48 protein-coding genes and 2 riboswitches (2 of these 50 running past the window's edge) are annotated in these 57,671 nt (G+C 54.7%); of the genes, 18 read left to right on the forward strand and 30 right to left on the reverse strand.

The features are described from left to right. On the forward strand, positions 1 to 361 hold the 3' portion of the coding sequence (locus EJ361_RS19050; RefSeq protein ID WP_126247232.1) for a S9 family peptidase. Its footprint begins 2,012 nt before the window's first position; 361 of the gene's 2,373 nt are visible here — the last part of the coding sequence; its start codon lies beyond the left edge, outside the window; it ends in the stop codon at positions 359 to 361. 66 nt (positions 362 to 427) lie between these two features. Next, a complete protein-coding gene (locus EJ361_RS19055) occupies positions 428 to 4,027 on the forward strand; it encodes a TraB/GumN family protein (protein WP_126247233.1) in 3,600 nt (1,199 codons plus the stop codon). Between the two features lie 84 nt (positions 4,028 to 4,111). Here the strand turns inward: EJ361_RS19055 and EJ361_RS19060 are convergent, their stop codons facing one another. Genes EJ361_RS19060 through EJ361_RS19070 form a run of 3 tightly spaced genes read right to left on the reverse strand, consistent with a single transcriptional unit; the run spans position 4,112 to position 6,278 of the window. Continuing rightward, a complete protein-coding gene (locus EJ361_RS19060; RefSeq protein ID WP_126247234.1) occupies positions 4,112 to 5,353 on the reverse strand; it encodes an RNA polymerase sigma factor in 1,242 nt (413 codons plus the stop codon). Positions 5,354 to 5,411: 58 nt separating this feature from the next. Next, positions 5,412 to 5,753, reverse strand: coding sequence for a YciI family protein (locus tag EJ361_RS19065; RefSeq protein ID WP_126247235.1), 342 nt, complete (start codon positions 5,751 to 5,753; stop codon positions 5,412 to 5,414). Between the two features lie 45 nt (positions 5,754 to 5,798). Continuing rightward, entirely contained in the window at positions 5,799 to 6,278 is a 480-nt protein-coding gene (locus EJ361_RS19070) for a carboxymuconolactone decarboxylase family protein (RefSeq protein WP_126247236.1), read from the reverse strand. A 282-nt stretch (positions 6,279 to 6,560) separates the two neighbouring features. On the opposite strand from EJ361_RS19070, the gene glmS reads away from it, so the two are divergent. The 3 genes from glmS to EJ361_RS19085 are packed head-to-tail and all read left to right on the forward strand — an operon-like array spanning position 6,561 to position 11,135. Next, positions 6,561 to 8,399: a glutamine--fructose-6-phosphate transaminase (isomerizing) gene (glmS, locus tag EJ361_RS19075; RefSeq protein WP_126247237.1), complete on the forward strand. Its 1,839-nt coding sequence runs from the start codon at positions 6,561 to 6,563 to the stop codon at positions 8,397 to 8,399. 7 nt (positions 8,400 to 8,406) lie between these two features. Continuing rightward, a complete protein-coding gene (locus tag EJ361_RS19080; RefSeq protein WP_126247238.1) occupies positions 8,407 to 10,575 on the forward strand; it encodes a DUF4954 family protein in 2,169 nt (722 codons plus the stop codon). Then, complete coding sequence (locus EJ361_RS19085; RefSeq protein WP_126247239.1) at positions 10,563 to 11,135, forward strand: DNA-3-methyladenine glycosylase I; 573 nt, start codon at positions 10,563 to 10,565, stop codon at positions 11,133 to 11,135. Before EJ361_RS19080 ends, EJ361_RS19085 begins: the two co-directional genes overlap by 13 nt. A 134-nt stretch (positions 11,136 to 11,269) precedes the next feature. Here EJ361_RS19085 and EJ361_RS19090 read toward each other — a convergent pair whose 3' ends face one another. The 10 genes from EJ361_RS19090 to EJ361_RS19135 form a co-directional block, all read right to left on the reverse strand. Beyond that, positions 11,270 to 11,704: a septal ring lytic transglycosylase RlpA family protein gene (locus EJ361_RS19090; RefSeq protein WP_126247240.1), complete on the reverse strand. Its 435-nt coding sequence runs from the start codon at positions 11,702 to 11,704 to the stop codon at positions 11,270 to 11,272. A gap of 98 nt (positions 11,705 to 11,802) precedes the next feature. Continuing rightward, a complete protein-coding gene (locus tag EJ361_RS19095; RefSeq protein WP_240646679.1) occupies positions 11,803 to 12,846 on the reverse strand; it encodes a cytochrome-c peroxidase in 1,044 nt (347 codons plus the stop codon). Next, complete coding sequence (locus EJ361_RS19100; protein ID WP_126247241.1) at positions 12,843 to 13,589, reverse strand: MbnP family protein; 747 nt, start codon at positions 13,587 to 13,589, stop codon at positions 12,843 to 12,845. The genes EJ361_RS19095 and EJ361_RS19100 overlap by 4 nt, the downstream gene beginning before the upstream one ends. 90 nt (positions 13,590 to 13,679) lie before the next feature. Then, entirely contained in the window at positions 13,680 to 14,990 is a 1,311-nt protein-coding gene (fucP, locus tag EJ361_RS19105; protein ID WP_126247242.1) for an L-fucose:H+ symporter permease, read from the reverse strand. 35 nt (positions 14,991 to 15,025) lie between these two features. Beyond that, positions 15,026 to 15,808, reverse strand: coding sequence for an L-fucose dehydrogenase (locus tag EJ361_RS19110; RefSeq protein ID WP_126247243.1), 783 nt, complete (start codon positions 15,806 to 15,808; stop codon positions 15,026 to 15,028). A gap of 13 nt (positions 15,809 to 15,821) precedes the next feature. Next, positions 15,822 to 16,652: an amidohydrolase family protein gene (locus EJ361_RS19115; protein ID WP_126247244.1), complete on the reverse strand. Its 831-nt coding sequence runs from the start codon at positions 16,650 to 16,652 to the stop codon at positions 15,822 to 15,824. Positions 16,653 to 16,682: 30 nt separating this feature from the next. Continuing rightward, on the reverse strand, positions 16,683 to 17,012 hold the full coding sequence (locus EJ361_RS19120; RefSeq protein WP_126247245.1) for an L-rhamnose mutarotase: 330 nt from the start codon (positions 17,010 to 17,012) through the stop codon (positions 16,683 to 16,685). 4 nt (positions 17,013 to 17,016) lie between these two features. Then, positions 17,017 to 17,871: a fumarylacetoacetate hydrolase family protein gene (locus EJ361_RS19125; protein ID WP_126247246.1), complete on the reverse strand. Its 855-nt coding sequence runs from the start codon at positions 17,869 to 17,871 to the stop codon at positions 17,017 to 17,019. Positions 17,872 to 17,880: 9 nt separating this feature from the next. Further along, a complete protein-coding gene (locus EJ361_RS19130; protein ID WP_126247247.1) occupies positions 17,881 to 18,627 on the reverse strand; it encodes a hypothetical protein in 747 nt (248 codons plus the stop codon). 2 nt (positions 18,628 to 18,629) lie between these two features. Beyond that, positions 18,630 to 19,412: an SDR family NAD(P)-dependent oxidoreductase gene (locus tag EJ361_RS19135; protein ID WP_240646680.1), complete on the reverse strand. Its 783-nt coding sequence runs from the start codon at positions 19,410 to 19,412 to the stop codon at positions 18,630 to 18,632. A gap of 115 nt (positions 19,413 to 19,527) precedes the next feature. On the opposite strand from EJ361_RS19135, the gene EJ361_RS19140 reads away from it, so the two are divergent. Next, the gene (locus EJ361_RS19140; RefSeq protein WP_164714323.1) at positions 19,528 to 20,202 is read left to right on the forward strand and encodes a M15 family metallopeptidase; all 675 of its coding nucleotides are present in this window, start codon (positions 19,528 to 19,530) and stop codon (positions 20,200 to 20,202) included. Positions 20,203 to 20,237: 35 nt separating this feature from the next. Continuing rightward, positions 20,238 to 21,071, forward strand: a complete 834-nt coding sequence (locus tag EJ361_RS19145) for a 3-keto-disaccharide hydrolase (RefSeq protein ID WP_126247249.1) — start codon at positions 20,238 to 20,240, stop codon at positions 21,069 to 21,071. Positions 21,072 to 21,198: 127 nt separating this feature from the next. Here EJ361_RS19145 and EJ361_RS19150 read toward each other — a convergent pair whose 3' ends face one another. From EJ361_RS19150 to leuC, 6 genes are all read right to left on the reverse strand, one after another. Further along, positions 21,199 to 22,887 (reverse strand): RagB/SusD family nutrient uptake outer membrane protein, encoded by a 1,689-nt coding sequence (locus EJ361_RS19150; RefSeq protein WP_126247250.1) that lies wholly within the window; start codon positions 22,885 to 22,887, stop codon positions 21,199 to 21,201. A 19-nt stretch (positions 22,888 to 22,906) separates the two neighbouring features. Continuing rightward, complete coding sequence (locus EJ361_RS19155) at positions 22,907 to 25,888, reverse strand: SusC/RagA family TonB-linked outer membrane protein (RefSeq protein WP_126247251.1); 2,982 nt, start codon at positions 25,886 to 25,888, stop codon at positions 22,907 to 22,909. 772 nt (positions 25,889 to 26,660) lie between these two features. Further along, the gene (locus EJ361_RS19160; RefSeq protein WP_126247252.1) at positions 26,661 to 28,166 is read right to left on the reverse strand and encodes a 2-isopropylmalate synthase; all 1,506 of its coding nucleotides are present in this window, start codon (positions 28,164 to 28,166) and stop codon (positions 26,661 to 26,663) included. Positions 28,167 to 28,184: 18 nt separating this feature from the next. Beyond that, positions 28,185 to 29,264 carry a 3-isopropylmalate dehydrogenase gene (gene leuB, locus EJ361_RS19165; protein WP_126247253.1) on the reverse strand — a complete coding sequence of 360 codons (1,080 nt, stop codon included), beginning with the start codon at positions 29,262 to 29,264 and terminating at the stop codon, positions 28,185 to 28,187. An 8-nt stretch (positions 29,265 to 29,272) separates the two neighbouring features. Further along, entirely contained in the window at positions 29,273 to 29,872 is a 600-nt protein-coding gene (leuD, locus tag EJ361_RS19170) for a 3-isopropylmalate dehydratase small subunit (RefSeq protein WP_126247254.1), read from the reverse strand. 23 nt (positions 29,873 to 29,895) lie between these two features. Continuing rightward, positions 29,896 to 31,293, reverse strand: a complete 1,398-nt coding sequence (gene leuC / locus EJ361_RS19175) for a 3-isopropylmalate dehydratase large subunit (protein ID WP_126247255.1) — start codon at positions 31,291 to 31,293, stop codon at positions 29,896 to 29,898. 245 nt (positions 31,294 to 31,538) lie between these two features. Between leuC and EJ361_RS19180 the strand changes: the two genes are divergently transcribed. From EJ361_RS19180 to EJ361_RS19195, 4 genes are all read left to right on the forward strand, one after another. Continuing rightward, positions 31,539 to 33,092: a hypothetical protein gene (locus tag EJ361_RS19180; protein WP_126247256.1), complete on the forward strand. Its 1,554-nt coding sequence runs from the start codon at positions 31,539 to 31,541 to the stop codon at positions 33,090 to 33,092. A gap of 402 nt (positions 33,093 to 33,494) precedes the next feature. Continuing rightward, a riboswitch (cobalamin riboswitch) is annotated at positions 33,495 to 33,696 on the forward strand. A 140-nt stretch (positions 33,697 to 33,836) separates the two neighbouring features. Next, positions 33,837 to 34,808 carry a ribonucleoside-diphosphate reductase small subunit gene (locus EJ361_RS19185; protein ID WP_126247257.1) on the forward strand — a complete coding sequence of 324 codons (972 nt, stop codon included), beginning with the start codon at positions 33,837 to 33,839 and terminating at the stop codon, positions 34,806 to 34,808. A 62-nt stretch (positions 34,809 to 34,870) separates the two neighbouring features. After that, the gene (locus EJ361_RS19190) at positions 34,871 to 37,243 is read left to right on the forward strand and encodes a ribonucleoside-diphosphate reductase subunit alpha (RefSeq protein WP_126247258.1); all 2,373 of its coding nucleotides are present in this window, start codon (positions 34,871 to 34,873) and stop codon (positions 37,241 to 37,243) included. Between the two features lie 192 nt (positions 37,244 to 37,435). After that, complete coding sequence (locus EJ361_RS19195; RefSeq protein WP_126247259.1) at positions 37,436 to 38,044, forward strand: hypothetical protein; 609 nt, start codon at positions 37,436 to 37,438, stop codon at positions 38,042 to 38,044. Positions 38,045 to 38,337: 293 nt separating this feature from the next. Here EJ361_RS19195 and EJ361_RS19200 read toward each other — a convergent pair whose 3' ends face one another. From EJ361_RS19200 to EJ361_RS19210, 3 genes are all read right to left on the reverse strand, one after another. Beyond that, positions 38,338 to 38,838, reverse strand: a complete 501-nt coding sequence (locus EJ361_RS19200; RefSeq protein WP_126247260.1) for a hypothetical protein — start codon at positions 38,836 to 38,838, stop codon at positions 38,338 to 38,340. 280 nt (positions 38,839 to 39,118) lie between these two features. Further along, positions 39,119 to 39,574 carry a TlpA family protein disulfide reductase gene (locus tag EJ361_RS19205; RefSeq protein WP_126247262.1) on the reverse strand — a complete coding sequence of 152 codons (456 nt, stop codon included), beginning with the start codon at positions 39,572 to 39,574 and terminating at the stop codon, positions 39,119 to 39,121. Continuing rightward, positions 39,574 to 40,164: a TrmH family RNA methyltransferase gene (locus tag EJ361_RS19210; protein ID WP_126247263.1), complete on the reverse strand. Its 591-nt coding sequence runs from the start codon at positions 40,162 to 40,164 to the stop codon at positions 39,574 to 39,576. The genes EJ361_RS19205 and EJ361_RS19210 overlap by 1 nt, the downstream gene beginning before the upstream one ends. 95 nt (positions 40,165 to 40,259) lie before the next feature. Here EJ361_RS19210 and EJ361_RS19215 point away from each other — a divergent pair, with 95 nt between their 5' ends. Together EJ361_RS19215 and EJ361_RS19220 are read left to right on the forward strand one after the other, a co-directional pair. Beyond that, positions 40,260 to 42,965, forward strand: a complete 2,706-nt coding sequence (locus EJ361_RS19215) for an AsmA-like C-terminal region-containing protein (protein WP_126247264.1) — start codon at positions 40,260 to 40,262, stop codon at positions 42,963 to 42,965. A 48-nt stretch (positions 42,966 to 43,013) separates the two neighbouring features. After that, on the forward strand, positions 43,014 to 43,418 hold the full coding sequence (locus EJ361_RS19220) for an SdpI family protein (RefSeq protein WP_126247266.1): 405 nt from the start codon (positions 43,014 to 43,016) through the stop codon (positions 43,416 to 43,418). A gap of 390 nt (positions 43,419 to 43,808) precedes the next feature. Here the strand turns inward: EJ361_RS19220 and lipA are convergent, their stop codons facing one another. Continuing rightward, a complete protein-coding gene (gene lipA / locus EJ361_RS19225; protein ID WP_126247268.1) occupies positions 43,809 to 44,702 on the reverse strand; it encodes a lipoyl synthase in 894 nt (297 codons plus the stop codon). A gap of 30 nt (positions 44,703 to 44,732) precedes the next feature. Then, positions 44,733 to 45,560, reverse strand: a complete 828-nt coding sequence (locus EJ361_RS19230; RefSeq protein WP_126247270.1) for a hypothetical protein — start codon at positions 45,558 to 45,560, stop codon at positions 44,733 to 44,735. Between the two features lie 164 nt (positions 45,561 to 45,724). Between EJ361_RS19230 and EJ361_RS19235 the strand changes: the two genes are divergently transcribed. Next, positions 45,725 to 46,132, forward strand: a complete 408-nt coding sequence (locus EJ361_RS19235; protein WP_126247272.1) for an OsmC family protein — start codon at positions 45,725 to 45,727, stop codon at positions 46,130 to 46,132. Positions 46,133 to 46,227: 95 nt separating this feature from the next. Here EJ361_RS19235 and EJ361_RS19240 read toward each other — a convergent pair whose 3' ends face one another. Next, positions 46,228 to 47,580, reverse strand: a complete 1,353-nt coding sequence (locus EJ361_RS19240; RefSeq protein ID WP_126247274.1) for a DUF2851 family protein — start codon at positions 47,578 to 47,580, stop codon at positions 46,228 to 46,230. 121 nt (positions 47,581 to 47,701) lie between these two features. After that, positions 47,702 to 47,814: riboswitch (SAM riboswitch) on the forward strand. Positions 47,815 to 48,023: 209 nt separating this feature from the next. Between EJ361_RS19240 and EJ361_RS19245 the strand changes: the two genes are divergently transcribed. The 3 genes from EJ361_RS19245 to EJ361_RS19255 all read left to right on the forward strand — a co-directional run bounded on the left by EJ361_RS19245 (position 48,024) and on the right by EJ361_RS19255 (position 51,185). Continuing rightward, positions 48,024 to 49,202 (forward strand): trans-sulfuration enzyme family protein, encoded by a 1,179-nt coding sequence (locus EJ361_RS19245; RefSeq protein ID WP_126247276.1) that lies wholly within the window; start codon positions 48,024 to 48,026, stop codon positions 49,200 to 49,202. Positions 49,203 to 49,204: 2 nt separating this feature from the next. Then, positions 49,205 to 50,389, forward strand: coding sequence for a homoserine dehydrogenase (locus EJ361_RS19250; protein WP_126247278.1), 1,185 nt, complete (start codon positions 49,205 to 49,207; stop codon positions 50,387 to 50,389). Positions 50,390 to 50,729: 340 nt separating this feature from the next. Next, positions 50,730 to 51,185 carry a hypothetical protein gene (locus EJ361_RS19255; protein WP_126247280.1) on the forward strand — a complete coding sequence of 152 codons (456 nt, stop codon included), beginning with the start codon at positions 50,730 to 50,732 and terminating at the stop codon, positions 51,183 to 51,185. 216 nt (positions 51,186 to 51,401) lie between these two features. Here EJ361_RS19255 and EJ361_RS19260 read toward each other — a convergent pair whose 3' ends face one another. The 5 genes from EJ361_RS19260 to EJ361_RS19280 form a co-directional block, all read right to left on the reverse strand. Then, entirely contained in the window at positions 51,402 to 52,199 is a 798-nt protein-coding gene (locus EJ361_RS19260; RefSeq protein ID WP_126247282.1) for a hypothetical protein, read from the reverse strand. Positions 52,200 to 52,238: 39 nt separating this feature from the next. After that, positions 52,239 to 52,808, reverse strand: a complete 570-nt coding sequence (locus EJ361_RS19265) for a Maf family protein (protein ID WP_126247284.1) — start codon at positions 52,806 to 52,808, stop codon at positions 52,239 to 52,241. Position 52,809: 1 nt separating this feature from the next. Then, the gene (locus tag EJ361_RS19270) at positions 52,810 to 53,751 is read right to left on the reverse strand and encodes a geranylgeranylglycerol-phosphate geranylgeranyltransferase (RefSeq protein WP_126247286.1); all 942 of its coding nucleotides are present in this window, start codon (positions 53,749 to 53,751) and stop codon (positions 52,810 to 52,812) included. A gap of 34 nt (positions 53,752 to 53,785) precedes the next feature. After that, entirely contained in the window at positions 53,786 to 54,307 is a 522-nt protein-coding gene (locus EJ361_RS19275; protein ID WP_126247288.1) for a KdsC family phosphatase, read from the reverse strand. Between the two features lie 79 nt (positions 54,308 to 54,386). Beyond that, positions 54,387 to 55,148 (reverse strand): Rossmann-like and DUF2520 domain-containing protein, encoded by a 762-nt coding sequence (locus tag EJ361_RS19280; protein WP_126247290.1) that lies wholly within the window; start codon positions 55,146 to 55,148, stop codon positions 54,387 to 54,389. 210 nt (positions 55,149 to 55,358) lie between these two features. On the opposite strand from EJ361_RS19280, the gene topA reads away from it, so the two are divergent. Beyond that, a protein-coding gene (gene topA, locus EJ361_RS19285; protein WP_126247292.1) for a type I DNA topoisomerase crosses the window boundary here: on the forward strand, positions 55,359 to 57,671 show its 5' portion. The gene runs 39 nt beyond the window's last position; only the first 2,313 of its 2,352 coding nucleotides appear in the window; its start codon is at positions 55,359 to 55,361; its stop codon lies off the right edge, out of view.

The raw sequence follows: 57,671 nt of genomic DNA on the forward strand, positions 1-57,671 counted from the left end.
CGCGGCCGGCGCGGCGCTGCGTTCCGTGACCGACTGGGCGCATTACAACCACGGGTATACCAGCAATATCCTCAACGAACCGTTTACCGACAGCCTCGCCTATCGCCGCTCTTCCCCGATCTATTACGCGGAAGGGCTGAAAGGCAAGCTGCTCATGTGCCACGGCATGGTAGACACCAACGTGCATTTCCAGGACATCGTGCGGCTGAGCCAGCGGTTGATAGAACTGGGGAAAGACGGATGGGAACTGGCCGTATATCCCGTGGAAGACCACGGGTTCACCGAGCCCAGTAGCTGGACGGACGAGTACAAACGGATCCTCCGGCTTTTCGAAAACGAACTGAAGCCGGCAGTGAAATAACGGCCGGTATTCCAGCAAGGGTGGGTGTGTCATTACTGATGACGCACCCTCTTTTTTTCGGTATATTTGGATAACACCATCCCTTTCAACCTTATGATTTTCCGGAAAATACTGGCACTGGGGGCGTTCCTGTTGACCATTACCTCCATTTCCGCGGCGCAGCAGCCCCGGTACCAGGGCCTTTTATGGGAGATTACCGGGAACGGGCTCAAAAAGCCTTCTTACCTCTTCGGCACCATGCACGTCAGCAGCAAGCTGGCTTTCCACCTCAGCGATTCGTTTTACCATTGTATCCGGAATTCGGACATGGTGGCGCTGGAAACCAATCCGGAACAGTTGCAGGAAGATTTCTTCAAAAGCCGGATGTTCTTTCTCGGCAGTATGGCCTCCCGCAGGGCGCCGCTACGCAAAACCCTCCCCGACCAGGCTTTCACCGTTTCGTCTTACGCAGACGCGCTGCAAGCGGGGCTCGCCTATCGCCCGGAAATGATCAACCACCTGTTGTACCGTTCCTACGCCATGCAGGAAGATTTCGAAGAAAACACCTTCCTCGATATGTACATCTACCAGGTAGGCAGCAAACTCGGCAAAAAAGCGACCGGCGTGGAGGATTTCGACGAATCCGAAAAACTGATGTTCGAAGCCTACCGCGATGCCAGCCTCGACCGGCAGAACAAGCGCGAAAGGCCCGTCCGCTACCGCAGCGGATCGGGAGAAATGCTCAACGACGCCTATCGCCGCGGCGACCTCGACATGCTCGATTCCCTTTCCAACCGGCAATCCGAATCGCCCGCGTTCCTGGAAAAATTCCTATATAAACGCAACGAAAACATGGCCCGGTCCATCGACTCCATCGCCCGGAAAACGAGCCTGTTCGCCGGTGTGGGCGCGGCGCACCTTCCGGGAGACCGCGGCGTCATCAACATACTGCGGAAAATGGGGTACACGCTCCGGCCCGTGCAATTCGCCAACCGCGACAGCAAACAGAAAGAAGAGCTCGACAAAATGCGCGCGCCCGTTCAGTTCCGTGAATATCTCGCAGACGACCGGAGCTTTTACGTAGCGCTTCCCGGCACATTGTTCAACTTCAACCGGCCCGGCGCCGTCAACCAATTGCAATACGCAGACCTCGCCAACGGTGCCTACTACCTCGTCAGCCGCATCCGGACGAACGCTGCCACCCTCGGGCAAACGACGGACGACGTCATGAAAAAGATCGACAGTTCGCTGTATGAATTCGTGCCGGGAAAGATCACTTCCATCAAGAAAAACACCAACGCATCCACGCCCGGGTTCGACATCGAAAGCAGGACGCGCCGCGGCGATCTGCAACGCTACCGCATCTTCGTCACACCGTTCGAAATACTCATTTTCAAGATCAGCGGGAACGGCGATTACGCCGCCGGCCCTGAAGGCGATCGTTTCCTGCATTCCATCCGCCTGCAACCTTCCAGGGACAGTGTGGCAAAGCCGTTTACCTATTTATCGTCTTACGGAGGGTTCAGCGCCGAAGTGACCGGTCCTCCTTTCTACACAAATACGATTTCGGGACCCGGCTCCGTGCAGCGGCAGGAATTCGGGATGCTGGACCGGCAGACAGGCAACAATTACCAGGTGTTCAGGATACCGCTGCACAGTTATACACGACTGGAGGAAGATACCGTTGAGCTGTCGTTCGCCGAAGAATCCTACCGCGCCACATCATCCATCCGGCAAACCGCCGGCAGGAAAGTCATCCGTTGGGAAGGGCGCGATTGCCTGGAGATGCTGTACAAAAACGCGGACGGCAGCCATACCATCGCGCGGTTCTTCGTGCAGGGGCCGCATACCGTAATGGTGGCCGCCAGGTTCAGGCAAAACCGCAAAGCGGCGGAAGATTTCCTCGCCGCGTTCAAACCCATCCTTTCAAAATACGGCCGGCCGATGACCGAGCGCGATACCATGCTGCAATTCACTGTGCAATCGCCCGTAAAAGCCATGCAGGACGATATGGCCGAAGCCGTGGAAGAATCGCTGGCCTGGAGCCGTAATTCCGGTGAAGATTCCCGCACCAAAACGCGCTGGTTCGTAGCAGACAGTACCGGCGAAGCGGTGCGCGTGATGGTCCGCAAATACAATCCCTATTTTTCGATAGACAGCAGCGAATACTGGCAAAGGATCACCGACGATCTCGGTGGAGACGACCACCTCGTTATCGCCTCGCGCGAGCGGAGCCGCTCCGGCGAAACGGAAAGCATGCTGCTACGGATGCGCGACACCAATTCTTCGCGCGCCATCCTGCATAGGGTGATCGTCCGCAACCACATGCGCTACCTGCTTTCCGCCCTGATCGATTCCACCGCGGGACCGTCGGATTTCGTGAAAAATTTCTTCGGCAGCTTTCAGCCTTATGGCGATAAATCCGATACCGGAACGATTTTTTCACCCCGCGGAAGCCTGCTCGTCCGGGATTTTTACGCGACAGACAGCGCCACGCGGGCAGCTGCGCGGATGTCGGTTTCCTCCGCCAATTTCCGGGATGCCGATGCGCCAGGACTGATCCGTCTGGTAAAAGGCTGGAGCATGAAGGAAAAGGATTACCTGTCCGTCAAATCCGAACTGCTGGGCAGCCTGGGCACGTTACACCATAAGGAAGTGTTACCATTTTTGAAAAGCGCGTACCTGGCGGCGGAAGACACTTCCGCCCTGCAGCAGGCCGTGGCGCGGGCGCTCCTCATGCAAAAAACCACAGCAGCCAATTCGCTTTTCAGGGAACTCGTGCTGGCAGACATTCCCATCCTCAGCGAAGGCGACCGGATATACGACTGGTTCTTCCCCATGTACGACACACTACAGCTCAGCGCCGGCCTTTTCCCGGAGCTATTGCAGTTAACGGCATTGTCGGTATACAAAAACAGCATTTACCGCATGATGGCCCTGGCGGTAGACAGTAACGCCCTCGCGCCGGCGCTTTACGCCGATCACATCGGCCAGATCGCGTTCGACGCGCGCGCCGCGCTCCAGGCGATGGTCAGCGAATCGCAGGTACAGGAAGAGGATAACGCAGGAAAGCGCAGTTACGAAGCGCCCGACGACGACATCACGCAATTCGCCACCCTGCTCCTTCCCTTCCGCACGCAAAACCGCAATGCCGCACGCTTCTTCAACAGTCTCGAAAAACTGCGCCAGCCGGGGCAGCAGATCAGTTTGATAACGATGTACCTGCGCCGCGGAATCCCCGTGAAAGACAGTCTCCTCGAAGCCATCGCCGCGCAGGACCTCTACCGCGCGAAACTCCTGGAAGAACTGGAAAACATCGGCCAGGCCGCCCGTTTCCCCCAACGTTACCGGAAGCAGGAATTGCTGGCCCGGAGTGCGCTCATGGCCACCCCGGCATGGGACAGCCGGCTGGATTCTGTGGTGTATATCGGCAAACAGGCCACCACTTTCCGCATGAAAAAAGGAACGGTATATTTCTATAAATGCCGGATCAGGAATGTAGACGAATGGTTCCTGGCCGTAAGCGGCCTGCAGCCTGAAAAGGAATCCGAAGTGCGGAGCGGGATGGCCTTGCTGGAAGTGAACGACAAGCCCATGGACCCCAAAATACCGGTGGCCGGGCAGCAGGACCGCCTGATGCGGAAGGCACGGTATAAAGCGCAGGTGCGGGCGCTGTATGAGGAATAGTTTCAACTTGCCACCAATAATCCGGGGGAATGCGCTTCAGCAAATGATAGCGGATTCCCCCGGAACATTTTTACCCATGACCGTTCAACCCAAATGGAGCGAGCGCCGCACGCGTAAGATCCCTTCCTTCTCCGCCGCCGTTTTCGCCAGATCGTATGCCTGTTGGTAATGCGTGGCCGCTTTCGCGGGATCGGAATGGCGCGTCAGCTCGCCCAGCAACATCCAGTAAAAGTGGTTTTCGGTAAGCTGGAGCTTTTCCGCTTCCACCAGCGCAATATCTGCCCCATGAGCCTTGTACAGCGCAAAAGTGCGGTTGAGCGCGGCGCTGGGGGAATAGTTGATGATGAGCAGCTCGTTGTACATGGCCAGTATCTCCAGCCATTTCTCCGGCGTATCTTCCTTGCGGCAATGCAGGAAAGCGATGCGGGCTTCGAGGTGATAGGAGCTGAGCGTGTTGCCCGTGGCCGAAAGCCCCAGGAAGTGCATGCCCTGTCGGATCAGCTCGCGGTCCCAGAGGTTTTCGTCCTGCTCGTCGTACAGCACCAGCGTATCGGCGGCAGATTCGCGGGCTTCGAAGCGGGAAGCGTGGAAGCACATCAGCGCGATGAGCGCAAAGGTGCGCGGCTGCGCCGTGACGGGGAATGCGGTGAGGAGGAGGCCCAGGCGCATGGCTTCCAGGCAGAGGTCTTTTTGCAGGATGGCGTCTTGCGTGCGACTGTAATATCCTTCGTTGAACAGGAGGTAGATAATGTGCAGCACATTATCGAGCCGTGCGTCCAGCAAATGTTCCGGCGGCAATTCCATGCGGATGTTTTCCGTGCGGAGTTTTTCCTTCGCGCGGAAGAGCCTTTTGTTAATGGTTTCCTTGTTGGTGAGGAACGCCGCGGCGATTTCATCGATCCCGAACCCGCAAAGGATCCGCAACGCCAGTCCGATCTGCGATTCGCTCGCGATGGCGGGGTTGCAGATGGCGAAGATCATGCGCAACTGGCTGTCCTGGATGTTTTGGGCCGAAAAGTCGAGGTCGGTTTCGGGCTCTTCCGTTTCCAGTCCGGCCTTCACGGCCGGGAGCACTTTTTCCTGCCAGGTGGTGCCGCGCCGGAACATGGCCAGCGTTTTCTGCTTCGCCACCACGTACAGCCATGCGGCCGGGTTTTCCGGGATGCCTTTCTCCGCCCAGTTTTCGGCGGCGGTGAGGAATGTATCGCCCACGATGTCTTCCGCCGTTTCGATATGTTCCAGCCCGAATTGGCGGCTGATCACCGCCACCATTTTGGAGAATTCCTGCTGAAACAGCACATCGATCGTTGCGCGTTCTTTGTTCATGGATGCAAAATAAACGGTTCGCCCCTATGCCCGGGCGAACCGCGTCTAAAAATCTTCATCAACCCATTACCGGCCTGATCTCCACACTGCCGCCCACTTCGATGGCAGGACAACCGTGTGCGAGCGTGGTAGCTTCATCGAGGTCTTCCGCCCGGATCACCGTGAGGCCGCCGAGGCGTTCGCGGATTTCGACGAAAGGCCCGTCGGTCACCACACCGCCGGGTTTCAGCACCCGGCCCTGGTTCGGGATCAGGCGCGTGGGCGGCGAAACCAGTTTGCCCTGCGCAGCGATGCCGCCCAGCCAGTCCTGCCACTTTTTGACCAATGCCGCCTGTTCGGCTTCGGGCAGTTGGAGATGATCATATGAAGCTTGACGGAATAATAATGCGAAATCTTTCATCTGTTAAATTTTTTAAAGGATGCCTGAAATTAAATATTTAATGGTTCAAACCGCCGCTTTCGCGTTGAACATACCGGGAACGTAGTTACCGCCGGTGATCTGGAATGCGATGTTGAAACGGTTATAGCTGTTGATGACCATCGTTGCGAAGGTAAGTTCCGTCAGTTCTTCTTCGGAGAAAATCTCCCGGGCTTCTTCGTACACTTCGTCGGTCACCTCCCGGTTCTGCAAGCGGGTGATGGCTTCCGCCCAGGCGAAGGCGGCGCGCTCACGGTCGGAGTACAGCTGTGTTTCGCGCCAGGCGTCGAGCATCAGCAGGCGTTGCGCGGTTTCGCCCATGGCGAGGAGGTCTTTGGAATGCATGTCCAGGCAAAAGGCACAACCGTTGATCTGGGAAACGCGCATATAAATAAGGTGCAGCAGCGGTTGTTCGACAACGGGGTTCTTATGCAGGTACGCGCCCATGCTGAATAATGCCTTGGTAACCGGGAAACCTTTTTCGATGGGATTGAATCTGTGAGACATGATATTGTATTTTTACATCAATGAATAATTTGTTCGTATACCCTAATAATGCATGAACTTTCCCGAATTGGACACCGCGGACAACTTTTTAAAATATTTTTTAAGTTCCGGTACGATCCGGTGGAAAAACCACTCATACCAGTTTGATTTAATATCATTTACTCATATTTTATTTTACTAATATTACCGGAAAACTTTTATAAAGCCCGCTGTTAATTGCCTGATTAATCTTACATTGAAGCCGTTTTTGTTTTCACTTAACCTCTTAATCTACTGAAATCAATGTGTGGAATCGTAGCCTACATCGGCCATCGGGAAGCATATCCCGTTGTTCTAAAAGGACTGAAAAGACTGGAATACCGCGGATATGACAGCGCCGGGGTGGCTTTGCTCAATGGCGGCAAACTGAAAGTGTATAAAAAGAAAGGAAAAGTGGCCGAGATGGAGGAATACGCTACAGGGAAAGACGTCAGCAGCCATATCGCCATCGCCCACACGCGCTGGGCCACGCACGGCGAACCGTCTGACCGGAACGCCCATCCCCACCTTTCCGGAGACGGCAAGCTGGCCATGGTGCACAACGGCATCATCGAGAATTACATGCAACTGAAGCAGGAGCTCCTGAACAAAGGGCACCAGTTCTCCAGCGACACAGATACCGAAGTGCTGGTCCATTTCATCGGGGAAATCAAGCAAAGCAACGACTGCTCCACGGAAGAAGCCGTGCGCATTGCGCTGAAACGCGTGGTGGGCGCGTATGTGATCGTGATCGTCGATCAAGACAATCCCGGCACCCTCATCGCCGCACGGAAAGGCAGCCCTCTCGTGATCGGCGTGGGAAAGGGCGAGCATTTCCTCGCGTCAGACGCATCGCCCATCGTGGAATACACCAAAGAAGTGGTGTACGTGAACGATTACGAGATCGCCATCCTCCGGGCAGACGAGCTCATCCTCAAAAATATTTCCAACGAGATCCAAACCCCCTACATCCAGAAGCTCGACATCGAGCTGGCTGCCATCGAAAAGGGCGGGTACGATCATTTCATGCTCAAGGAAATCTTCGAACAGCCGCAAACTATTTTCGATAGCCTCCGCGGCCGCCTCGACGCCAAATCCGGCACCCTCACCCTGGGCGGCCTCCGCGAGCATCTGGACGTGCTCACCGCCGCGCGCCGCATCATCATCGTTGCCTGCGGCACCAGCTGGCACGCAGGGCTCGTGGCCGAATACATCATCGAAGAGCTTTGCCGCATTCCCGTGGAAGTGGAATACGCCTCGGAATTCAGGTACCGCAACCCCGTGGTAGGCCCGGGAGACGTGATCATCGCCGTGAGCCAGTCCGGCGAAACCGCAGACACCCTCGTGGCCATGGAAAGCGCCAAGGAAAAGGGCGCCATCATCCTCGGCGTCTGCAACGTGGTCGGCTCATCCATCGCCCGGCTCAGCAACGGCGGCGTGTATACCCATGCCGGGCCGGAGATCGGCGTAGCCAGCACCAAAGCCTTTACCGCACAGCTCGCCGTGCTCGCCATGATCGCGCTTAAAATCGCGCAGGCGAAAGGAAGCATCTCCGAACAACGGTTCCAGCACCTGCTCGAAGAACTGAACGACGTATCTGAAAAAGTGGCCAACTCCCTCCAGCTCAACGACCAGGTGAAAGCCATCGCGGAGAAATACAAAGACGCCCGCGATTTCCTGTACCTCGGCCGTGGCTATAATTTCCCCATCGCCCTGGAAGGCGCGCTCAAGCTTAAGGAAATCAGCTATATCCACGCAGAAGGCTATCCCGCCGCGGAAATGAAACATGGCCCCATTGCGCTGGTAGACGAAAACCTGCCCGTAGTGTTCGTTGCCACGAAAGACAGCTATTATGAAAAGATCGTGTCCAACATCCAGGAGATCAAGGCACGGAAAGGAAAGGTGATCGCCATTACCACAGCGGGAGACGCCACCATTCCCTCCATGGCAGACGATGTGATCGTGGTGCCGGAGGCCGACGAGCTCGTGGCGCCCATCGTATCCGTTATCCCCCTCCAGCTCCTCGCCTATCATATCGGCGTCAGCAAAGGGTACGACGTCGACAAGCCCCGCAACCTCGCCAAGTCCGTAACCGTAGAATAATCCGCGTATGAACCAAATCCTGAAAAAACCCCTCAGCCAGCTGGGCTACCAGTTCGTAGAAGGGCCCTATCTGCCGAAAGGCCGCAATGAATATTACTTGCGCGACCAGCAACGCGGCGCCTCCAACGTTTACCGCAAACTGAAAGCCGGCGAGATCGAAACCCTCGTCCGCAACGATAATACCTCCGACGACTGGAACCAGATTTTCGTGGACAACGATTTCGACCCCCAGCTCGTCCAGCACTGCCAGTTCTACGGCATCGTCCGCATCGGGAAACTGGAACCCTACTTCCTGGAGTTCCACAACCTGCGGCTGCCCGTGGGCCTGTATTACAGCACCATCGCGTCTTGCGACATCGGAGACAACGTCGTGATCCACAACGTGAATTCCCTGTCGCACTACATTATCGGCAACGACGTCATCATCACCAACGTCAACGAAATGGGCGTCACCGACCACAGCAAATTCGGGAACGGCATCGTGAAGGAAGGCGAGCCGGAAAGCGTGCGCATCTGGCTGGAACTCTGCAATGAAAACGGCGGCAGGAGCGTATTGCCGTTCGACGGCATGCTGCCCGGCGACGCCTGGCTCTGGACGCGCAACCGCGCAGACGATGCGCTGCAAAACCAGTTCAAAGCCTTCACCGAAAAGAAATTCGACAAGCGGCGCGGTTATTATGGCGAAGTGGGAGACCGCTCCGTCATCAAAAACTGCAAGATCATCAAGGATACGAAAATCGGGACGGACGCCTATCTCAAAGGCGCCAACAAGATCAAGAACGTGACCGTCAACAGTAACGCCGTAGCCCCCACGCAGATCGGTGAAGGTTGCGAGATCGTGAACGGTATCATCGGGTATGGCTGCCGCGTTTTCTATGGCGTGAAAGCCGTAAGGTTCGTCATGGCGTCGCATTCGCAGCTCAAATACGGCGCGCGCCTCATCAACTCGTACCTCGGCAACAACGCCACCATTTCCTGCTGCGAAGTCCTTAATTCCCTCATCTTTCCCGCACACGAACAGCACCACAACAATTCGTTCCTCTGCGCCGCGCTTATTCTCGGGCAAAGCAACATGGCCGCCGGCGCCACCATCGGCTCCAACCACAATTCCCGCGGAGCGGATGGCGAAATCATCGCCGGGAGAGGTTTCTGGCCGGGATTATGCGTCAGCCTCAAACATAATTCCATGTTCGCTTCCTTCACGCTCATCGCGAAAGGGAACTATATGAGCGAACTGAACATTTCCATTCCTTTCAGCCTGGTGGTGAACGATGAGCACGAGGATATGCTGAAGATCATGCCGGGGTACTGGTTCCTCCACAACATGTACGCCCTGGCGCGGAACGCGTGGAAATATGTGGACCGCGACCGCCGGACAGACAAAACCCAGCTCATCGAATACGATTACCTGGCGCCCGATTCCGTGGAAGAGATCTTCACCGCGCTGGAACTGTTCGAAACCGCCGTGGGCAAAGCGATCGGGAAAGACCGCAAGGCCGGTCGCGCATTGTTGATGGAATCTCCCGCGAAAGTGGCCGGCATGGAAATCCTCGCGGAAGGATGCGAGAATTCGTCGCGCAAAACGCAATTGCTGAAGGTAGACAAAGCATACCCGCTGTTCCGCAAACTCGTAACGCTGTACGCGATGCGCAATTTGGTGAAAGAGTACGCACGGTTCAGGGACTTCGCGGAACTGCAATCTTTCCTGAAGCAATGCCGCCGTTCGGCGTGGAATAACGTGGGCGGACAACTGATCCCCGAAGACCGGGTGAACGATATCAAGCAGCGCATCCGTAAAAATAAAATCGCCAGTTGGGACGCACTGCATGATGTTTACCGCGAAACCGGCGACAAGTACGAGGAAGACAAACTCCGCCACGCACTCGGCAGCTTGCTGGAGCTGCACGGATTGAAAGCTTCCGCGCTCACACCCGACGCGCTGCGCAGCTTCCTCTCGGAATCCGTGGAAACACTGGCTTCCATCACCGATAATATTTTCAAATCGCGCGAAAAGGATTACCTTAATCCCTTCCGCCAGATGACCTACGACAGTCCGGAAGAAATGGAAAAAGTGGTCGGCAAGCTGGAAGACAATAGTTTTATCCAGCAAACGGCAGAAGAATTGAAAGGATTTAAGAAACAGATAAAAGACTTAGTGAAGCAATGGCAATTGTAAAAGAAAAACAACGCTGCGGATGGGCGGGCGCCGATCCGCTGTACAACGCGTATCACGATGAAGAATGGGGCGTTCCCAGCCACGACGACCATCACCTTTTCGAAATGCTGAACCTGGAAGGCGCGCAAGCCGGCCTGAGCTGGTACACCGTACTCATCAAGCGCGAAAATTACCGCAAAGCGTTCGATAACTGGGATGCGGAAAAAATCGCGAAGTATTCCGAGAAGAAAGTGGAATCGCTGATGCAGAACCCCGGCATCATCCGCAACCAGCTGAAGATCAGGGGCACCATCGCCAATGCGAAAGCATTCCTCGCCGTACAAAAAGAATTCGGCAGCTTCGACAAATACATCTGGCAGTTCGTAGGTGGCAAAACCATCCACAACAAATTCACCAGCATGAAAGAAGTGCCCGCCAAAACACCGGTCTCTGACGCCATGAGCAAGGATCTCAAGAAACGGGGCTTCAAGTTCATCGGCAGCACCATCTGCTACGCCTACATGCAGGCCTGCGGTATGGTCGACGATCATGTGAAAGGATGTTTCAAATTCCATCCCTGATATAACGCATTCCTGAAAACGAAAATACCGGCACTAAGGCCGGTATTTTTTTTGCGAACGTGCGAGGTTTTTTTTGCGGGTTACAACAGACGACGGTTCTGTTACACGTTCACGGGTTTTCCAACACAAGCCGTTTATGACGGGTTCATGGCCATGTCGAGGATGGGAAGACTGTTCACGAATTCTTTCGTCACTACTTCCACCTTCACTTTGGTCAATCCCCAGTGGATGAATCCCAGTTTTTTGGCTGCGGCCTGCGTGAGGTCCACGATTCGGCGGTTGGCCGCGTGCAGCCGGTCGGTGACGCGCACCACTACCCAACGGTTGTTTCGCAGGTTCGTGACCTTGATGAAGGTCCCGAGCGGAAGGGTATTGTGGGCTGCCGTCATTCCGTTGTTATCAAAAATCTCTCCACTGGCCGTTTTCCGCCCGTGAAACTTCTGGGCGTAATAGCTGGCCGTTCCTACACCTGTTTTCACCTGCGCCACAGCGGGAACGATCCCCGACAATACCGGCAGCAGCATCAACAGTGCATACTTCAACACTTTTTTTAATACATTTTTCTGCATGACGTGGGGAATTGGCAAAAATGCTGCCAAAAACCGTTAAAATACCCTACAAGATTTGTTAAAACCGGGGCCAAGAGTCCTTACTTTTTACTAACCAATCAATTATAAATTAAGATTTCGCTTAACGACTTATTATTGATGAAGGAATGATCTGTCAGGGTTGTGAGGAAGAAGTACAACTGCCGCTGTTCTTCCTGGCTTAAAGGTATGCCATTTTTCACAATCGGGTCGATGGTGGGGGTTTGTTCGATCCCGGAACTATAATGCTCGAAAACGTCGTAAATGTCGTAAAAACGGCCGTCGTGCATATACGGTGGACTTTTGATGATATTCCTGAGCGATGGCACCCTGAATTTGAGGTAATCGCCCGTGCTGTTGGTGATGCGCATCCGGCCGGCATCGTTGAGGAATTCATTGTAAGGCAAGCCGTTATTGCGGAAAGAACCGTCGGTAAACAGGGGTTCCTTGTGGCAAGCCGCGCATTTCGCCTGGAAAATGGCGTAGCCGGCCTGCTCGTCGGGCGAGAATTGGGCCTTGTGCGTGAGCACGCTGTCGTATTTCGCGTTGAAGGAATTCATGGTGGCCATAAACTGCGACAAGGCGCGGAACAGCTTCTGGCTATTGATCTCCCCCGGGCCGAACGCGCCGTCGAACATCGACCGGTACTTTTTATCGGCATTCAGCCGGGCGATGAGGCGGCCCAGGTCCTCCCCCATTTCATTGGCGTCGGAGATAGGCGTGAGCGGCTGGATGTCGAGGTGATTGACGCCCCCGTCCCACATGAAATCCTTTTGCCATAGCAGGTTAAATAGCGAAGGGACCGACCGGAAACCGTTGCGGTTATCGATACCATGACTGAGCGCGTGATCGAAATGCGCGAACGCGGCGAACTGCTGATGACAGAACCCGCAGGAGATGGTGCTATCGCGCGACAGCCGCGGGTCGTAAAACAGGCGCCTCCCCAGCGCGACCCCTTCTACCGTGGGCGGATTCCGTGAAAGATCGTACACCGGTTGCGGAAAATGTGCGGGCAGCGAAATCGTGTATGGCGTTGGCCCGGCGGGCGGCTTATTGTCGCCCGATTTACGGCAGGCCCAGATGAGCGCCATCACGAAACAGGTATACACGACGTATTTTTTCACAGGTCGGTGACGTTGGTAATGCGGAACATGTTTTTATAATTGACCGAAATCTTCCACGCGGCTTCGCCTGGCGAGTGGATAGTGGCCGTTGTGGCGAATGATACGATGTTCGGCGGTCCGAACCACTTGTTCAGGTCCGTCCTGAAAGTAACGGCCGGTTCGCGGTCGGGCCCCACGGTAATGGAGATCGGCGTCTGGATGCGGATATCCTGCACGGCGTTGAACGGCCCTTTGAAGCCGCCGACGTGGAACGTGAGCGTTTTATCGGGCGCGGCGGAAACCGGTGATTTGCCTTCCATTTTCGCCATGATGTACCCGCTGTTCCAGCTCCAGAACATACCCAGTACGGGATCGAGCGCATCTGTTTGTGCGCCACTCACATTCCGGGAGCTGTCTACCCCCAGTTTGAACCCGATGGCGCGGTATTCTCCCTGCGGGGCGAGGAGGAGGATGGATTTCGACTCCGGCTTGCTTTCGTCGACCAGGTGGTAGGTGACGGGCAGGCGGAGGAGGGAATTATCCATCTTCACGAGATAAACATTGCTGATATAGTATTTGAAGGCGGTGACGGTGTAGCTTTCGGCGGAGGGGTTTTTATAAGTGGTGGTGCCGAGTTTCAGGAGTGACGTATCGACCCTGTGTTCGAAATTCAGCTTGAAATTCCCCTCTTTTTTCGGGATGAGGTCTTTCTTGCAGGCCATGCAACAGATCAGCAACGTGAAAATGAGATAGCAAGGCTTCATGGGGAAAGCGGTATTTCCCTAAGTTACACAAAAAAACGCTGCAAACCCGGGCGGATTTGCAGCGTTTTCGACTTTATTATCAATTGAGAATCAATTCACCCTTCCGAGTTTAAAACCTTTGGTGGCAAACCAGAGTACCACAAGGAAACAAACCACGGGAATAATGTATGCCGTCTGGATGCTGGTAGCGTCGGAAATGAGCCCCATCGCCGGAGGGAAAATGGCACCGCCTACGATAGACATCACCAGTAAAGACGAGCCCAGCTTCGTATGGCCGCCTTCCAGCCCTTCCAGTCCCAGGGAGAAAATGGTGGGGAACATGATCGACATGAAGAACGGTACCGCCAGTACGGTGTAGATCGCCACGTCTCCTTTCGTAGTCATGGCAATGCCGACCAATACTACATTGACAAGTGCATAGAGCGCCAGCAGGGTGTGCGGTTTCACATATCTCATAAGGAAAGTTCCTACGAAACGACCGATCATAAAACCGAGCCCGGCCACTGCACCCAGCAGGAATCCCGCATCTTTCTCCGGCATATGTCCGGCGAACTTCGCGAAGCGGATAAAGAATGCGCTCACGCCTACCTGCGCGCCTACGTAAAAGAATTGTGTTATGATGGCGGCAATGAGGTGCTTGTGTTTGAAAATGCTGCCCTCTTTCTGTTGATTTCCGGCCGTTGTCTTTTCATCCTTCTCCTCCTTGATATCGGGAAGTTTGGTAAAAATGAACAATACCGCAACGAGGATCACCACGATGCCGATGATCATATACGGCATTTTCACAGTAGCGGCTTCGCCGGCCAGGTACTGTTGCAATTCCGCCGCAGGCATGGCTTTCAATTCCGCTTCGGTATGTTCCGTTCCGGAAAGGATGAACTGTGCGCCAATGATGGGTGCTACAAAAGCGCCCAAACCGTTAAAACATTGGGCCAGGTTAAGGCGCTGTGTTGCCGTTTCCGGCTTACCGAGGATCGTCACATACGGGTTCGCCGCCGTTTCCAGGAAAGTAAGCCCGGAAGCGATCACGAACAACGCGATAAGGAAAAATGCATATTGGCCGGAATTGGCCGCGGGGATGAATAGCAATGCACCTGCTGCATACAGCATCAACCCGAGGATAATACCAGCTTTGAAACCGAACCGTTTCATGAAGAATCCCGCAGGCAAGGCCAGCAGGAAATATGCGAGGAACACCGCAGAATCGATGAAAGACGACTGCGTATCCGTGAGCATACACGCCTTTTTCAGGTGCGGGATCAGGATCGGGCTCAGGTTATGCACGAGCGCCCAGAGGAAAAAGAGACTGGTCACCAGGATAAATGGAAATAAATATCCCGATGCCTTGTTACCCGACGGTGCGGTCGTGTATTGCGTGGTGGTTGCGGCGCCTCCTGCCATAATTTGTCAGTTTAATTGGTGATATAACGGTGGAATTAAGAGATTGATCTGTCGAGATGCGTATACCCTCCGTCTACGTAAATGATCTGCCCGGTGGTGTGCGAAGAGCGGTCGCTCAGCAGGAATACCGACATGTTGGCGATTTCCTCTGAAGTGGTCATTCTCTTTTCCAGCGGGATGTTGGCCACGATGGAAGCCAGTTTGGCTTTCGGATCGGGCAGCGAATTGATCCAGGTTTCGTAGAGCGGCGTCCAGACTTCGGCCGGGTTTACGGTATTGACGCGTATGGAATAGGGCAGCAGTTCCACGGCCCATTCGCGCGTCAGCGCATTGATCGCGCCTTTGGACGCGGCGTAGCCGGATGTGTTGCCCTGCCCTGTTTCCGCCACTTTCGAACCGATGTTGAGGATCGAGCCTTTAGCGGCTTTGAGGTACGGCAGCGCGAAGTGCGCGAGGTTGTAATAATGGGAAAGGTTATTCTGAAGGGAAGCCATGAAACGCTCGGGGCTTCCGCTTTCCAGCCCCACGCCGTCGTTGGCGCCGGCGTTGTTCACGAGCCCGTCTATCCGGCCGAATTCCTTCACGGTAGCGTCGATCACGTGCCTGCAATCCTCCACTTTCCCCAGCTCCGCACGGATGCCGAAAGCTTTGCCGCCGGCTTTGCGGATGGCGTCTACGGCTTTATTGTTGTCCGCTTCGCTCCTGCCGGCGATAACGGCAACGCCGCCTTCCTGCGCGATCAGTTCTGCGATGGCCGCTCCGATGCCTTTGGCGCCGCCTGTTACGATCACTACTTTATCCTGTAACCCGAGATTCATTTGTGGTATTGATTTAAGAGATGTTATAAAATGCCGCGGCGTTGTTGCCCATAATGCGCTGCTGCTCGCTTGCGGAAAGTGCCGATATGAAATTATCGACGATGCTTTTCTGCCGGGCGTAATCAGCCGCCAGCAGGCAAACCGGCCAATCGGAGCCGTACATGAGGCGCTCCGGCCCGAAGGCTTCCAGCACCGTATCCAGGTACGGCCGGAAGTCGGCTTCCTTCCAGTTTTGCATATCGGCTTCGGTCACCATTCCGCTGAGCTTGCAATGCACCTGCGGCGAGCGCGCTATGCGGCGGATGTGTTTGGTCCAGTCGCCGATTTCTTTCTTTTTGATGTAAGGTTTGGCGAGATGGTCGATCACCAGCGGCTGCTCCGGGTGCCGCTCCACGAACTGTTCCACGGCGGGCAGCTGGCGGGGGAACACGAGCACGTCGTACGTGAAGCCATGCTTTTTCAGCGCAGCGATCCCGTTATTGAAATCTTCGCGCAGCAAAAATCCATCGTCCGGTTCGCCCTGTACGATATGACGGAAACCCTTTACCAGTGGCTCTCCCGCCCAAAACGCCAGCCTTTCGGCCACGTTGGGCGAACGCAGGTCTACCCATCCTACCACTGCCTTCACGATATCGCTGCCTTTGGCGCAATCCACGAGGAATTGCGTTTCGGCTTCAGACTGGTCTGCCTGAACGGCCACACAGGCGTCTATGCCTGCGGATTTGAGAAGGGGTGCCAGGTCGGCGGGGAGGAAATCGCGGCGGATGACGTTCATCTCTTCCGTGATCCAGGCGTCGCGTACGGGGTCGAACTGCCAGAAGTGCTGGTGTGCATCAATTGTCATAACGTTGTAATTGGCGTGGTCGTATCAGTTCTACAATGAAAATACCTTGTCCATCATCACCCATTTCTCGCCCGGTTTGGCTACGGGGATGGATTGCTGGTATTTCCACATGAGCGTTTCCCATTCCTGCACTTTCGGGTTGGCCGCGTCCATGGCGGCTTTCCTTTCAAACGAGAAATCCGGCCCTACTTCCATGATCATGAACATACGGTTGCCCGCACGGTAGATCTCGCAGGCGGTAACGCCGGCGCCTCGGATGCTGTCCAGGATTTCCGGCCAAACGGCGCGATGGTACGCTTCGTATTCTGCGATAAGCGCCGGATCGTTTTTCAGATCCAGCGCCAGGCAATATCTTTTCATATCGTTATTTTTTCCAGGCTTCAGCGGTTTGTTGGGAAGTGCCCAGCCCGTCGATCCCCAGTTCGATCACGTCCCCGGCTTTCAGGTAAATCTGGGGATTGAAGCCCAAACCTACACCAGCAGGGGTTCCGGTAGAAATCACGTCGCCCGGGAGCAGGGTCATGAACTGGCTCAGGTACGAAACGATGAAGGGGATTTTGAAGATGAGGTTGGACGTGTTGCCGTCTTGCATGGTTTTGCCGTTTACGGTCAGCCACAGGCGCAGATTGTTCACATCACTGATCTCATCTTTGGTAACCAGCCAGGGGCCGAGCGGCGCGAAAGTGTCGCTAGATTTGCCTTTCACCCACTGCCCGTTTCTTTCCAGCTGGAATTCGCGTTCGCTGTAATCGTTGTGCAGCGCGTAACCGGCCACATAATCCATGGCTTCGCTTTCGTCTACATAGCTGGCTTTCTTGCCGATCACTACGGCCAGTTCCACTTCCCAGTCGGTTTTCACACTGTTGCGGGGGATCACGAGGTTATCGTTGGGCCCAACGAGCGAGGAGGTGGATTTAAAGAATACGATGGGTTCTGCGGGAATGGCCGCGCCGGTTTCTTTCGCGTGATCGGCGTAGTTCAGGCCGATGCAGATGATCTTGGAAGGGCGCTGCACGCAGGGACCGAGACGGGTACCGGCGGGAACGGACGGGCACCCGGCGCCGTTGGCAGCCCACCAGGACTGTAAACGGGCAAGACCGTCGGTCTCAAAAAAACGCTCTCCGAAATCCTCTCCGAAAGCGGACACGTCAAACATGCCGTTGTCTGTAACTACACCCGGTTTCTCTTCACCCGGCAATCCGAACCTGATTAATTTCATATCCTTAGATTATTTAACTGTTTGCATTTGTTTGTATCCGATACGGCCGTTCACGATGCGTACCTGGTAGATGTCTTCCATTTCCCCGTCTTCCAGCTCCAGCCCTACAACGCAATGATCTTCGGCAACGGCCATGATATAGGGTTTGGTGCCTTTGGGCGTCGGCATGTCGATTTCCCGGCGAACGCCGCCGTATTCCATGTACACGCCTACTTTTTCGGGGGTGGCGTTGCGCAGGTCTACGATGAATTCGGCGATGATCTGCCCGGATTTCACCTGTTTGGCGTACCGGGTCACTTTTTCATAGTTGCGGATGGCGTCTCCCAGGCCCAGGTCTTTCTCCATGTATTGATAGATACGCTGCGGCGGCGAGGGCACCCAAAGGATGCGGAGCGACTTCCCGTCCTGGGAGCCGTGATAATAACGGGTGTCGCGGTTTGGTTTGATGAACCCGATCCAGACGCTGTTCGGCGCGTCCCACAGCACTTTATACAACGAAGTGTCTGTAAGGTTTTGCATGAGCGGGAGGTCGTTGAACGTTTTGTCGTATTTCAGCGAATCCACCGTCCAGTAAAAAGTGACTTTGGAAGTATCTTTTTCGCGGTCCTCGATTTTAACTTCGAGGGTGCCGGCGGGTTTTGCAGGCGCAACGGGCGCATCGCCTTCATGGTAATTTTTGCGGGCCTTTTCATCAGCGCTGGGGCCGCCACAGGCGGTTAGCAGCACGAGCAGCATCCCGGGGATGGTTTTGTACATGATCAGTTGTTCAGTTTGATAAAGCCCCCGTCTATCGGGTAATCGCAACCGGTGATGAAACCGGCTTCGTCGGAACAAAGATACAACGCGAGATTGGCCACTTCAACAGGCTTGGCCATCCTGCCGATCGGCTGCGTTTTCGACAGCTTTTCGAACATCTCGGCTTCCTTGCCGGGATAGTTTTTGGCGATGAAACCGTCTACGAACGGCGTATGCACGCGCGCGGGCGAAACGCAGTTCACGCGGATGTTGGCGCCCAGGTAATCTTTCGCGGTGGAAAGGGTCATGGTCAGCACCGCACCTTTGCTCATGGAATAGGCGAAACGGTCGGGGATGCCCACGCTGGAGGCGATGGATGCGATATTGAGGATGACGCCGCCGCCCTGGGACTTCATTTGCCCGATCACGGCGTACATGCAATTATAGGTTCCTTTAACGTTGACGTTGAAGACGCGGTCGAAGTCGGCTTCTGCCGTGTTTTCGAGGTTGCCCACATGCGCGATGCCGGCGCAGTTCACCAGGATGTCGAGCCGCCCGGCGGTGGATGCGATGTTATTCATTACGGTTGCCACGGCGGCCTGGTCTGCCACGTTCACCGCGTGCACGAAGGCTTTCCCGCCTTCGGCGGCGATCTCGTCGGCCGTCACTTTACCGGCTGCTTCATTCAATTCCAGCACATGCACGGTGGCGCCCGCCTGGGCGAACGACTTCGCAACAGCCTGGCCGATGCCGCTGCCGGCGCCGGTTACCACGGCTGTTTTACCATCTAATCGGAACAAACTCATCTTTGTGTTAATTTAAGGGTTCTAAAATACCTCAAATTGTACCACTATTGCAATTCTTTTTTAGCCTCATTCTGTACGATCTTGACTATTTTTGAGCAGTTCTAAATCGATACTCGTGAAAAATCTATTTATCCTGTGCTTTTTGACGCTTGCCCCGGCCGCTTTCGCGCAGCAGGTCCTGCCCAATAAATACGGCCTGGCCGTAGTGAGCGACACCCTCCAATACCAGGCGTTGGTTAAACTCGATCCCGAACAGGAACTGGTGCGGGTGACGGATATCCCGATCGATGTGCGATACGCTACCGACAGTAATTTCACGCATTCCGTATTGTATCCCTATCCGGCCGTTTACGTGCGGCGCCCCGTTTACGAGGAACTGAAGCGCCTGCAACGTTTCCTGGCGCCCATGGGTATGAGCCTCAAAATCTACGATGGTTACCGCCCCTACCGCGTTACGGAAAAAATGTGGGAAGTAGTGCCCGACGAACGATATGCCGCCGATCCACGAAAAGGCTCCGGCCACAACCGCGGCGCTGCGGTGGATGTTACCCTCATTTATACCAAAACCGGCAAGGAACTGGAAATGCCTTCGGCGTACGACGAATTCAGCGAAAAAGCCCATCACAGCTATGAAAACGTAACCTTCGAAGCCGGTGAGAACCGGCACCTCCTGTATTCCCTTATGACGGCTTACGGCTTCGTTCCCCTCCAATCGGAATGGTGGCATTACGCGCTCAAAGGCGCCTCCAAATTTCCGCTCATGGATATACCGTTTGAGCACCTGAGATAATTTAATTAGTTTAACAGCCTAATTCATTACTCCGTATGATAAGATCGATCCTCATGACTACACTCGCCCTCACATTGGGCGCCAGCTGCTCGGCCCAGAAAGGTGGCTGGATCAAGCTGTTTAACGGGAAGGACCTCAAAGACTGGGATATCAAAATAACCGGTCATGCCCTGAACGACAATAACGGCAATACTTTCCGCGTGAAAGACGGCGCCCTCGCCGTGTCTTACGAAAACTACGATGCCTTCAACGATCAGTATGGCCACATCTTCCATAAAAAGAAATTTTCCGCTTACCTGCTGGTGATGGAATACCGCTTCGTGGGCGACCAGGTGAAAGGCGGCCCCGGATGGGCTACCCGCAACAGCGGCGCCATGATCCACTCGCAATCTGCCACGTCCATGGGCAAAGACCAGGATTTCCCCATTTCCATCGAAGTGCAGTTGCTGGGCGGCCTGGGCCGCGGCAAACGCAGCACCGCCAACCTTTGCACCCCCGGCACCAATGTGGTGATGGATGGTAAACTCATCACCGCGCATTGTATAGACAGCAAAAGCGAAACCTACGACGGCGACCGCTGGGTGCGCGCGGAAGTACTGGTGCTGGGCGATTCCATCGTGAAACACATCGTGGAAGGCGATACCGTGCTGACGTACGAAAAACCCCAGATCGGCGGCGGCAGCGTTTCCCACGCCGATCCCAAACTCCAGCAAAGCGGCAAGCTCCTCTCCGAAGGTTACATCGCCCTGCAAAGCGAAAGCCATCCTGTGGAGTATCGCAAGGTAGACCTGTTCGACCTCGCACCGTACATGAAAGACAAAAAGAAACTGGCGAAAAAGATCGAAGAGCTGCAAAAACGCAAGCAATAACCGAAGCCGGTTGATAACGATAATGAATGGCCCGTTCACACGGGCCATTTTTTTATGCGCATCCGGCAAAAAGTAAGGGCTGACATCTTCCGACGTCAGCCCCTGGATTTCTCCATGTTCCTCTATCCTATTCGTATCCGTTCGGCTTTAATTGCGGATTGGTATTGATCGCGCGGTTGGGAATGGGGAATACGGAGCGGTCCTTCCCATCCACCGGCTTATCCCACCACTCGGCGCCAAACCTGTTCCAGCGAACGAGGTCGGTGCGGCGGTGGCGCTCGCCGAGGAATTCGCGTCCCAGTTCGATCACGAATTCGTCTTCGGTCAGTTTGGCCAGGTTGGTCGCGAAGCTGTTGGCCGGCCAGGCCGCGTCGGTAAAATTGCGCTTGCGCACCGCATCGAGCAGTGCAGCCGCTTCGGCTTTGGCGCCTGCGCGGAACCTGCATTCCGCATATGCGTAGTAGATTTCAGCCAACCGGATCTCCGGTGCGGAGTTGAACTGGAAGAAACCCTGCGACAGGGGCAGCCAGGGGAATTTCATCATCCTGACGCCTGAATTCTCTTCTCCCGTCAACACCTGCGACCCTTCTGCCCAGCGGCCGCCCGGCTTTTCGGAGAATCGGGCCACCATATCCACATATTGCAACGGCTTTCCCTTATACTCTTCCGTTCCTACCACCGGCTTGGTGCTGTCGAACCCGACACCGCCCGGCACAAACGCATATTGCTGGCCCACGAGGAAGAACCCTTCGTATGTGGCGTTCCGCGAGGTAGTCCGGAAAGGTTGCTTGCGCTTGTCGCCGGAAGCATATCGTTCGTAAGGCATTCCCAGCTTGTAATTGTAAAGGACGCCATCGGGGTTGCGCGAAGGCGTGAGGTGGATGCCGTTCCAGCCACCCCAGTCGTTATCGAGGGAATAGCGGGCCTGGTAGTGCATCGTGGCGTTGTACATCCATCCGAATTCATAGATGTTCTTGGCATGGGGGAACTCGAAAATATTCTCGGGCGACCGGTAGCCGTTGATACCGGAGCGGAAAGGCCCGCGGTAATCGGTGTCCAGCGAATAAGTACCATATTTCCCGTCGATGATATCTTTGGCCACGGCCGCGCATTCCGTGTACTTGGCCGTGCCGGTCCATTTTTCAGCGTTCAGGTACAGGCGCACGAGCAACGCCGCAGCGCCGCCCTGGTCCCACCGGCCCTGCCGGGTATTTTTGGGAAGGCTGGGCAATGCTTCCTTCAACTCCTTTTCGATAAATGCGAAAACTTCCGCCGGCGATGATGCGGGCACGAGCTCCTGCGGCGTATTGTAAAGCGGCACGGAACGGAAGAAATCGATGAGGAAAAGGTAGTACCAGGCGCGGAGGGTGCGCAGCTCGGCGATGTGATGCGCCTTGTCCTGGTCGGTAAGGCCCAGTTTAGGATAATCCTGTTTTTCCAGGTCGCGCATGATGAGCACGCATTGCGAAATGCCCTGGTACGGGCCCGACCAGGCGCCGTAAATGTGGTTGTCGTCGGCCGTCCAGTTGTGTCGGTGCAGCCGCTGCCAGTCGCCGCCATCGTACCCGTGGATGCCTTTCTGCGTCCAGACGAACTGGTCGGCCGTCAGCTCCGCAAGCAGCCAGCGGTCGCCGTCCCAACCGCACCAGTGGCCGTGCTCGTAAGGCCGTACCACTGCGGCTATGACGGTGTTTTTATCCTGGAAATAATTGTTCCCGTCGAGAATACTGAACGCCTCTTCGTCGAGGTTCGTGCACGACGTGGCGGAGAATATGGAGAGCAGCAACAGGCTGCCTAATTTGGTTCGGATGTTCATGGTCTTTGCATTTACGTGGTTAGAAAGTTACCTGGGCGCCCAGCGTGAAGGTGCGGGTGACGGGATACAGGCTCAAGTCGCCATACCCCGGGGTAAGGCCTACAACGCCGATGGCGGTGGGGTCTAGCCCGGAATAGCCCGTGATCGTGAAAACGTTGCGCACACTGCCGTACACCCGGAAATTGCTGACGAGCTTCGATTTCAATTTGGGCGTCCATCCCAGTGTAATATTATCCAGCCGGAAATAATCGCCGTCTTCCAGGAAGTAGTCGGTGATGAGTTTGGATGACTTGATATGACCATTGCGGGTGTAGGCATCCTTCAGCAGGTTGATGCCCGCTTCCGCCTGCAAACCGTAATACATCTGGTAAAGGTTCAGGATTTGATAATCGAAACGGCCACGGAAAAACAGGCTGAGATCAAAAGCTTTGTACGACAGCGAATTGCCCCAGGCCAGTTCATACCTTGGCGCGCCATGGCCGATATAGGTACGGTCGCGGTCTCCGTTGGCATTGGCGTAATTGATCGCTTCCTTCCCTACCTGGCCATCTTTCCAGATCATGATCTGCCCATCGTCATTCACACCGGCATACTTGTAACCGTAAAAGCTACCCAGTTCGGTGCCGGGATCTAACCGGTAGGCGCGGCCCGGATTGCCCGGCGAAGGTAAATCCTGCAGGGTGCGGAATGCGCCTTTGAACGCATCGTTGGACCAGGTTACCAGTTTCGATTTAACATACGAAGTGGTGAGATTGGTGGAATAGGTGAAATCGCTCGTTTTCACCGCATCCCAGTTGAGGGTGAGCTCCACGCCTTTGGAACTGGTGGTGCCCACGTTCACGAACATCTGGTCGTGCGGGAATGCGCCCACGGCTACGTCGTAGTTGTCGAGGATGCCTTTGCTGCGGCGGTCGAACACGTCGATGCTACCGCTGAGGCGGTTGTTGAGCAGCGCGAAATCAAGCCCCACGTTATACGCGATGGCGCGTTCCCAGGCGAGGTTGGGATTGAAGTTGTTGCCGGGTCCGTACACATTGATCCATGCACCCTGGTCGTTCTGGTACATACCATACTTCTCGTAGCGGAACAGCGCGGTGTAGCGGGAAAAGCCGGAGCGGCCGGTAACGCCGTAAGACGCGCGCAGCTTCAGATCGTCGAATAACCGGCTGTCTTTCAGCGCGGGCAGGTTGGAGATGCGCCAGGCGGCAGACACGGCGGGGAACATGCCCCATTTGTTGTCTCGCCCGAATTTGGTATTGCCTTCATACCGGAAAGAAGCCGTGAGGAAATACGTGTCATCGAAGTTGTAATTGATACGGCCGAGGAAAGCGATGAGTTTTTCCTTTGTTTTTCCCGAGCCCATGCCCAGGCGCCCTGCTTCGCGGTTCCAGAGGCCTGCGTCGAGGTTATTGTAGCCGAACGCGTCGCTGGGGAAGTTCATGTTTTCGGCGTTGAAGTTCTGATAATTGAATTCCTGGTACGAGTAGCCGCCCATGGCGCTCAGGTCGTGTTTCCCGAAGGAGGTGTTGTAATTGCCGATCCATTCGAGGGTATAATCCGACCATTTCTCGGTGCCGAGCCGGGCGCGGCCGGTGCGGTTGTTGGAAATGGATTCAGGCGCTTTGGAAGTATAATATTCCCGGCGGAGTTTTTCCTGTCCCTGGCGGGCGAGTTTGAGTTCCGTATTGAAGTTTTTGAGGATATGGAATTTCGCGTTCAGGTCCACAATTGAGTAATTCACGTCTGCCCCGTTTTCCCGCGTGAGCAGGCTGGCCACGGGATTGTAGGTGTCGTAACCTGCGAGGAACGTGTATTTCGTGGGGTCTGCGGGGTCCATGATGGGGATGGTCGGATTGAGTTTCGCGGCCTGGTTGAACACGCCGTAGTCGGTGTATTCTTCCTTTACGAATCGCTGCGACAGGTTGCCGGACAATTCCAACCGGCCATCGATGGCTTTCTGCAGGAAGTTGGCGCGGTAGCCGTATTCCTTGCGGTCGGAAGCGATGTCTACCCCTTCTTTGGTGCGGTAGTTCCCGGAGAGGCGGAATACGGTGTTTTCGTTGCCGCCCGAAACGGTGAGGAACTGGTTGGTGCCGATGTTGTTTTTATGGAGGAGCTCATCGTACCAGTTGGTGCGCGCGCCCTGGTCGGTGCCCCGGTTATGCGCCAGGTATTCATCCGCGGTGAGGATATTGGGTTTGGCGGCAACGGCGTCGTGTTCGAGGTAGCTGTCGTAGGTGACGGTTACTTTCCCGCTTTTCCCTTTTTTCGTTTCGATGAGGATAACGCCGTTGGCGCCGCGGGAGCCGTAGATGGCGGCAGCGGCGGCGTCTTTGAGCACGGTTATGGAGGCGATGTCTTGCTGCATGATGTTGCGCAGATCGCCGCCGGGCATGCCGTCGATAACGATGAGCGGGGAGGTGCCTGCGCCGAGGGAACCAGCGCCGCGGACCTGTACGTCCGTATTGCGGTTGGGATCGGCGGCGGCGGGGTTGGAAACGGTGACGCCGGCCACTTTACCGTCGATCTGCTGCAGGGGTGAGTTGAAGCCGCCCTGGATGAAGTCTTTGCTTTGCACGGTGGTGACGGCGCTGGTGAGGTTCCGTTTGGCGACGGAGCCGTACCCTACAACAACGACGTCTGTCAGTGTTTTTCTCGAAAGGGCGAGCACGATGTTGAGCTCGGATTTTCCGGTTACGGGAATTTCCTGTGGTTCGTAGCCGATGAAGGTGACGTTGAGCACGGCGTTATCTGGCGCGGTGAGCTTGAATTTCCCTTCGCCGTCGGAAACGGCGCCGGAGGTGGTGCCTTTGATCTGGATGGTGACGCCGGCGAGAGGGGTGCCGGCATCGTCTTTCACGGTGCCGGTGATGTTTCTGGATTGCCCGAGTACCTGTGCGCAGGTGAGGAGCAAAATAGGGACGGCGAGCCGAAACCCTTTGCTAAATCGATTTAGCAAAAGTCCGGACATGCCCCTTGCAAGGAGTGTTGCAGTTTTCATTGTAGTTATGTTTTAGGATTGAGGAACAACTTCCCGGGCTAACAAGCCGGATGACGGCGTTAGATAATGGCGTTGGCGAATGTTCCTGGCTACTTTACCGAAATCGAATCATGAAAATCGACCGGATATGCATCGGCTCCGGTGCCTGGCGCGTTGGCGGATAGTGTTCAATCTGGTCATACGTGGGTCAATGAATTTTGGTTTCATAATACAATTCGTCCGTGGTTTCTCTACGTTCACTGCCGGCAATTTTTTTCTGTCTGATATGGCGGTTGACGGCGGGTAACTAGTGTTCGTCGATGATTTCGAAATATGGTTTCAAGCAATAAAATCCGGTGGTAAACCGTCTGACCAACAAGATAAGAAGAAGGTAACTTACATCCAAATAAAATTTATCTATATCTATGCCGAACCTCGCGCTGCACGCGTACTACAGCAAATTTCAGGCCGAGGCCCCACCCCCTTCCCCCCTCCCCTGATCACGATAACAAAATTGGTTCCCGTACATTATTATATCACTGCGCTCATCCCCCAGCATCCTCATATCCTTCCCATTCTTAAACCGAATTTACTTTCCGCCTATGCTGCAGATTGTAGCAACCGAAGCTACCGGGAAATAAAAATATTGCCGGTATGCTTTGATGAAGCCCATTAACACATCCGGAAACAGAACTGCTTGCCGTCGATGGATGAAACCATCACATCCCGAACGCCTTAAAACGACGAAAGACCGCACCATGGCGGTCTTCCGGAGGATAATATATCGGTTCGACTAGTAGATCTTGTTCAGTGCGTCCACATAAGCATGCACGCTGGCGTTCACGATGTCGGTCGAATATCCGAAACCGTAGTAGGATTTACCGTCTTTATGCACGCGCATGTTCACCTTGCTCACGTCTTCACTACCGCCGCGCATCGCCTGGATGCTGAATTCGTCGATGGTGATCTCGTCGTTGATGATATTGGAAATGGCGTTGATCGTCGCGTTCACCGGACCGTTGCCGGCCGCGCTCGCTTCCTTCTCTTCGCCGTTCACCCGCAGTTTCACCGTAGCCATCGGGCGGAGGGGATCGCCGCAAACCACCTGGAGCAGCGTTACCTTGATCGCCTTGTCGTCGTAATGGTTCGCATCGCCATCGCCCATGAGCACCAGCAGATCGTGGTCATTGATTTCCTTTTTGCTGTCGGCCATTTCGAGGAAACGCGCGTACACCTCGTCGAGGTTGATCTTGTCGATCTTGTAACCGAGTCTTTCGAGGTGGTGCTTGAGCGCGTGGCGGCCGCTGCGCGCGGTGAGGATGATGGCGTTGGACGACAGGCCGATATCTTCGGGATCGAGGATCTCGTAGTTTTCGCGGTGCTTCAGCACACCGTCCTGGTGAATGCCGGAGCTGTGTGCGAACGCATTGCGGCCCACGATCGCCTTGTTCGGCTGCACGGGCATGCGCATCATGTTAGACACGAGGTTGCTGATCTCGTAGATGCGTTTGCTGTTGATACCTGTTGTATAACCCAGCGCGTGGTGCGTTTTGAGGATCATCGCTACTTCTTCCAGCGATGTATTGCCGGCGCGCTCGCCGATACCGTTGATGGTACATTCCACCTGGCGTGCTCCGTTGATCACACCGGCGATGGTATTGGCGGTAGCCAGGCCGAGGTCGTTATGGCAATGCACGGAAATGATCGCCTTATCGATATTCGAGACATGGTCTACGAGGTACTTGATCTTGGCGCCATATTGTTCCGGCAGGCAATAGCCGTTGGTATCCGGGATGTTCACCACGGTAGCGCCCGCGGCGATAACGGCTTCGATCATTTGCGCGAGGTAAGCATTGTCTGCACGGCCTGCGTCTTCTGCATAAAATTCAACGTCGTCCACGAATTTGCGGGCGTATTTCACGGCGCTCACCGCTCTTTCGAGGATGGCTTCGCGGGTGGAGTTGAATTTATATTTGATGTGCATGTCTGAAGAGCCGATACCGGTATGGATGCGCTTACGCTTGGCGAACTCCAGTGCAGACGCTGCAGCGTCGATGTCGGCCGTGTTGGCGCGCGTAAGCGCGCAGATGACCGGTTCGGACACTGCCTTGGATATCTCCACAACGCTCTGGAAATCGCCGGGGCTGGAGATGGGGAAGCCGGCTTCGATCACGTCTACGCCGAGGGCTTCAAGTTCTTTTGCTACGATAATCTTCTCCACGGTGGTGAGCTGACAGCCGGGCACTTGCTCGCCGTCGCGCAGCGTGGTATCAAAAACGTATACTCTATTTTTATCCATGATATTGTAAACAGTTGATTAGTTAAGGTTTTTGAGCACCTGGGCGCCCATCGCATCGGTACCCAGCAGCATATCGTTGGCGGTATGTTTATTGGCGATGTCCATGGTCCGGTAGCCCTGGCGCAGCGTGGCGTCAACGGCGCGGATCACGCGCTGCGATTCGTCTTTCAGCCCGAAAGAAATATCGAGCAGCAGGGCGGCAGACAGGATGGAGGCCAGCGGGTTGGCGATGCCTTTGCCGGCGATGTCGTGCGCGGAACCGTGGATCGGCTCGTAGAAACCTACGCGGTCGCCCACGGAGGCAGACGCCAGCATTCCCATAGACCCCGCTATCTGCGAAGCCTCGTCGGTGAGGATGTCGCCGAACAGGTTGCCGGTCACCACCACGTCGAAGCGTTTCGGGTCTTTGATCAGCTGCATGGCGGCGTTGTCGATGAACATGTGTTCGGTTTCCACGTCGGGAAATTCTTTCGCGATTTCCTGTACAACTTCTCTCCACAGGCGGGAAGCCTCCAGTACGTTGGCTTTATCGACGGAGCAGAGTTTCTTGCGGCGCGTGCGGGCGGCTTCGAAGGCCTTCCGGGCGATGCGCTCCACTTCGTATTTGTGATAGATCATGAGGTCGGAAGCGGTGGCGCGGTCTTCGCTGCGCAGCTTCTCCCCGAAATACACGTCTCCGGTCAGTTCGCGGAAAAACAGGATATCGGCCCCCTGGAGGATTTCCGGCTTGATGCTGGAAGCCTGCAGCAGGTCGTCGAACAATTTGATGGGGCGCAGGTTGGCGTAGAGGCCCAGTTCCTTGCGGATTTTGAGCAGCCCCTGTTCCGGGCGCACCTTGGCAGTAGGGTCGTTGTCGTATTTGGCGTGGCCGATGGCGCCGAAAAGGATAGCGTCGGATGCGCGCGCCTTGTCGAGCGTTTCAGCCGGCAGCGGATCGCCCGTGGCCTCGATGGCTACGTGGCCCATGATGCCCTCGTCAAACGTAAATGTATGATTGAAATTCACCGCAATCGTTTCCAGCACTTTCTTACCCCACGCGGTTACTTCCTGTCCGATCCCGTCTCCGGGTATTACCAGTATTTTCTTTGAAACTCCCATAGATTTTTTTAGAAATTAAAAGGTCTTGTTGTTTCGTATGTTTCGATCTCGTTGCGGAGGCTGAGGAGATAATCGATATCGTCGTACCCGTTGAGCAGGCATGTTTTTTTGTAAGGATTGATGTCGAAGTTTTCCTTCTCCCCCGTTGCTTTGATTTCGATGAACTGCTCTTCCAGGTTCACTTCGATAGCGGCGGAAGGCACTTTCTCGACGGCGCGGAAGATCTTCTGCAGAAAATCTTCGCTCACCTGCACGGGCAAAATGAAGTTATTGAGCGCGTTGTTCTTGAAAATATCGGCGAAGAAGCTGCTCACCACTACTTTGAAACCGTAGTCGCCCAGCGCCCAGGCCGCATGCTCGCGGGAGGATCCGCAGCCGAAGTTTTTGCCGGCTACCAGCACTTTGCCTTTGTAGATATCGTTGTTGAGCACGAAGCCGGCTTTCGGTGTATTGTCTTCGCCGAAGCGCCAGTCGCGGAAAAGGTTTTCACCGAAACCGTCGCGGGTGGTGGCTTTCAGGAAACGGGCCGGGATGATCTGGTCCGTATCGATGTTTTCTATCGGTAAGGGTACCACGGAGGATACCAGGTTTGCGAATTTTTTGTCCATGTTGATGGTGCTGTTTCAGGGAATTAAATCATTGCGCGCACGTCTGCCACTTTGCCGGTGATGGCCGCGGCCGCGGCGGTCAGCGGGCTTGCCAGGAAGGTCCGGGCGTTGGGGCCCTGCCTGCCTTCGAAGTTGCGGTTGGAGGTAGCGATGCAATATTTTCCAGCCGGGATTTTGTCTTCGTTCATGGCCAGGCAAGCGGAGCAACCGGGTTGGCGCAGCTGGAAGCCGGCGGCTTCGAAGATCTTGTCGATCCCTTCTGCGATGGCCTGCGCTTCTACCTGCTTGGAGCCGGGCACGATCCAGACGGTTACGTCTTCGGCTTTCTGTTTTCCTTTCACGAATTCGGCCACCATGCGGAGGTCTTCGATGCGGGAATTGGTGCAACTGCCGATGAACACGTAATCCACCTTTTTGCCGAGGAGCTGCGATCCGGGCTGAAGGTCCATGTACTGGAGGGATTTGGAGAACGAAAGCTGTTCTTTCTCGTCGATATCCGCCAGTGCAGGGATGTTACCGGTAACGCCCATGCCCATCCCGGGATTGGTGCCGTAAGTGATCTGAGGCTCGATGTCGGCGGCGTCGAAAGTCAGTTCGGCGTCGAACACGGCGTCATCGTCGGTACGGAGGGTGTTCCAGTACGCGAGGGATTTTTCCCAGTCTTCGCCTTTGGGAGCGAATTCCCGTCCTTTGATATATTCGAAAGTAGTGTTGTCTGGAGCGATGAGGCCGCCACGGGCGCCCATTTCGATAGACATGTTGCAGACGGTCATGCGGGCTTCCATGCTGAGGCTCCGGATGGCTTCTCCGGCGTATTCCACGAAATAACCGGTGCCGCCGGCGGCGGTGATCTGCGAAATGATGTAAAGAATGATGTCTTTGGATACGACCCCTTTCTTCAGCTGGCCGTTTACAGTTATGCGCATCCTTTTGGGTTTGTACTGCAGGATGCACTGGGTGGCCAGTACCTGTTCCACTTCGCTCGTGCCGATCCCGAAGGCTACGGCACCGAAGGCGCCGTGGGTGGAGGTGTGGGAGTCGCCGCAGACGATGGTCATGCCCGGCAGGGTGATCCCCAGTTCGGGGCCGATCACGTGAACGATGCCCTGGTAAGGATGGCCGAGGCCGTATAATTCCACACCGAACTCGGCGGTGTTTTGCGTGAGCATTTCCACCTGCTTGCGGCTCAGGGCTTCCTTGATGGGCAGGTGCTGATCGAGGGTGGGAACGTTATGGTCTGCCGTGGCCCGCGTTTTTGCCGGGCGGAACACGGGAACCCCGCGCTTCCGCAATCCGTCGAAGGCCTGGGGGCTCGTTACTTCATGTATGAAATGCGTGTTGATGTACACCGCGTCCGGATGGCCCGGCCGGCTCGCCACAATGTGGCTGTCCCAAATCTTGTCGAATAATGTTTTCCCCATGCGAATTTGACTTTATAAAACCGGGCCTCAATACATGCATCTTGACAATTATATATTAAATGTTAACCCTCAATATGCATTTATCTTCAAACCCGTATATTTGCTTTTCCTGTCACTTTACATCTTCAAATCTAATTGACACTTTTAAACCTCAGTTCGTTAAATTTGTCAATATTACGATTAGCAACTGTCGCCTGATGCCATTAACTTATTGAAAGTCAAATTATTATAATCCAATAACAACGATGTCCAACACGCAGAACGACGCCTTGTTCATACTAATAAAAACGCTCACCAAAGCAGAAAAAAGGAACTTCCAGCTGGCTTTTAACCGGGACAATACGAAAGAAGACGTTCTTTTCATACAGTTGTTCAATGCGCTCGACAAGATGAAGGAGTACGACGACGAGCAGATCCTCCGCCGTGTTCCCGACATCAAGAAGCAGCAGCTGAGCAATATCAAGGCACATCTGTACAAACATCTTCTCACCACCCTGCGGCTGCTCTATAAAACGAAGGATGCGCTCATCGAGCTCCGGGAGCAGCTGGATTATGCCAGGGTATTGTATAACAAGGGGTTATACAATCAAAGCCTGAAAATCCTCGCCAAAGCGAAAGTTTCTGCCCGCGAGCAGGAAGAAGTGATGTTGCATTTCGAGATCGTGGAGTTCGAAAAGCTCATCGAAACACGGCACATCACCCGCAGCCTCGACAACCGCGCCGAAGAACTGTCTGACGAAAGCCGCCTCATCAACGAGCAGCTCAACAACGTATCGCGCCTGTCTACCCTGGCGCTCCGCATGTACGGGCTTTATCTCAAACTCGGCCACGCGCGCGACGAGAAAGATACCCTCATGCTCAGGTCGTTCTTCGATACCAACCTGCCGCCCGTTCAGCATCAGCAGATGAGTTTTTACGAGCGCATCTACCTCTACCAGGCGTATTGCTGGTATTACTACATCCTGCAGGACTTCGTCATGTATTACCGGTATACGCAGAAGTGGGTGGACCTTTTCAGCGAATATCCCGCCCTGAAGGATGCGGATGTGGATCTGTACATCAAGGCCATGCATAACCTGCTGACGGCGCACTTCCATACCATGAACCACGACAAGTTCACCGAAGTGCTGCAGGAGATGGAAAACTTCATCACCGAAAAAGAGGAAAGCCTTAACGAGAACACGCGTACCAACGCGTTCGTGTACCTGTATACCGGCAAGGTCAACCGCCACTTCCTCGACGGCACTTTTTCGGAAGGGCTCAAGCTGGTGGCAGAGGTAGAGGAAAAGATCAGCGAGCATCAGTTGACGGTAGACCAGCATCGCGTGCTCGTTTTCTACTATAAAATCGCATGTTTGTATTTCGGCAGCGGCGATAACGATAACGCCATCGTCTATCTCAATAAAATCATCCAGCTGAAGATCGGGAACCTCCGGGCCGATATCCAGTGCTTCGCGCGGATCCTGCACCTGATCGCGCATTATGAGCTGGAGAATTACAGCCTGGTGGAATATCTCATCAAATCGGTGTATCACTTCATCGCCAAGAACAAAGACCTTAGCCAGGTGATGGAGGAAATCCTGAAGTTCCTCCGCAAGAACATGTATGCCAATCCGCGCGCGCTGCGCACCGCATTCCGCGACCTGAAAGGCAAACTGGAGATCATCGCAAAGAACCCGTACGAGCGCCGCAGCTACCTGTACCTCGATATCGTGAGCTGGCTCGAAAGCAAGATCGAGGGCATCCCCGTGCAGGAGGTCATCCAGCAAAAATTCCGGAACAAGGTGCCCCGGATCTAGGAATGCTTCTTGATACGATCTTCACATTGACATCTGTTTTTTGACCCATTCCCGCGAATACTCCTTTCCCCGCCGGGAACGATCGTACGTTTTGAGGGGTATCGCCTCCCATCAGTTATGCATTTTTACCCGAACGGTCCGCCGGGAAGAAATGCTTATTTCCATGAATGTGCAAATAATTGGGTTTCAACTCCCGAATCGGCATATATTTTAACTGTGCTAATATGTGCCAGAAAATCAACACATTGCGAGAAATCCTCATAACAAATACCTGCATTTATGTGTGTAAAAGCCCCGATCCGCCACCCCTGCGGCATCTCCAAAGTTGTTGAGTTCTTTATCCACATATGGGGGTAACTTATGAATTTGTGCAGGGGGTTTGATCATTACATTTGCAGCAGTTCTTGACAACGATGTGCTGGCTTCCGGACGTGTCCGACGCGAGGAATTAAAAGGGAACCGTGTGAGAATCACGGGCAGGCGCGCTACTGTAACCCCCTGTCAATGCCGGTTTCTACAAATTATGCCACTGTTCCGCGAAAGCGGGGCGGGAAGGCCCCCGGCAAGGGATAGCCAGGAGACCTGCCAGCACTTCGGACAACGTCAAAACCTTCGCGATTCAAGGTATTGGCTGACAGCCCCTGCTACTTTCCTTACGAGGATGAGGGGCCTTCGTCGCCCTTCGGATCACGTTCAATCACAAAACTGGCAACTAACACTGGTTAACCATATAAAAAAACTTGTATGAATAACGAGAATGAGATATTACTGAAGGAAAACAAAGACAGGTTCGTACTCCTGCCCATCAACTACCCCGCCATCTGGGAACAATACAAACGCCACGAAGCCAGCTTCTGGACGGCCGAAGAGATCGACCTCTCGGGCGACCTGTCTGACTGGGCCAGGCTGAACGACGGCGAGCGCCACTTCATTTCCCACGTGCTGGCATTCTTCGCCGCGTCGGACGGGATCGTGAACGAGAACCTGGCCGTGAACTTCATGAGCGAAGTGCAGATCCCCGAAGCCCGCTGCTTCTACGGGTTCCAGATCATGATGGAAAACATCCACTCCGAAACTTACGCCCTCCTGATCGATACTTACGTGAAAGACCCCGCCGAAAAGGACCGTCTTTTCCACGCCATCGAAACCGTACCGGCCGTGAAGAAAAAAGCCGAATGGGCCCTCCGCTGGATCGAGAACGGTACCTTCGCCCAACGCCTCGTAGCATTCGCGGCCGTGGAAGGCATCTTCTTCTCCGGCTCCTTCTGCTCCATCTTCTGGCTGAAAAAACGCGGCCTCATGCCCGGCCTCACCTTCTCCAACGAGCTCATCTCCCGCGATGAAGGCCTCCACTGCGAATTCGCATGCCTCCTCTATTCCATGCTCGAAGGCAAACTAAGCGAAAAAGAAGTGCACGAGATCATCGCCGACGCCGTTACCATCGAGAAGGAATTCATCACCGAAGCACTGCCCGCAGCCCTCATCGGCATGAACGCCGACCTCATGAAACAATATATCGAGTTCGTGGCAGACCGCTGGCTCCAGGCACTGGGCGCAAGCAAAATCTACAACAGCGCCAACCCCTTCGATTTCATGGAAATGATCTCGCTTCAGGGCAAAACCAACTTCTTCGAAAAACGCGTGGGCGATTACCAGAAAGCCGGCGTTATGGGCAGCAAGGAAACACAAACCTTCAGCCTCGACGAAGATTTCTAGTCAAAGAATCATAACCACCATCCGACCATATTCAATTTTTCACCCACTAAATTCATCACACTATGTTCGTTATAAAAAGAGACGGCAGGAAGGAAACTGTCAAGTTCGACAAGATTACGGCAAGGGTAGAGAAGCTGTGTTACGGACTCGCGCCGGAATACGTGGATTCAATAGATGTAGCGAAGAAAGTGATCCAGGGACTTTACGACGGTGTTACCACGAGCGAGCTGGACAACCTCGCCGCCGAAACCGCCGCCTCCCTGACGACCAAGCATCCGGACTATGCGCAGCTCGCTTCCCGCATCGCGGTGAGCAACCTGCATAAAAATACGTTGAAGTCGTTCTCCAAAACGATGAAGAAACTCTACGAATACGTTGATCCCAAAACCGGTAAAAACGCCGGCCTGCTGGGCGACGACGTTTGGGAAATCATCAAGGCGAACGCCGACATCCTCGATTCCACCATCATTTACGACCGCGATTTCGCGTTCGATTATTTCGGGTTCAAGACGCTGGAGCGTTCTTACCTCCTGAAAGTGGACGGCAAGATCGCCGAGCGCCCGCAGCATATGTTCATGCGCGTAGCTGTCGGCATCCATAAAGAAGACATCGACTCCGCCATCAAGACCTACAACCTGATGAGCGAGCGCTGGTTCACACACGCCACCCCTACCCTGTTCAACGCCGGAACGCCGAAGCCCCAGATGAGCTCCTGCTTCCTGCTGACCATGAAGGGCGACAGCATCGACGGCATTTACGACACCCTGAAGCAGACCGCCAAGATCTCCCAGAGCGCAGGCGGCATAGGCCTCAGCATCCATAACATCCGCGCCACCGGTTCCTACATCAGCGGCACCAACGGTACCAGCAACGGGATCATCCCCATGCTGCGCGTGTTCAACGACACGGCCCGTTACGTAGACCAGGGCGGCGGCAAGCGCAAAGGCGCGTTCGCCATTTACCTCGAACCCTGGCATGCCGACGTGTTCGAGTTCCTCGACCTCCGCAAAAACCACGGTAAGGAAGAAATGCGCGCCCGCGACCTCTTCTACGCCCTCTGGATGCCCGACCTGTTCATGAAACGCGTGGAAGAAAATGGCGACTGGAGCCTGTTCTGCCCCCACGAAGCACCCGGACTGGCCGATTGCTGGGGCGAAGAATTCGAGAAACTGTACGAAAAATACGAGTCCGAAAACCGCGCCCGCAAAACCGTGAAGGCGCAGGACCTGTGGTTCGCCATCCTCGACGCACAGATCGAAACCGGCACGCCGTACCTGCTTTACAAAGACTCCGCCAACCGCAAGTCTAACCAGCAGAACCTCGGCACCATCAAATCCTCCAACCTCTGCACCGAGATCATCGAGTATACTTCCGAAGACGAAGTAGCCGTGTGCAACCTCGCCTCCCTGGCGCTGCCCCGGTTCGTGATCGACGGCAAGTTCGACCATCAGAAACTCTACGAAGTTACCTATCAGGCTACCATCAACCTGAACCGTATCATCGATCAGAACTATTACCCGGTTGAAGAAGCCCGCAACTCCAACCTCCGCCACCGCCCCATCGGCCTCGGCGTACAGGGCCTGGCAGATACGTTCTTCCTCCTCCGCTATCCCTTCGAAAGCGAGCCGGCGCAACAGCTGAACAAAGAGATCTTCGAAACGATCTACTTCGCTTCGCTGACCGCTTCCAAAGACCTCGCCACCACCGAAGGCAAATACGCTTCCTACGAAGGATCGCCCATTTCCAAAGGCATCCTGCAATACGATATGTGGAACGTGCAGCCGTCTGACCGTTGGGACTGGACCGGCCTGAAAGCCGAGATCAAAAAGCACGGTGTTCGCAACTCCCTGCTGCTGGCGCCCATGCCCACCGCATCCACTTCGCAGATCCTGGGCAACAACGAGTGCTTCGAGCCATACACTTCCAACATCTACACCCGCCGTGTACTCAGCGGAGAGTTCGTGGTAGTGAACAAACACCTGCTCAAAGACCTCGTAGAGCTCGGCCTGTGGGACAACGACATGAAGAACAAGATCATCGCGGCGAACGGTTCCATCCAGGGCATCCCCGAGATCCCGTCCAGCATCAAGGAACTGTACAAAACCGTTTGGGAGATCAAGCAGCGTACGATCATCGATATGGCGGCCGACCGCGGCGCGTTCATCTGCCAGTCGCAATCCCTGAACCTGTTCGTAGACAAGCCGACAGCTTCCAAGCTCACTTCCATGCACTTCTACGCCTGGAAGAAAGGCCTCAAGACCGGCATGTACTACCTCCGCACGCAGGCTGCAGCGCAAGCCGTTCAGTTTACGGTGGAAAAACAGGGTGGCCAGAACATGGTGCCCGTGGTACCCGAAAACGGCTCCGGTGAAATGGAGATCGTGGAAGGTGCGGTTTGCACCATGGAAGAAGGCTGCGTAACCTGCAGCGCATAAATCCGGTTATTCATTGCAGATAATAAAAACCCTGCCCGGGAGCGAAAGCTTCCGGGCTTTTTCATTTCGCGGAAAAGCGAGGCAGCCCGTCATCCCATTTTGTAATTCCACCCGTCCCCGCCGCCAGTTTGCGGCCCGCTGCCAAGCCACCACGGTCTTATCCGGTAACTTTCCGTACCCCAACAATCAGCCATGATGTTACCTGAAAAATTAAACGGACTGGGCGGTCTGCAGATCATGCAAACGCTCTACCAGGGCGTTCGCAGCACGCACCCCACCCTCGTAAAGTGGATCGAATCGGACTTTGATTCCGACAAAATCGATAATGCGTTCGTGATGGACATGGTCCTCCATTCCCTGCAATTCCTCGAAGAAGCGCTGGTGCTTTCGGCCGACGAATCCATGCTCCGCAGCAGTGAGCCCGACGTCCGCGCCAGCCTGGCCGATATGGATTTGGTGGCGCACTGGGTGAAGAAGATCCGCCAGTCGCGGAACCTGTACCGCTCCGAAGCGGCCATCAAATCCATCCAATGCCTGTACAAAACCATTGCCGCGTATTATTTCGACGCGCCGGCCGGGTTCCCCGACGAAGTAGCGGGAACGGCGCTGCTGGCGGCCTTTGCAGGCAGCGGCCTCGTCAATGAAAATACCGCGGCCAACATCACAGCACTGTTTGTCGACCGCGGTAAAGTCACGGAAAAAGATTGGCAGGAATGGGACGAGATCACCCGGGCAGAGGGGCTCGACGGGGTTTTCCGCGCCTATGTGGAAGACCAGGTGCGGAAGGTAAGGGTGATGTGACCATCTTCTGCCTGCGGAATCATACTGCAACATTTCATTGACCACGAACATACCAGGCCAGCCTAATCAGTCGAATGACGGTGGTGCCGACAGTCTTGCACATCTCTTCAGCGAGAAGCGACCGGCCTCACAGGGTTTATTTCAGCTTTTCAAGTTTGGATTCAATTTCCGCCAAACGTGCTTCCACCAGCTTCCTGTTGCTTCAGGATAGAGATAATCAGTATTTCGGTGAATCTGACTTTTTTCATAATTGCCCCTGGACCAGTTTTATGGGAGGAGGTCAGTAGACAGAGTTATATACTTACATTGGCCCCATTATAGATTCTCATTTCCTTTACCTTCGACCATTCACGGATAACGGCCCCAAGCTCAGCTACACTATTACGTTCCAACAGAAAATCGATCTTTATTCTGGTTCCCCCCATCTTGAAATTGATTGAATTTCCAGCCCCTTGCTTCATAGAAATGCTGTTAATTGCATACATTTCGCCTCTCACATCCACTAAAAACAATTCTAAATCCAGTATATTTTGCAATAAAAATTCCGATCTGCCATCGTGTTCGTTTACAATAATCGTATCCTCCAAAATAATTACATTCCCGACAATCCTATAATTTCTCACCAAAACAGCTGCCCCTATGCAGGCGATCCCTAAAATTGCCCATACAGCAAAATTTCCGGAGTAGAAGATCAGATCAATAATAGCGCAAAGCATAATAAGTAACCCCAATATGAGTAAACCGCGAATGATCGCGACATTTTTCTTTCTGATCAATGGTAATACTAGTTGCATCCAGGAAAATTGTTACCTCTACTTTTTAAATTATTGACCATATTAATAACTTTCCAACGCACCAGCGTCATTCAGAAAATTCACGGCCGTATTTACCTCCTGTAAGCCAACTCCGACTTCAGCAGTAACACCTGCCCCATGTCCCATGGCGGCAAGACCTAACGCGCCAAATCCAGGATAAGCCGTTGCAAGTGCTATCCCTGCAAATGCTTTCTCAGCTTTACGATTAGCGAGGCACTTTTTATTGTTGCTGATGATAACGTCTATATTTCCTCTCCTGTCAATCGGCGATCACTTCCACCTCCCGCATCACCGCCCCCTCGTCCATCGCGCCCTGCACAAACTTCCGGTACTTCTTCCCGGGATGGATGAACAATGTAGCCGGCAAACTCCCCTTCCACGAAGCGTCTATCAGCGAAGCGAATTTATTGGCATTACTTTCCGCCATCCACCATACTTCGCCGCTCAGTCCGATCCGGTTCACGAACGAATCGATCTCCCGGGGCCAGGCTTCTTCCAGATCCAGGCTGAGGTATACGAACTTCACGCCCGGATTCGCTTTGGCCGCTTTTTCGAAATGCGGCAGCTCTTCCACGCAAGGAACGCACCAGGTAGCCCAAAGGTTCACCACCATAGGCGAATCGGCCGCGGCCAGGCGTGCCTGCACCTCGGCGGGGCTCACCCGCTCAACGGCCGATCCGGCCAGCATCGCCAGTATGACAACGAAAGCGTTCATTATTCATCTTCTTTAAAGCCCCATTCCGCCAGCAGCATGTTCCGCTGCGCATCCGGCAGCGAGGGGGCCGCGTAATGCCCGGCGAGGGATTTTTGCCGCATGGCTTCATAAATACTCACAGCGCAGGCCACCGAAATATTTAGCGAACGGATAATGCCCTGCATGGGGATCACGAAATTACCATCTGCCAGCGCCCGGATCTCGGGGCTCACGCCTGTTTGCTCATTGCCGAACACCAGCGCCACCGATCCCGAAAAATCGATGTCGTAGAGGCTCATGGCCCCGTCTGCCAGGTGCGTGGTGTAAATTTTGCCGTATTTCGCGCGGAGCACGGCTGCCAGCTCGTTCGTGTCCGTGAACTGGTGAACGGTGAGCCACTGCGCGGCGCTCGACGAGCTTTTCACGCCCCAGCGCTTGTGGCGCGGTACTTTTGTGGTAAGCACATATACGTCCTGGATGCCTACCGCGTCGCAGGTACGCAATACGGCGGATACATTATGCGGATCTTCCACATTTTCCAGCACCACCGTAAGGTTGGCCTGACGTTTGTTAATTACCGATAAAAGCCGTTCTTTCCGTTCCGGTGTCATGCCGTTATATATATTTGTGTCAAAAATAACGAATTTACTACCGATATGATCCGTAGCTTCATTTGCCAACACGTAAACCATAACAACTTCACCCTATGAAACTCAAGAAGATACTGAAAGGTATCGGCATCGGGTTGCTTGTGCTCATTGCACTGCTCGTTGCCATTCCGTACCTGTTCAAAGGCCAGATCATGTCGAAGGTCAAAGCCGAGCTGAACAAGAGCCTGAACGCCAAGGTCGATTTCAAGGACGTGGACATCAGCCTGTTCCGCCGCTTTCCACGGCTGGCCGTGGCGCTCGAAGAGCTTCACATCACCGGTACCGGCCACTTCGCCGGCGATACCCTGCTGGCCGTTCGCCGGCTCGACCTGGCCGTAGACCTCATGAGCGCCATCCGCGGCGAAAAGATCAACGTCCACAACGTTTCACTCCTCCAGCCCCGCATCTACGCGGTAGTGGATGAAGAAGGCCGCCCGAACTGGGACATCGTGAAACCGGACACCGCCACCGCAGGCGCGCCCGCCGACACTTCCTCCAGCGAATTCGCCTTCAGCCTCCAGCAATACAGCATCGAAGACGCGACCGTGAAGTACGACGACCACCAGGGACACATGCACCTCGCCATCGCCGGCCTCAACCACAAAGGGAAAGGCGATTTCACTCAGGATAATTTCACCCTTAGCACCAGCACCACCGCAGGCGCGGTGAGCTTCGCGCAGGGATTCATCCCCTACCTGCTCGATGCCAAAACAGAAATCCTCGCAGATGTCAACATCGACAACAACGCCGGGAAATACTCCTTCAAAACCGACAAGATTTCCGTCAACAACCTGAAACTCAGCACCGAAGGGTTCTTCCAGTTGCTGAACGACAGCTCCTATAACATGGACATCCGCTTCCAGGCGCCCAGCACGGATTTCAAAGACATCCTCTCGCTGGTGCCCGCCGTCTACAGCAAAGATTTTTCCAGCATCAAAACCTCCGGCAACGCTACGCTCAACGGCTTCGTGAAAGGCGTATATTCCGGGCAGCAGATGCCGGCGTATGAAGTTCACCTCGGCGTGAAGAATGGCTTCTTCCAATACCCCGATCTTCCCAAACCAGTTAAGAATATCAACCTCGCGGTAAACGTCACCAACCCCGACGGCGTGCCCGACCACACCATCGTAGACGTGCCACAGGCGCATCTTGAAATGGACGACAGTCCGGTGGATTTCCGGCTCATGATCAAAACGCCCGTGTCCGACCTTTACCTCGACGCCGCCGCCAAAGGCCGCCTCGATCTCGGCAAGGTAACCCAGATCGTGAAGTTCGATAAAGGTACCAAACTGGCCGGCCTGCTCGATGCAGACCTCCAGGCCCGCGGGTACATGAGCGCCATCGAACGGGAACAATACGAATCGTTCAACGCCTCGGGCAAGGTTGCCCTGTCGGACCTCGAATATCAAAGCCAGGATTACCCCGATGGCGTGAAAGTATCGTCGATGCTCATGTCTTTCAACCCGAAAAATGTCACCGTTTCAGACTTCAAGGGGCAATACCTCGGCACCAATTTCAACGCCAACGGGGAAGTGAACAACCTCCTCGCCTATCTCTTCCGCAACAACGCGCTCAACGGCAGGCTTGCATTACAAGCCGATCAGATCAATCTGAACAAGTGGATGGGCACCCCGGAAACCGCCGCCTCCGGAAAACCGGCGGATACGGCGTCCAGCACGCCTTTCGCCGTACCCAACAACCTCGACTTTACCCTGCAGGCCCAGGCCGGCAAAGTACTGTACGACAACCTTGCCCTCAGCAACCTCAACGGCACACTGCTCCTCCGCGATGAAGCCGTGATCATGAAAGACATCAAAGCCAACGCGCTGCAGGGCTCCATGGAAATCGACGGCTCCTATTCCACCAAAAACGATAAAGACCATCCCGATATCAATATTTCGTACGACGTGAAGGAGCTCGACGTGCAGGAAACGTTCAAGACCTTCAACACCGTACAGAAACTCATGCCAATCGCACAATTCCTCAGCGGGAAAATGAGCTCGCAGATGACGGTAACGGGCAAGCTAGGGAAGGATATGTCGCCCCTGCTGAACACGCTTACCGGTGATGGAAATCTCCTGCTCATCCAGGGTTTCCTGAAGAAGTTCGCGCCGTTGGACCAGCTGGCCAACCAGCTGAACGTGTCTGCCCTGAAAGACATTTCCATCCGCGACATCAAAAACTATTTTGCGTTCCAGAACGGACGGATGACGGTGAACCCCTTCCGCGTGAAACTCAACAATTTCAACATGCTCATCGGTGGCTCGCACGGTTTCGACCAAACGATGGATTATACCATGCAACTCGCCCTGCCCCGCACTTTGCTGGGCGCGCAGGCCACCGGCCTCGTGAACAACCTCGTGAAACAGGCCAGCAGCAAAGGTTTCAACGTGAACATAGGCGATACCGTGTACCTGAACGTGCTGATGGGCGGCAATATCATGAAACCGTCCGTGAAAACCGATCTGAAGGAAGCGGCGGGCAAAGCGGCAGACAACCTGAAAGACCAGGCCACGGCCATGGTGAAGAATAAAGTCGATTCCGCGAAACAAACCGTGAAGGATTCGCTGACGCACGTAAAAAACGAAGCGGTAAACGCGGCGAAGGATGAGTTGAAAAAACAGTTGCTCGGCGGAAAAGATTCCACCGGCTCCGGCGGCGGCCTGAAGGGAGCGGGCAAAGCAGCGGAAAAAACGTTGAACAATACCCTGAAAGGATTGATCAAACGCAAAAACACCGCACCGGATTCAACAAAGCAGTAATTTCGATTGTATTTATAAGCGTGGCACAAATTGTGCCGCGCTTTTTTTATGGACAGCATTTTACAAAGCCCCTACTGTAACGCCAGTCTGCTTGCCGGATTGCTGTTCCTGTTCATGGGTTACATGATCCGGCGCTTTCCTCCCCGCAGCATGAAAACCTGGTATGGTTACCGCACTTTTTCTTCTACCATCAACCCCGACACCTGGAACGAAGGCAACCGTTACGCCGCGTATATCTCGCGGTGGCTTGGCTGGCTCCTCGTGCCGTTCGGGATTTTGATGGGGCTGGTCTTCCGCCGGCAATCCGAGCTTTTCCTGTACCTGACCGTCACGCCCGTGATCGTGGGCGCCCTGCTGCTGGCAGGATTCACGGAATGGCATTTGCTCCAGGTCTTCGATGAAGACGGTCTTCGGCGGAATAAAAACGGCGGGAACCAGAAGCCCGCCGTGTGATCGTTATGGTGTGCGCCGGCGGGCGAATGGCGGGTGGGCTCCACGCCGGTAACCGGTGCGTTGTAGGCATAGCTTCTCCGTTCACACGACGCTAGCTGCACCTCGACCATGGCCACCTCCACCAGGGCCATACCATGCTGTCTGCCGAACGCACGAAAAACGGAACACACCTCGATCCCGCAAACATTGATAATTACCTTGGGGAAAAAGCGCATGCCGTGCTCATCCATCAGGATTCGAAAGCCTTTGTGCACGTGCATCCCGAACTCCGCAACGGGCGCTTCGTGTTACGCGAAAATCTTCAGTACACAGGTTGTTTGGAACGCAATCGAAGCACAAAAAAACCCGGGGCCTTCCGGCTCCGGGTAACTATTAAAATGTCAGATTGCCTTATTTTCTGCCGCTGAAGATGTGTTTTTCAGCGTGGTAAGACGAGCGGACGAGCGGCCCGGCTTCCACATAATCCAGGCCCATGTTGTAACCGATCTCACGGAGCTCGGCGAACTCGTCGGGATGCACGAAGCGCACCACGGGGAGGTGTTTGGGCGTGGGCTGGAGATACTGGCCGAGGGTTACTACGTCGCAACCGTTATCGTACAGGTCTTGCATGGCTTGCACCACTTCTTCCTTGGTTTCTCCGAGGCCGAGCATGATACCGGATTTGGTACGCATGCCGCCTTGTTTGAGCCGGCGGATCACTTCAAGGCTGCGGTGGTATTTGGCCTGGATGCGGACCTGTTTGGTGAGGCGTTCCACGGTTTCCAGGTTATGGGATACCACTTCGGGGGCGGCTTCGATCACGCGGTCCAGGTTTTCCCAGATGCCCCGGAAGTCGGGGATGAGGGTTTCCATGGTGGTTTCCGGGTTGAGGGCACGAACGGCCTTGATGGTATTGTTCCAGATGATGGAACCACCGTCTTTCAGCTCGTCGCGGTCAACCGAGGTGATCACGGCATGTTTGACTTTCATGAGATAGATGGCTTCCGCCACACGCTGGGGCTCATCCCAGTCTACAGGTTCCGGGCGGCCGGTGGCTACGGCGCAGAAACCGCAGGAGCGGGTGCATACGTTGCCGAGGATCATGAAAGTGGCGGTGCCGGCACCCCAGCATTCGCCCATATTCGGGCAGTTGCCGCTTTCGCAGATGGTATGGAGTTTATGGGTGTCTACAAGGTTCCTGACCTGCCTGTAGTTCTCTCCGATGGGCAGCTTCACGCGCAGCCAATCGGGCTTTTTCACTCTGGGCGCTGCCGGTCCGGCGGCGATTACGGGTAATTCTTGCATCGCAAATCCTTTCTTTAATAAAGTGCAAAGTTACTTATTCCAGCGTTTACCTAACTGCAAACCTACATAAGCGTTGAAAAAGAAGGACTTACCGTCCTGATCCACCATAATTTGCACCTTTTTCGTATAATATTCCGCGTTTACCCCAACTTCCAGGGCGGAGATCACGTCGTTGAACTTGGCCCAGTCGAACCGGAAACCCAGCTTCGCATGGAGCCCGGGGTTGAATTTCACTTCGCCCCAGCCTTTGGAGAATCCGCCGGCGCCGTAGATATTCGTTTTATCGAGGAATTCGTCGTTGTTCTCGGGGGTCCATTTCTGGAGTTTCCGGGAATCCGGATCGCCCGCGTCGTTCATGAGCTCCAGGTAATAGGGCTTCACGAGGCCTGCGGAAATCCCCCCGTAATAAATCGCGTTCACTTCCACCCCGTTCTTATTGCCTTTGCCACCGATGAGCCGCTTCTGGCCGAGGCCCAGTTTGGCCTGGTAGAAGTTGTTCATTTTACCGTAAACGTAAGGGGAAGTGCTGATATAATAGCCCATAACCGGTACGAAGGTGGAGGAACGGTCTTGCTTCGGATCTTTCTTCTCCGAAAACTCGAACTGGAAGAAATTCACTGTGGATGCGCTTTTGCGGTACCCCATCTCCAGGAAGCCCGTCCACCCGTCGGTATTGAGGCGTGCGCCACCGGAGAATTCGCGGTTGTAAAGGTTTTCACCTTCTTCGATCTCGCGGAACAGGGAAATTTTCCGAAGCTTTTTCTGTTCCCTTTCCGCTTTTTTGTCGGAGCGGTTAGACTGAGCGTGCAAAGCGAGGGAAGCCAGCAGGAGTAGTAAAAGTGTGTTGAATTTTTTCACCGTGTTGCGCAATTATGATTATTAAACGCGGGATATCGTTTTATGTTTTATTCCTATACAAACATACACAAATTTGTTCGTAGTTGCCGGGCCCGTCCGCTATTCCCGGAACCCGGCGGCCATTCTTAAAAATACGCTTATTTTTACATCAAAATTCATTTACAATGCATACCGCTGCCATCCTTTACAACGGCGAACTCAGAACTACCGCTACCCATCCCCGCTCGGGCTCCGTTATCGAGACCGATGCGCCGGTAGACAATAACGGCAAAGGCGAACGATTTTCCCCGACCGACATGGTAGCTTCGGCCCTCGGTTCCTGCATGCTCACCATCATGGGCATCAAAGCCCGCGACAAGGGTTGGAACATCGACGGCACAACCGTGAGCATCGACAAGATCATGGGTACCGATCCCCGCCGCATCACCGGCGTGAAGGTACTCATCGCGGTACCGCAAACCGCCGGGCTCGACGATACCGCCCGCAAGATCCTCGAAAACGCGGCCCTCACCTGCCCCGTTGCCAAAAGCCTCCATCCAGACATTCAACAGGATGTGACTTTCACCTGGTAACCGTACAACGGCGCTCCCGGGCCAGGGGTTACAACCTCCTGCAAAGTCTCTCCGAAAACGAATACGGCCGCCCCGCGAAGGGCGGCTTTTTCGTGTCACCATTCGAGCTCCGCACCTTCGTCTCCCCAATCCGACCAGGCTTCTTCCCCAAGCTCGGAAGCGAGCCAATGGTCATCACCCAGCAACCCTTTTCCTATCCTGCAATCCAGGCATTTTTTCTCATCGCAGAACTGTTGCCGCAGCTCGATGAGCGCCTGGGATTCCCCGGCCGATCGCGCTTCCACCCCTTCCCGCGCCCAGGCGCGCATAATGCGGTTGTTTTCCGCGCCCAATGCCTGCCACAGCGCCAGCGCCCGCCGTTGCAGGGCCTCGCTTTTCAGGTACTGCCCGTAAGCGTAAAGCAGCGGCGCCACGGCATTGATCAGCACATGCCTGACCGCCTGGCGGCCCATGGAAGCCGTGCGGACAGACGGTATCCCGAACCGGTAATGATCGTCCCAGTACGCCGAGGGCTGCACGGTGAGGAGGGCTTCCAGGCTGTCGGGGCTTTCATGGTCGAGCATAGCCGAAAAGAGATGCGGTTCCTTGTGCAAAAGCGCCGCCAGGCAAGCGATGCGCATGGTCGGGAACGACGATGGCCGCATCCGGAGCCAATGCCAGGCATGGGGCGCCATGGATTCCAGGCTGTACTTGCGGCAGAGGAAACGGTATTCTTCCCGGAGCTTCGCGGGCCAGGGTTCTTTGGAAGCTTCCGGAAGCAGGCCCGCCTGTCCGAACAGCAAGGCTTCCAGCGACAGGGCATTGTGCCGGATGCGGGACAGCACCCGCCAGGGCGTGGCGGCCATCAGCTCACGGAAAGCATCGGTGTTGACCGGCATGCCGAAGCAGGCGGCCACGGCGCGGAGGCACACTTCCTCCCAATTGGAGCCGGTCTGCTTCAACCAGCCGAGGTACACGCCGGCCTTTCGCTCCATCCGCCCCGCAGCCAACCGGGAGAGCCAGTCTTCCCAGGCACTGTCGGGCACGCGGGCCAGCAGCCGGGAGCAGGGCAGCTCATCGGCATTGTCCATCAGCGCGCGGTAGCGCCGCAGCAGGATTTTGGGCACCCGGGGCTGAAGCTCCAGCACAGGGATGTTCCCCGTATCGGCATCGTGCTGGAATACGACGTGAAGGATCACCCGGTCGTACCGCCGGTCGTGCTGATGGCCGTGTCGCAGCCAGTCGGACGTCCGGTAGTGGATTTCCACATTTCCCGCCCACAACAGCGGGCCGATGCGGATGCGGGCCGCGGAGAAATCGGGACCGGCGTGGCGGTTGAGCTGGCCCGGATGGAGGATTTCGAGGGGCTCGCCGGCCACGGTGGCCAGGCGGTCCGTGTTAAACCTGCCGGAAATCCAGATGAACTGCAGGAGGGATTCCGGGCAGAGGGGGGCAACAAACGGTTTCATGAAAAAAGTATTAGATTTCGTTCAAAATTTACCATAAAAAACAAAGCAAAAACGAAAATCGTGGAAGGAATTTGGAAATCTGGCCTTCCGCACCTTACCTTTGCGATCAGTTCTTAAATATCACTTATCCAGAAAGGCAGAGGGTACTGGCCCTGTGAAGCCTTAGCAACCAATTCCGCCCATGGCGGGAAAAAGGTGCTAATTCCGGCCCCGGTTTACGGGGAAAGATAAGTTGGCAGAGATTTTCCTTGTAGCGCAACTATTAGTAGCGATATGCTCTTCCAACCCCCGGAAGGGCTTTTTTGTTTCCGACTGACATAATGTGAATTTAACCTGTACGTTTGCAGTGAACGTTGCGGCACAGCCGTTTCGTAAAAACAATGATCAACCATGCCCGCCACCAGCAGGGGAATGCCGGGGCGGACAAACAAAACCAAACACAGATGAAACCATCTACGCAATTGATCCACAGCATCCCGGTAGACGAACTGACCGGTGCGATTTCGGTACCTATCTACCAATCGTCCACCTTTGTGCAGGAAAGCCCCGGGATCCATAAGGGCTTCGAATTCTCCAGGGCCAATAACCCCACGAGAAAAGTGCTGGAAGACATCATCACCAGCCTCGAGGAAGGCTACGCCGGATTCGGGTTCGCCAGCGGCATGGCCGCCATCGACGCGGTGCTGAAACTCCTCAAGAGCGGAGACGAGATCATGGCCGTGGAAGACACGTACGGCGGCATCTTCTCCATCTTCAACCACATGTTCGAACGCTTCGGCATCAAGGTCAATTTCGTGGACATGAGCGATACGGATAAAGTGCTCGAAAAGATCACGCCGAAAACGCGCATCATCTGGCTGGAATCTCCCACCAACCCCACGCTCAAGATCTCCGACATCAAATCCATCAGCAAGATCGCGCGGCAGCACAACATCCTGCTGGTGGTAGACAATACTTTCAGCACACCGCTCCTGCAAAAACCCATTCCCCTGGGTGCAGACATCGTCATCCATTCCGCTTCCAAATACCTGGCCGGGCATACCGACGTGATCGCAGGGCTGGTGGTAGTGAACAGCAAGCCCCTGGCCGATCAACTGAAGTTCAACCAGAACATTTCCGGTAGTATACTCAGCCCCTTCGAAGCCTGGCTCACCATCCGCGGCATCGAAACGCTCAGCCTGCGCCTGGAAAAACAGTGCGCCAACGCCCTGGCCATCGCCAACTGGCTGGCCGAGCACCCGGCGGTGGACAAAGTGTTCTACCCCGGCCTGGCCACACACAAGAACCACCACATCGCCAGGAAGCAACAGAAAGCTTACGGCGGAATGGTCAGTTTTTCGCTGAAGGAAGATTTGATCAAAAACGCGATCCGCATCGTCAACACCACCAAACTCTTCAAACTGGCGGAAAGCTTTGGCGGCGTGAAAAGCATGCTGGCCCACCCGGTCACGATGACGCACCGGAACATCCCTGAAGAATTCCGCCGCAAGGCAGGTCTCCAGGATTCCTGCATCCGCCTGTCTATCGGTATCGAAGACGCGGAAGACCTTATCAACGATCTCAAACAAGCTTTAGATAAACTTAACCAGCCTATCGGCAAACAAATTACCGTACTGCAATAAATATGGAACAGAAGACAATCAATCTCGGCATCTTCGGCTTCGGCTGTGTTGGCCAGGGCCTCTACGAAGTGCTGAACAGAACGAAAGGGATCAACGCCCGGATCAAGAAAATCTGCATCAAAGACCCGAACAAGCCGCGTCCGATCGACATGAGCTATTTCACGACAGACGCCAACGAGATACTGAACGATCCTACCATAGACGTAGTGGTGGAGCTGATCAACGAAACGGAGGCCGCCTTTGAGATCGTGAGCACCGCCCTTCGCAACGGCAAAGCCGTAGTGAGCGCCAGCAAGCGCATGATCGCCGAGAACCTGCCTGCGCTGTACCAGCTGCAGGTAGAGAACAAGGTGCCCTTCCTCTACGAGGCTTCCAGCTGCGCCAGCATTCCCATCATCCGCAACCTGGAGGAATATTACGACAACGACCTCCTCAACGCCGTGGAAGGCATCTGCAACGGTTCTACCAATTACATCCTCACCAAAATATTCGAAGAGCACCTCAGCTTCGAAACCGCACTCCAGCAGGCGCAAGACCTCGGGTTCGCGGAAACCGACCCTACGCTCGACGTGGAAGGCTACGATCCAAAATTCAAGATCGTCATCCTCCTGCTGCACGCTTTCGGCACCTTCGTGAAACCCGAAGAAGTATTCAACTTCGGCATCAATCACCTCAACGATTTCGATATCAACTTCGCGCGCCAGCGCAATTGCACCATCAAGCTGATCGGCAATTGCCGCCGCCAGAACGGCAGCGTGAACGCCTACGTGCTCCCGCACCTCATCCGCGAGCATAACCTGCTGTACGATGTGTACAACGAATACAACGGCGTGCTCCTCGAATCCGCATTCACCGACAAACAGTTCTTCGTTGGTAAGGGCGCGGGCGGCACCGCTACCGGCTCCGCCGTACTGAGCGACATTTCCGCACTGCTCTACAATTACCGATACGAATACAAAAAGATCAAACAGCAAAACCAACCCTCGTTCACCAACGATGTGCAACTGAAAGTATACCTGCGCTTCAAATCGCCCGACCAGGTAGACCTCGCCTCGTTCTACAACATCTCCGAGAAATACGAATCCCCGGAATGCCGTTACGTGGTAGGCACCATCAACCTGCAGAAGCTGAAAGAAGCGAAATGGCTGAAGAATAAGGATGTGAACTTGCTGGTATTGGAGCAATAGTCCCCACAACTGATCTATAAACGAAACGGTCCGCCACTCCAGGCGGACCGCCGACATCGCATTCCATGCCCGGGAGCCCGGTTAACCGGAGGGATTTCTTCTACGGGTATAGTAAACGATAGCAACTTTTTAATGAATATAAAAGGGAAGCCAGGTGCTTCCTTTTTTTATCCCTGCCAGCAATGATGTAAATCTCCCTTATCGGAATGCTAATTTACCGGTTAACCATGTCGCCCATACGCTCTTCCCATTGAAAAATGAGGTAGCCTTTGCAAACATGCATGTATATCCCCGTAGTATCTTGTTTTTACATAATTCCTCACCCAATAAACCCTTCATTATGACCCGTAAAGTTTGTTCCATGTTCGCCCTGATGGCAGCCCTCGTTATGTTCCAGTCCGAAACCTCCGCCATCCAGCCCACGAAAACAAAAGTGCCCGTTCCCAGGTTCAGCTGCTCGTTTACCCAGACAAATTTCAGCCTTTCCCTGACCGGTAATCCCGCTACGTCGTACACGTATACGATGATCGATTTTGCAGCGCATTACTTCTCCACCAATCCCTACACGCAAGCCCAATGGGAAACCGGCGTGGTGATCGGCAACGTTACCGGCTGCACTTCCTCCACCCGCGTGCGCGGTACCAAAGTGCAGTCAGACGGCAGGTTGATGGAATGCACCATTTCCACATCAGGGGTTGTGGTGATCCGCTGGGTTTCCGGCCCACCCATGCCTTCTTCCGGACCGTTGACACATTATGCGGTTGAATTCGCCACCGTGCCGATGTCGGCGTACTAATGAAAGAATTTTCGCAACAAAAACGGGAAGCCATGAGCTTCCCGTTTTTGTTGTATGCGGATGGGGTGGCATCATTTGGTGACGAAGGTTGGATGCACGCCCCCACGATCACCTGTACGCGATCATTGTATACGCTGGTGACGGAAGTGTAAGGAGTTTTATGATGAAGGGATTTGTATTTGTTTTTAGAAATATGGCGAAAAGGTGTTTTGCCTGCTATCGGTGCTGAAAAAGTTGATACGCGAATTGACGGGTGAAGTCGGCCGTTGCAGGAGCGGAGAAATCTTCGCGCCGCCAGTTCATGCTTTCCAACCGTCCGCCGGAAAGGTAAGCGTGGCCGTAAGAATTGCGCCAGCGGAGAGTGCCGAGTGCCGAAGCACCTTCTTCCACCGACCTTTCGTTTTCACTGAGCGCCGCAAAATCGCGACCCGTCCAGATGAAATAGCACCAGGGCGGGAAAACGCGCGCCAGTGCCGGCTGGTCCGTGTACTGGTATTTGATGGCGCCGGTGCGCACTTCCGTTTCCGCGATAACATCGAAGCTTTCGGAGCGCACTACGTTCCCTCCTTTCCAATACAATTTGAACATCTGGTTGCGGGCGCCGGCATTCACGACGTGCAATTCGGCGAGTTGGTTGCCGCTGTACACGAGGGAGTCGTAGTCGGTGACGGACCACTGCCCGCTATGATCGAAATTATGATACCGGATCCTGGTGAGGCGATTGCCGGTGTACAGGAAAGAACGGTCGATCCGTTGCTGCTGACCGAAGAAAAGATACGTGAAGACGAGCTTCCCGCCCGCCCAGGCCACTGTTGAGGAGTCTGTCCCCGAAGCGGTACGGGTTACCCACGCGGAGGGTTCTCCGTTGCTGTTGTAGTAAAAAAAGGTGGATTCACCGGCTCCGGCGATTTCCGTCAGTTTCCAGACGGGTTCGGTGGGGCGGGGTGTTATTTGTGTATCTTTTTTACTGCAAGCCGCAAGCATCATCAGTGCGGCGGGTAGCATTTTCTTCATAGGTATTCGGTTGTCTGAACGCGGGTTCCGGAATTAATCCTACAATTTCGCCAGCCGCTCCGCCACCTGGCTGATGGGCAGCCCCATTACATTGTAGAAATCGCCGTTGATACCGTCGATCCCCACGGCCCCTATCCACTCCTGGATAGCGTAGGCGCCGGCTTTATCGTAAGGCTGGTAGTTGTCTACATAAAACTCGATCTGCGCGGTGGTCAGCGGTTTGAAATGCACTTCCGTGGTCTGCGAAAACGCCTGTTCCTCTCCGTTGCGGACGATCACCACGCCCGTGATCACCGTATGCACCCGGCCGCTTAAACGGCCGAGGATATGGATGGCATCGGCCCGGTCTGCCGGTTTGCCGATCACGTCGCCATCCAGCACCACGATGGTATCTGCGGCCACGATGATATCGTCTGCACTGTAATGCGCCTGCACGGCCTTCGCTTTCTGCCGGGCGATGTGCTCCGGCACTTCGGGAACGGGCATGCCTTCGGGCCACGACTCGTCGGCCGCACTAACTTTTACTTCGAAGGGGATGCCGGCCTGCTCAAGAAGTTGCGCGCGGCGGGGGCTCTGGCTGGCCAGTATAACGGGTTTGCGGGAATACATGCTACATGATTTTAAAAAACACCATAGACAGGATGCCGGTCAGCATCACGATCTTGATCCAGGTGGAAATGGAATGATAATGCTCCGGCTGGTACGCCTTCGCCAGCGGCCGCTGGATGAACCACGCCAGCGGGAAAACGACGAACATGCCCACATATCCCACCGCGGCATACCAACCCCGCAGGAACGTGACGATCATCAGCACCAACAGCAACACTTCCAGCATGCCGATCAGCACCATGGTGAAGTGCTTCGTTTTTTTCACGCCCCACACAATGGGAAGCGTGCGGCAACCGTCTTTACTGTCTCCGATCATATCCTCCATATCCTTCACGATCTCCCGGATCATGGACAGCAGGAACGCGAACAGCGCGTAAATGCCGATGACCTGGATAAGCTTCCGGCCGGCGGGCGACATGATCGCCTCGAAGCTCCCGTAAATCTGTTTTTCGTAAAAACCCACCACTACAACGCTCAGCGCCGTCAACAGCGAAATCACGACATTGCCGATGATCACCTGGCGTTTGAACGAAGTGGAATAGAACCACAGCAACATGGTGCAGATCACCTGGATGAAGCCCAGGTAAAACTGGCCGATCCTGAACGCCACGAGGAAACCGATGGATACCCCGGCCATGTTGAGCATGGTATGCCAGGCCATGGCCCAGCGGCGGTTGATGATCTTTTCCACCACCATTTTTTCCGGCTTGTTGACCAGGTCTATATTGATGTCGAAATAATCGTTGATGATGTAGCCGCCTGCCGCCACCATCAGCGTGGAAATGCAGAGCAGTACAAAATGCGGCCAGGTAAGGGAGGGCTCGAGCCCGCTTTTCTGCAGCACGGGCGCCACTACGCAAAACTGCAACAGCAACTGCGTGAGCGCGATGTAGATCAGGTTCGGATACCGGATCATCCTGAAAAAAGCTGCGATAAGGGTCATTATATATTTTTATGCATGGAAATTTCGGATTGGGCTACCTGGCACTGATGCCCTCGTCGAGCTGCCAGTCGCCATTGAGCTTCAGCACTTTTTCGATGACGTCCCGCGCGCATCCGGCACCGCCGGTGACGGGAGAAATGTAACGGCTGATGGATTTGATCTCCGGCGCCGCGTCTGCCGGACAAGCCGCCAGCCCCACCAGCTGCATGGCGCGGTAATCAGGGATATCGTCTCCCATGAACAGGATCTCGTCCCATACAAGATCGTGCTCCAGGGCATAGGATTCCAGCCTTTCCACCTTGTCGGCCACGCCGGTAAACACGTCGCTGATCCCCAGTCCGTTGAGCCTCGTTACCACGCTCTCCGACCGTCCGCCCGAAATAATGGCGATCCGGTAGCCTTTCTTCACCGCCAATTGCAGGGCGTACCCGTCGCGGATGCTCATTTTACGGCTCTGTTCGCCACCGGGCAGCAGCAGGACCGTTCCGTCGGTCAACACGCCGTCTACGTCGAACACGAAAGTGCGGATGCGGGAAAAATGTTCCAATACGTTCATAACTATCTGTCTGTCGTTTCTGCGTTGGCCGGCCGGGAGGCCGGTGCGCAAAAATATTCGTTAATCGGGAGACCGCCAATCATTTATGGAACTGGAGTATACTCTCCGACAGCAACGGGTAAATTTGGGCCATGGAGGGGTAGTTGACGAGCAGGGATTCGTGCAGGGCCATGGTTTTTTCGTCATTTCTCACCGCCGGGCCGGTTTGTACGCTTTCCGGCGGGAACTTGTCGAGCCGCTGGAAAGTTTCCCGGATGAGGGGGGCCAGCAGCTGGAAATCGCGCCCTTCCTGTTCGCAATAGAATTTGGCGAGGGCGATGAGGTGGTTGGTGAAATTATTGCAGAAAACGGCGGCCAGGTGCATCTGGAGCCGCTGTTCGGAGTTCATGATGGAAATGGAACCACTGATGCTCTGGGCCAGGGCCAGGAGGCGCTTCTGCACTTCGTCAGACGAGGCTTCCAGCATGAGGGGGATCTCGGGGTAGGATTTAGTCTCCTTCCGGATGCTTTGCAGGGGGTATAATACGCCCGTATTGGTGGAAATATTGCCGATGGCCGACAGGGGAACTGCCCCCGCGGTATGCACCACGATGCGGCGGCCCAGGCGGAGATCGTTGTTCAGCCGGGCCAGGGCATCGTCTCCCACGGCCAGCAGGTACACGTCTGCCTCCATATGAATGTCCATCAGGTCGCCGGAAGATTCGGCGCCGAGGGATTCCGCCAGCACCCGGGCGTTGTCCTTGTTACGGCTGATCACCTGCTTTACAGGATGGCCGTGCAGCTTCATGAGGTGACCAAAACAATGCGCTACGTTCCCTGATCCGATAATGACGATGTCCATGGCATTCGATGTAAGTAAAAATGAATATGTAATATAAGCGTCTTTCGGCGAAAAGGAGATAACATAATAATATGGCGTCTGTTGCGCGCTGGAATTCAAGTATTTAACCTTATCTATTTTTTATATCATCCTACTTTTATATAATTGCATCAATCGGATTTGTAATATTGATACAAATTTCAGCGTAATTACAGACATAAAAAGGCGTTCATGGCTAAAAATCTCGTGATTGTAGAATCCCCGGCAAAGGCGAAAACGATTGAGAAAATATTAGGAAAGGATTTTGAAGTGAAATCTTCTTTCGGTCACATCCGTGACCTGGAGAAAGATGACATGGGAATCGACATTCAGAATAATTTCAAACCGAAATATATAATACCGGAAGACAAGGAAAAGGTTGTCAAGGAATTAAAAAAACTGGTGAAAGACTCCGAGGAGGTTTGGCTTGCAACGGATGAGGACCGCGAAGGGGAAGCCATTTCATGGCACCTTTGCGAAGTGCTCGGCCTCGACCCCTCCTCTACCAAACGCATTGTATTTCACGAGATTACGAAACCCGCCATCGAAAAAGCCGTTCGTACGCCCCGCCTGCTCGACATGAACCTGGTGAACGCCCAGCAGGCCCGCCGTATCCTCGACAGGATCGTGGGCTTCGAGCTGTCTCCCGTGCTCTGGCGCAAAATGAGCATGCGCAACTCCCTTTCCGCAGGCCGCGTACAATCCGTTGCCGTTAGGCTGATCGTGGAGCGCGAACGCGAGATCAACCAGTTCGAGACCACCAGCTCCTTCAAAGTGGAAGCCTGGTTCATGGCCAAAGATATCCAGGGCCGGACCATCGCCTTTAAGGCCGACGGCCCCTCCCGCTTCAAAACCGCGGAAGACGCCGAAAAGTTCCTCGGACAATGCGTCGGCGCCGCCTATACGGTGAAAGACGTGACGGTGAAACCGGGAAAAAAATCACCCGCCGCCCCCTTCACCACTTCCACCCTCCAGCAGGAAGCCTCCCGCAAACTCGGGTACAGCGTGTCCAAAACGATGCTCCTCGCCCAGAAACTCTACGAATCCGGGCAGATCACCTACATGAGAACGGACTCCGTAAACCTGTCGGACACCGCCATGGAAGATATCAGCAAAGCCATCCACAAAAACTGGGGCGACCGCTACTATCAATCCCGCAAATACAAAAACAAGAACGAAAACGCCCAGGAAGCGCACGAAGCCATCCGTCCCACTTACATGGAAAACGCTTCGGTAGACGATTCCGACCTCAAACGCCTCTACGAACTGATATGGAAACGCACCATCGCCAGCCAGATGGCCGACGCGGAACTGGAGAAAACCATCGCCAAAATCGATATCTCCACCAACCACGAAGAACTCTCCGCCAGCGGCGAAGTATTGAAATTCGACGGCTTCCTGAAAGTATATATGGAAAGCCGCGACGATGAAGATGCCGACGAAGAGGATCAGGAAGGCGTATTGCCGCCCCTGGCCGTGAAACAGGCGCTGGAACTGAAGGAAATGAAAGCCACCGAACGCTTCACCCGCCCCGCTCCCCGATACACGGAAGCCTCGCTGGTAAAGAAACTCGAAGAGCTCGGCATCGGCCGCCCGTCTACCTACGCCCCCACCATCACCACCATCCAGAAACGCGGATACGTGGAGAAACGCGATAAGGAAGGCGTGAAAAGGGATTTCCGCATCCTCTGGCTGAAAAACGACGAAATCAGCAAACAAACCGACCAGGAAAATACCGGCGCCGAAAAAGCGAAACTCTTCCCGACCGACCTTGGGATGCTGGTGACCGACTTCCTGAAACAATATTTCGACCGGGTAATGGATTACGGATTCACCGCCCGCATCGAGGAAGAATTCGACGAAATCGCCGGCGGCAAAAAGAAATGGAACAAAATGCTGTCCGACTTCTACGCCCCGTTCCATAATAATGTGGAAGAAACGCTGGAAAAAGCGGAAAGGGTGAAGGGAGAACGCCTTCTCGGCGAAGACCCCGCCTCCGGCAAGCCCGTTACCGCCCGTATGGGCCGTTTCGGCCCCATGGTGCAGATCGGGAAGGTAGACGACGAGGAAAAGCCCCGTTTCGCCAAACTGAAACAGACCCAGAGCATCGAGACCATCACGTTCGAAGAAGCGATGGACCTGTTCCGCCTCCCCCGCAACCTCGGCCTGTTCGAAGGCACGGAAGTATCCGTGAACATCGGCAGGTTCGGGCCCTACGCACAACACGACAAGAAGTTCTATTCCCTCAAAAAGGAAATGGACCCTTACACCGTGGAGCTGGAAGAAGTAGCGCCGCTCATCGTGGAAAAACGCCAGGCCAAAGACGAACGCACCATCAAGGTGTTCGAAAAGGAAAAGATCCAGGTGCTCAGGGGCCCCTACGGTCCGTACCTGAAAGTAGGCCTGCGCAACTATAAACTGCCGAAAGAAAAACATGAGACCGCCGCCGATATCACCGTGGAAGAAGCCAAAGCCATCATCGAAGAGCTGAAAGCGAACCCACCC

The organism is Chitinophaga rhizosphaerae, from assembly GCF_003958645.1.
Taxonomy (GTDB): Bacteria; Bacteroidota; Bacteroidia; order Chitinophagales; family Chitinophagaceae; genus Chitinophaga; species Chitinophaga rhizosphaerae.

What these genes read in the sequence shown, in the direction of transcription:
- EJ361_RS19135 (WP_240646680.1), bottom strand. Translation starts at nt 19,412, where the DNA reads ATGAGTTTGTTCCGATTAGATGGTAAAACAGCCGTGGTAACCGGCGCC.
- EJ361_RS19265 (WP_126247284.1), bottom strand. Translation starts at nt 52,808, where the DNA reads ATGTATTCCCGCAAACCCGTTATACTGGCCAGCCAGAGCCCCCGCCGC.
- EJ361_RS19080 (WP_126247238.1), top strand. Translation starts at nt 8,407, where the DNA reads ATGAACCAAATCCTGAAAAAACCCCTCAGCCAGCTGGGCTACCAGTTC.
- EJ361_RS19245 (WP_126247276.1), top strand. Translation starts at nt 48,024, where the DNA reads ATGAAACCATCTACGCAATTGATCCACAGCATCCCGGTAGACGAACTG.
- EJ361_RS19250 (WP_126247278.1), top strand. Translation starts at nt 49,205, where the DNA reads ATGGAACAGAAGACAATCAATCTCGGCATCTTCGGCTTCGGCTGTGTT.
- EJ361_RS19235 (WP_126247272.1), top strand. Translation starts at nt 45,725, where the DNA reads ATGCATACCGCTGCCATCCTTTACAACGGCGAACTCAGAACTACCGCT.
- EJ361_RS19120 (WP_126247245.1), bottom strand. Translation starts at nt 17,012, where the DNA reads ATGAAAAGATATTGCCTGGCGCTGGATCTGAAAAACGATCCGGCGCTT.
- EJ361_RS19220 (WP_126247266.1), top strand. Translation starts at nt 43,014, where the DNA reads ATGGACAGCATTTTACAAAGCCCCTACTGTAACGCCAGTCTGCTTGCC.
- EJ361_RS19160 (WP_126247252.1), bottom strand. Translation starts at nt 28,166, where the DNA reads ATGGATAAAAATAGAGTATACGTTTTTGATACCACGCTGCGCGACGGC.
- EJ361_RS19205 (WP_126247262.1), bottom strand. Translation starts at nt 39,574, where the DNA reads ATGAACGCTTTCGTTGTCATACTGGCGATGCTGGCCGGATCGGCCGTT.
- fucP (WP_126247242.1), bottom strand. Translation starts at nt 14,990, where the DNA reads ATGGCAGGAGGCGCCGCAACCACCACGCAATACACGACCGCACCGTCG.
- EJ361_RS19240 (WP_126247274.1), bottom strand. Translation starts at nt 47,580, where the DNA reads ATGAAACCGTTTGTTGCCCCCCTCTGCCCGGAATCCCTCCTGCAGTTC.
- EJ361_RS19155 (WP_126247251.1), bottom strand. Translation starts at nt 25,888, where the DNA reads ATGAAAACTGCAACACTCCTTGCAAGGGGCATGTCCGGACTTTTGCTA.
- leuC (WP_126247255.1), bottom strand. Translation starts at nt 31,293, where the DNA reads ATGGGGAAAACATTATTCGACAAGATTTGGGACAGCCACATTGTGGCG.
- EJ361_RS19145 (WP_126247249.1), top strand. Translation starts at nt 20,238, where the DNA reads ATGATAAGATCGATCCTCATGACTACACTCGCCCTCACATTGGGCGCC.
- EJ361_RS19215 (WP_126247264.1), top strand. Translation starts at nt 40,260, where the DNA reads ATGAAACTCAAGAAGATACTGAAAGGTATCGGCATCGGGTTGCTTGTG.
- EJ361_RS19150 (WP_126247250.1), bottom strand. Translation starts at nt 22,887, where the DNA reads ATGAACATCCGAACCAAATTAGGCAGCCTGTTGCTGCTCTCCATATTC.
- EJ361_RS19210 (WP_126247263.1), bottom strand. Translation starts at nt 40,164, where the DNA reads ATGACACCGGAACGGAAAGAACGGCTTTTATCGGTAATTAACAAACGT.
- EJ361_RS19275 (WP_126247288.1), bottom strand. Translation starts at nt 54,307, where the DNA reads ATGAACGTATTGGAACATTTTTCCCGCATCCGCACTTTCGTGTTCGAC.
- EJ361_RS19180 (WP_126247256.1), top strand. Translation starts at nt 31,539, where the DNA reads ATGTCCAACACGCAGAACGACGCCTTGTTCATACTAATAAAAACGCTC.
- EJ361_RS19280 (WP_126247290.1), bottom strand. Translation starts at nt 55,148, where the DNA reads ATGGACATCGTCATTATCGGATCAGGGAACGTAGCGCATTGTTTTGGT.
- EJ361_RS19130 (WP_126247247.1), bottom strand. Translation starts at nt 18,627, where the DNA reads ATGTACAAAACCATCCCCGGGATGCTGCTCGTGCTGCTAACCGCCTGT.
- EJ361_RS19065 (WP_126247235.1), bottom strand. Translation starts at nt 5,753, where the DNA reads ATGAAAGATTTCGCATTATTATTCCGTCAAGCTTCATATGATCATCTC.
- leuB (WP_126247253.1), bottom strand. Translation starts at nt 29,264, where the DNA reads ATGGGAGTTTCAAAGAAAATACTGGTAATACCCGGAGACGGGATCGGA.
- EJ361_RS19270 (WP_126247286.1), bottom strand. Translation starts at nt 53,751, where the DNA reads ATGACCCTTATCGCAGCTTTTTTCAGGATGATCCGGTATCCGAACCTG.
- EJ361_RS19185 (WP_126247257.1), top strand. Translation starts at nt 33,837, where the DNA reads ATGAATAACGAGAATGAGATATTACTGAAGGAAAACAAAGACAGGTTC.
- EJ361_RS19060 (WP_126247234.1), bottom strand. Translation starts at nt 5,353, where the DNA reads ATGAACAAAGAACGCGCAACGATCGATGTGCTGTTTCAGCAGGAATTC.
- EJ361_RS19260 (WP_126247282.1), bottom strand. Translation starts at nt 52,199, where the DNA reads ATGAAGAAAATGCTACCCGCCGCACTGATGATGCTTGCGGCTTGCAGT.
- EJ361_RS19115 (WP_126247244.1), bottom strand. Translation starts at nt 16,652, where the DNA reads ATGACAATTGATGCACACCAGCACTTCTGGCAGTTCGACCCCGTACGC.
- EJ361_RS19110 (WP_126247243.1), bottom strand. Translation starts at nt 15,808, where the DNA reads ATGAATCTCGGGTTACAGGATAAAGTAGTGATCGTAACAGGCGGCGCC.
- lipA (WP_126247268.1), bottom strand. Translation starts at nt 44,702, where the DNA reads ATGCAAGAATTACCCGTAATCGCCGCCGGACCGGCAGCGCCCAGAGTG.
- leuD (WP_126247254.1), bottom strand. Translation starts at nt 29,872, where the DNA reads ATGGACAAAAAATTCGCAAACCTGGTATCCTCCGTGGTACCCTTACCG.
- glmS (WP_126247237.1), top strand. Translation starts at nt 6,561, where the DNA reads ATGTGTGGAATCGTAGCCTACATCGGCCATCGGGAAGCATATCCCGTT.
- EJ361_RS19100 (WP_126247241.1), bottom strand. Translation starts at nt 13,589, where the DNA reads ATGAAGCCTTGCTATCTCATTTTCACGTTGCTGATCTGTTGCATGGCC.
- EJ361_RS19200 (WP_126247260.1), bottom strand. Translation starts at nt 38,838, where the DNA reads ATGCAACTAGTATTACCATTGATCAGAAAGAAAAATGTCGCGATCATT.
- EJ361_RS19125 (WP_126247246.1), bottom strand. Translation starts at nt 17,871, where the DNA reads ATGAAATTAATCAGGTTCGGATTGCCGGGTGAAGAGAAACCGGGTGTA.
- EJ361_RS19190 (WP_126247258.1), top strand. Translation starts at nt 34,871, where the DNA reads ATGTTCGTTATAAAAAGAGACGGCAGGAAGGAAACTGTCAAGTTCGAC.
- EJ361_RS19195 (WP_126247259.1), top strand. Translation starts at nt 37,436, where the DNA reads ATGATGTTACCTGAAAAATTAAACGGACTGGGCGGTCTGCAGATCATG.
- EJ361_RS19090 (WP_126247240.1), bottom strand. Translation starts at nt 11,704, where the DNA reads ATGCAGAAAAATGTATTAAAAAAAGTGTTGAAGTATGCACTGTTGATG.
- EJ361_RS19070 (WP_126247236.1), bottom strand. Translation starts at nt 6,278, where the DNA reads ATGTCTCACAGATTCAATCCCATCGAAAAAGGTTTCCCGGTTACCAAG.
- EJ361_RS19255 (WP_126247280.1), top strand. Translation starts at nt 50,730, where the DNA reads ATGACCCGTAAAGTTTGTTCCATGTTCGCCCTGATGGCAGCCCTCGTT.
- EJ361_RS19085 (WP_126247239.1), top strand. Translation starts at nt 10,563, where the DNA reads ATGGCAATTGTAAAAGAAAAACAACGCTGCGGATGGGCGGGCGCCGAT.